Origin of the sequence: Streptomyces thermoalcalitolerans (assembly GCF_039525155.1) — a bacterium.
GTDB lineage: Bacteria > Actinomycetota > Actinomycetes > Streptomycetales > Streptomycetaceae > Streptomyces > Streptomyces thermovulgaris.
This window is the reverse complement of sequence record NZ_BAAAHG010000009.1, coordinates 1-56,221: the sequence shown is the minus strand read 5'-3', so window position 1 is coordinate 56,221 and position 56,221 is coordinate 1. Positions and strand designations below refer to the sequence as shown.

53 protein-coding genes are annotated in these 56,221 nt (G+C 72.6%); 41 read left to right on the top strand and 12 right to left on the bottom strand.

Annotated features, from left to right (window positions below; translation table 11 throughout):
• Window positions 1-146: 146 nt before the first annotated feature.
• The 3 genes from ABD224_RS08080 (at window position 147) to ABD224_RS08070 (ending at window position 3,658) form a co-directional block, all read left to right on the top strand.
• Window positions 147-2,117 carry an LpqB family beta-propeller domain-containing protein gene (locus ABD224_RS08080; RefSeq protein WP_344048421.1) on the top strand — a complete coding sequence of 657 codons (1,971 nt, stop codon included), beginning with the start codon at window positions 147-149 and terminating at the stop codon, window positions 2,115-2,117.
• Between the two features lie 5 nt (window positions 2,118-2,122).
• Entirely contained in the window at window positions 2,123-3,046 is a 924-nt protein-coding gene (locus ABD224_RS08075; protein WP_344048583.1) for a S66 peptidase family protein, read from the top strand.
• Between the two features lie 66 nt (window positions 3,047-3,112).
• The gene (locus tag ABD224_RS08070) at window positions 3,113-3,658 is read left to right on the top strand and encodes a GNAT family N-acetyltransferase (RefSeq protein ID WP_344048419.1); all 546 of its coding nucleotides are present in this window, start codon (window positions 3,113-3,115) and stop codon (window positions 3,656-3,658) included.
• 50 nt (window positions 3,659-3,708) lie between these two features.
• Here the strand turns inward: ABD224_RS08070 and ABD224_RS08065 are convergent, their stop codons facing one another.
• On the bottom strand, window positions 3,709-4,056 hold the full coding sequence (locus ABD224_RS08065; RefSeq protein WP_344048416.1) for a VOC family protein: 348 nt from the start codon (window positions 4,054-4,056) through the stop codon (window positions 3,709-3,711).
• A 512-nt stretch (window positions 4,057-4,568) separates the two neighbouring features.
• Between ABD224_RS08065 and ABD224_RS08055 the strand changes: the two genes are divergently transcribed.
• From ABD224_RS08055 to ABD224_RS07995, 13 genes are all read left to right on the top strand, one after another.
• Window positions 4,569-6,311 carry an NAD(P)/FAD-dependent oxidoreductase gene (locus tag ABD224_RS08055; protein ID WP_425580939.1) on the top strand — a complete coding sequence of 581 codons (1,743 nt, stop codon included), beginning with the start codon at window positions 4,569-4,571 and terminating at the stop codon, window positions 6,309-6,311.
• Window positions 6,308-8,155 carry a transketolase gene (locus ABD224_RS08050; RefSeq protein ID WP_344048412.1) on the top strand — a complete coding sequence of 616 codons (1,848 nt, stop codon included), beginning with the start codon at window positions 6,308-6,310 and terminating at the stop codon, window positions 8,153-8,155. Before ABD224_RS08055 ends, ABD224_RS08050 begins: the two co-directional genes overlap by 4 nt.
• Window positions 8,152-9,108 carry a non-homologous end-joining DNA ligase gene (gene ligD, locus ABD224_RS08045; RefSeq protein WP_344048410.1) on the top strand — a complete coding sequence of 319 codons (957 nt, stop codon included), beginning with the start codon at window positions 8,152-8,154 and terminating at the stop codon, window positions 9,106-9,108. Before ABD224_RS08050 ends, ligD begins: the two co-directional genes overlap by 4 nt.
• Window positions 9,109-9,220: 112 nt before the next feature.
• Window positions 9,221-9,586 (top strand): gas vesicle protein GvpO, encoded by a 366-nt coding sequence (locus ABD224_RS08040; RefSeq protein WP_344048408.1) that lies wholly within the window; start codon window positions 9,221-9,223, stop codon window positions 9,584-9,586.
• 58 nt (window positions 9,587-9,644) lie between these two features.
• Window positions 9,645-10,076 (top strand): gas vesicle structural protein GvpA, encoded by a 432-nt coding sequence (locus ABD224_RS08035; RefSeq protein WP_344048406.1) that lies wholly within the window; start codon window positions 9,645-9,647, stop codon window positions 10,074-10,076.
• Entirely contained in the window at window positions 10,073-10,852 is a 780-nt protein-coding gene (locus ABD224_RS08030; RefSeq protein ID WP_344048404.1) for a GvpL/GvpF family gas vesicle protein, read from the top strand. The genes ABD224_RS08035 and ABD224_RS08030 overlap by 4 nt, the downstream gene beginning before the upstream one ends.
• A gap of 4 nt (window positions 10,853-10,856) precedes the next feature.
• Window positions 10,857-11,120: a gas vesicle protein GvpG gene (locus tag ABD224_RS08025; protein WP_344048402.1), complete on the top strand. Its 264-nt coding sequence runs from the start codon at window positions 10,857-10,859 to the stop codon at window positions 11,118-11,120.
• Window positions 11,117-11,833 carry a DNA primase gene (locus ABD224_RS08020; protein WP_344048400.1) on the top strand — a complete coding sequence of 239 codons (717 nt, stop codon included), beginning with the start codon at window positions 11,117-11,119 and terminating at the stop codon, window positions 11,831-11,833. The genes ABD224_RS08025 and ABD224_RS08020 overlap by 4 nt, the downstream gene beginning before the upstream one ends.
• Window positions 11,830-13,008 carry an SRPBCC family protein gene (locus ABD224_RS08015; protein WP_344048398.1) on the top strand — a complete coding sequence of 393 codons (1,179 nt, stop codon included), beginning with the start codon at window positions 11,830-11,832 and terminating at the stop codon, window positions 13,006-13,008. The genes ABD224_RS08020 and ABD224_RS08015 overlap by 4 nt, the downstream gene beginning before the upstream one ends.
• On the top strand, window positions 13,005-13,376 hold the full coding sequence (locus ABD224_RS08010) for a gas vesicle protein (protein ID WP_344048396.1): 372 nt from the start codon (window positions 13,005-13,007) through the stop codon (window positions 13,374-13,376). Before ABD224_RS08015 ends, ABD224_RS08010 begins: the two co-directional genes overlap by 4 nt.
• The gene (locus ABD224_RS08005) at window positions 13,373-14,245 is read left to right on the top strand and encodes a GvpL/GvpF family gas vesicle protein (RefSeq protein ID WP_344048394.1); all 873 of its coding nucleotides are present in this window, start codon (window positions 13,373-13,375) and stop codon (window positions 14,243-14,245) included. Before ABD224_RS08010 ends, ABD224_RS08005 begins: the two co-directional genes overlap by 4 nt.
• Complete coding sequence (locus ABD224_RS08000; protein WP_344048392.1) at window positions 14,242-14,439, top strand: gas vesicle protein; 198 nt, start codon at window positions 14,242-14,244, stop codon at window positions 14,437-14,439. Before ABD224_RS08005 ends, ABD224_RS08000 begins: the two co-directional genes overlap by 4 nt.
• Window positions 14,436-14,717, top strand: coding sequence for a gas vesicle protein K (locus ABD224_RS07995; RefSeq protein ID WP_344048390.1), 282 nt, complete (start codon window positions 14,436-14,438; stop codon window positions 14,715-14,717). Before ABD224_RS08000 ends, ABD224_RS07995 begins: the two co-directional genes overlap by 4 nt.
• A 130-nt stretch (window positions 14,718-14,847) precedes the next feature.
• On the opposite strand, the gene ABD224_RS07990 is transcribed toward ABD224_RS07995, so the two are convergent.
• Window positions 14,848-15,681 (bottom strand): class I SAM-dependent methyltransferase, encoded by an 834-nt coding sequence (locus tag ABD224_RS07990; RefSeq protein WP_344048388.1) that lies wholly within the window; start codon window positions 15,679-15,681, stop codon window positions 14,848-14,850.
• 165 nt (window positions 15,682-15,846) lie between these two features.
• On the bottom strand, window positions 15,847-17,343 hold the full coding sequence (locus ABD224_RS07985) for a bifunctional phosphatase PAP2/diacylglycerol kinase family protein (RefSeq protein ID WP_344048386.1): 1,497 nt from the start codon (window positions 17,341-17,343) through the stop codon (window positions 15,847-15,849).
• A 50-nt stretch (window positions 17,344-17,393) separates the two neighbouring features.
• Here ABD224_RS07985 and ABD224_RS07980 point away from each other — a divergent pair, with 50 nt between their 5' ends.
• Window positions 17,394-18,053 (top strand): histidine phosphatase family protein, encoded by a 660-nt coding sequence (locus ABD224_RS07980; protein WP_344048384.1) that lies wholly within the window; start codon window positions 17,394-17,396, stop codon window positions 18,051-18,053.
• 64 nt (window positions 18,054-18,117) lie between these two features.
• Here the strand turns inward: ABD224_RS07980 and ABD224_RS07975 are convergent, their stop codons facing one another.
• On the bottom strand, window positions 18,118-19,239 hold the full coding sequence (locus tag ABD224_RS07975) for a baeRF2 domain-containing protein (protein ID WP_344048382.1): 1,122 nt from the start codon (window positions 19,237-19,239) through the stop codon (window positions 18,118-18,120).
• 57 nt (window positions 19,240-19,296) lie between these two features.
• On the opposite strand from ABD224_RS07975, the gene ABD224_RS07970 reads away from it, so the two are divergent.
• A complete protein-coding gene (locus ABD224_RS07970) occupies window positions 19,297-19,575 on the top strand; it encodes a DUF6158 family protein (RefSeq protein WP_344048380.1) in 279 nt (92 codons plus the stop codon).
• Between the two features lie 200 nt (window positions 19,576-19,775).
• On the opposite strand, the gene ABD224_RS07965 is transcribed toward ABD224_RS07970, so the two are convergent.
• From ABD224_RS07965 to ABD224_RS07955, 3 genes are all read right to left on the bottom strand, one after another.
• The gene (locus ABD224_RS07965; RefSeq protein WP_344048378.1) at window positions 19,776-20,327 is read right to left on the bottom strand and encodes a type 1 glutamine amidotransferase domain-containing protein; all 552 of its coding nucleotides are present in this window, start codon (window positions 20,325-20,327) and stop codon (window positions 19,776-19,778) included.
• A gap of 135 nt (window positions 20,328-20,462) precedes the next feature.
• Entirely contained in the window at window positions 20,463-20,927 is a 465-nt protein-coding gene (locus ABD224_RS07960) for a CBS domain-containing protein (RefSeq protein ID WP_344048376.1), read from the bottom strand.
• A gap of 187 nt (window positions 20,928-21,114) precedes the next feature.
• On the bottom strand, window positions 21,115-21,516 hold the full coding sequence (locus ABD224_RS07955) for a DUF2795 domain-containing protein (RefSeq protein WP_344048374.1): 402 nt from the start codon (window positions 21,514-21,516) through the stop codon (window positions 21,115-21,117).
• A 293-nt stretch (window positions 21,517-21,809) separates the two neighbouring features.
• Here ABD224_RS07955 and ABD224_RS07950 point away from each other — a divergent pair, with 293 nt between their 5' ends.
• From ABD224_RS07950 to ABD224_RS07935, 4 genes are all read left to right on the top strand, one after another.
• Window positions 21,810-22,679 carry an RNA polymerase sigma factor SigF gene (locus ABD224_RS07950; RefSeq protein ID WP_344048372.1) on the top strand — a complete coding sequence of 290 codons (870 nt, stop codon included), beginning with the start codon at window positions 21,810-21,812 and terminating at the stop codon, window positions 22,677-22,679.
• A 115-nt stretch (window positions 22,680-22,794) separates the two neighbouring features.
• Entirely contained in the window at window positions 22,795-23,553 is a 759-nt protein-coding gene (locus ABD224_RS07945) for a hypothetical protein (protein ID WP_344048370.1), read from the top strand.
• Window positions 23,554-23,696: 143 nt separating this feature from the next.
• Entirely contained in the window at window positions 23,697-24,947 is a 1,251-nt protein-coding gene (locus ABD224_RS07940) for an aminotransferase class I/II-fold pyridoxal phosphate-dependent enzyme (protein WP_344048367.1), read from the top strand.
• Complete coding sequence (locus ABD224_RS07935) at window positions 24,944-26,014, top strand: MBL fold metallo-hydrolase (protein WP_344048365.1); 1,071 nt, start codon at window positions 24,944-24,946, stop codon at window positions 26,012-26,014. The genes ABD224_RS07940 and ABD224_RS07935 overlap by 4 nt, the downstream gene beginning before the upstream one ends.
• 208 nt (window positions 26,015-26,222) lie before the next feature.
• Here the strand turns inward: ABD224_RS07935 and ABD224_RS07930 are convergent, their stop codons facing one another.
• Window positions 26,223-26,858, bottom strand: a complete 636-nt coding sequence (locus tag ABD224_RS07930; RefSeq protein WP_344048363.1) for a DedA family protein — start codon at window positions 26,856-26,858, stop codon at window positions 26,223-26,225.
• The gene (locus ABD224_RS07925) at window positions 26,858-27,631 is read right to left on the bottom strand and encodes an MBL fold metallo-hydrolase (RefSeq protein WP_344048361.1); all 774 of its coding nucleotides are present in this window, start codon (window positions 27,629-27,631) and stop codon (window positions 26,858-26,860) included. The genes ABD224_RS07930 and ABD224_RS07925 overlap by 1 nt, the downstream gene beginning before the upstream one ends.
• A gap of 94 nt (window positions 27,632-27,725) precedes the next feature.
• On the opposite strand from ABD224_RS07925, the gene ABD224_RS07920 reads away from it, so the two are divergent.
• The 4 genes from ABD224_RS07920 (at window position 27,726) to dnaK (ending at window position 33,213) form a co-directional block, all read left to right on the top strand.
• Window positions 27,726-28,154 carry a hypothetical protein gene (locus ABD224_RS07920; protein WP_425580938.1) on the top strand — a complete coding sequence of 143 codons (429 nt, stop codon included), beginning with the start codon at window positions 27,726-27,728 and terminating at the stop codon, window positions 28,152-28,154.
• 131 nt (window positions 28,155-28,285) lie between these two features.
• Window positions 28,286-30,493 (top strand): phage holin family protein, encoded by a 2,208-nt coding sequence (locus ABD224_RS07915; RefSeq protein WP_344048357.1) that lies wholly within the window; start codon window positions 28,286-28,288, stop codon window positions 30,491-30,493.
• A gap of 186 nt (window positions 30,494-30,679) precedes the next feature.
• Window positions 30,680-31,105: an OsmC family protein gene (locus ABD224_RS07910; protein ID WP_344048355.1), complete on the top strand. Its 426-nt coding sequence runs from the start codon at window positions 30,680-30,682 to the stop codon at window positions 31,103-31,105.
• A 233-nt stretch (window positions 31,106-31,338) separates the two neighbouring features.
• Window positions 31,339-33,213 carry a molecular chaperone DnaK gene (gene dnaK, locus ABD224_RS07905; protein ID WP_344048353.1) on the top strand — a complete coding sequence of 625 codons (1,875 nt, stop codon included), beginning with the start codon at window positions 31,339-31,341 and terminating at the stop codon, window positions 33,211-33,213.
• Between the two features lie 174 nt (window positions 33,214-33,387).
• On the opposite strand, the gene ABD224_RS07900 is transcribed toward dnaK, so the two are convergent.
• Window positions 33,388-34,248 carry a helix-turn-helix domain-containing protein gene (locus ABD224_RS07900; RefSeq protein ID WP_344048351.1) on the bottom strand — a complete coding sequence of 287 codons (861 nt, stop codon included), beginning with the start codon at window positions 34,246-34,248 and terminating at the stop codon, window positions 33,388-33,390.
• Window positions 34,249-34,441: 193 nt separating this feature from the next.
• Here ABD224_RS07900 and ABD224_RS07895 point away from each other — a divergent pair, with 193 nt between their 5' ends.
• The 4 genes from ABD224_RS07895 to ABD224_RS07880 all read left to right on the top strand — a co-directional run bounded on the left by ABD224_RS07895 (window position 34,442) and on the right by ABD224_RS07880 (window position 37,938).
• Window positions 34,442-35,557, top strand: coding sequence for an ADP-ribosylglycohydrolase family protein (locus tag ABD224_RS07895; protein ID WP_344048348.1), 1,116 nt, complete (start codon window positions 34,442-34,444; stop codon window positions 35,555-35,557).
• A gap of 103 nt (window positions 35,558-35,660) precedes the next feature.
• On the top strand, window positions 35,661-35,966 hold the full coding sequence (locus ABD224_RS07890; RefSeq protein WP_344048346.1) for a 4a-hydroxytetrahydrobiopterin dehydratase: 306 nt from the start codon (window positions 35,661-35,663) through the stop codon (window positions 35,964-35,966).
• A gap of 27 nt (window positions 35,967-35,993) precedes the next feature.
• Window positions 35,994-36,767: a class I SAM-dependent methyltransferase gene (locus tag ABD224_RS07885; protein WP_344048344.1), complete on the top strand. Its 774-nt coding sequence runs from the start codon at window positions 35,994-35,996 to the stop codon at window positions 36,765-36,767.
• A 223-nt stretch (window positions 36,768-36,990) separates the two neighbouring features.
• Entirely contained in the window at window positions 36,991-37,938 is a 948-nt protein-coding gene (locus tag ABD224_RS07880; RefSeq protein WP_344048342.1) for a class I SAM-dependent methyltransferase, read from the top strand.
• 81 nt (window positions 37,939-38,019) lie between these two features.
• Here the strand turns inward: ABD224_RS07880 and ABD224_RS07875 are convergent, their stop codons facing one another.
• Window positions 38,020-38,856: an aldo/keto reductase gene (locus ABD224_RS07875; protein ID WP_344048340.1), complete on the bottom strand. Its 837-nt coding sequence runs from the start codon at window positions 38,854-38,856 to the stop codon at window positions 38,020-38,022.
• 314 nt (window positions 38,857-39,170) lie between these two features.
• Here ABD224_RS07875 and ABD224_RS07870 point away from each other — a divergent pair, with 314 nt between their 5' ends.
• Complete coding sequence (locus tag ABD224_RS07870; RefSeq protein ID WP_344048338.1) at window positions 39,171-40,187, top strand: bile acid:sodium symporter family protein; 1,017 nt, start codon at window positions 39,171-39,173, stop codon at window positions 40,185-40,187.
• A 28-nt stretch (window positions 40,188-40,215) separates the two neighbouring features.
• Here ABD224_RS07870 and fdhD read toward each other — a convergent pair whose 3' ends face one another.
• Entirely contained in the window at window positions 40,216-41,067 is an 852-nt protein-coding gene (gene fdhD, locus ABD224_RS07865) for a formate dehydrogenase accessory sulfurtransferase FdhD (RefSeq protein WP_344048336.1), read from the bottom strand.
• A gap of 244 nt (window positions 41,068-41,311) precedes the next feature.
• On the opposite strand from fdhD, the gene ABD224_RS07860 reads away from it, so the two are divergent.
• The 10 genes from ABD224_RS07860 to ABD224_RS07815 all read left to right on the top strand — a co-directional run.
• Window positions 41,312-42,259: a beta-ketoacyl-ACP synthase III gene (locus ABD224_RS07860; RefSeq protein ID WP_344048334.1), complete on the top strand. Its 948-nt coding sequence runs from the start codon at window positions 41,312-41,314 to the stop codon at window positions 42,257-42,259.
• 326 nt (window positions 42,260-42,585) lie between these two features.
• Window positions 42,586-43,767 carry an ROK family transcriptional regulator gene (locus ABD224_RS07855; protein WP_344048332.1) on the top strand — a complete coding sequence of 394 codons (1,182 nt, stop codon included), beginning with the start codon at window positions 42,586-42,588 and terminating at the stop codon, window positions 43,765-43,767.
• A 168-nt stretch (window positions 43,768-43,935) separates the two neighbouring features.
• Window positions 43,936-45,639, top strand: a complete 1,704-nt coding sequence (locus ABD224_RS07850) for a sugar ABC transporter ATP-binding protein (RefSeq protein ID WP_344048330.1) — start codon at window positions 43,936-43,938, stop codon at window positions 45,637-45,639.
• A complete protein-coding gene (locus tag ABD224_RS07845; RefSeq protein ID WP_344048328.1) occupies window positions 45,636-46,658 on the top strand; it encodes an ABC transporter permease in 1,023 nt (340 codons plus the stop codon). The genes ABD224_RS07850 and ABD224_RS07845 overlap by 4 nt, the downstream gene beginning before the upstream one ends.
• A 17-nt stretch (window positions 46,659-46,675) precedes the next feature.
• Window positions 46,676-47,716 (top strand): substrate-binding domain-containing protein, encoded by a 1,041-nt coding sequence (locus ABD224_RS07840; protein WP_344048326.1) that lies wholly within the window; start codon window positions 46,676-46,678, stop codon window positions 47,714-47,716.
• Between the two features lie 128 nt (window positions 47,717-47,844).
• A complete protein-coding gene (locus tag ABD224_RS07835; protein ID WP_344048324.1) occupies window positions 47,845-49,050 on the top strand; it encodes a Gfo/Idh/MocA family protein in 1,206 nt (401 codons plus the stop codon).
• Between the two features lie 13 nt (window positions 49,051-49,063).
• On the top strand, window positions 49,064-50,065 hold the full coding sequence (locus ABD224_RS07830; protein WP_344048322.1) for a sugar phosphate isomerase/epimerase family protein: 1,002 nt from the start codon (window positions 49,064-49,066) through the stop codon (window positions 50,063-50,065).
• Between the two features lie 509 nt (window positions 50,066-50,574).
• Window positions 50,575-54,276: a ThuA domain-containing protein gene (locus tag ABD224_RS07825; protein WP_344048320.1), complete on the top strand. Its 3,702-nt coding sequence runs from the start codon at window positions 50,575-50,577 to the stop codon at window positions 54,274-54,276.
• Window positions 54,277-54,462: 186 nt separating this feature from the next.
• Complete coding sequence (locus ABD224_RS07820) at window positions 54,463-55,611, top strand: inositol-3-phosphate synthase (protein WP_344048318.1); 1,149 nt, start codon at window positions 54,463-54,465, stop codon at window positions 55,609-55,611.
• The coding region (locus tag ABD224_RS07815; RefSeq protein WP_344048315.1) for a UbiA family prenyltransferase at window positions 55,608-56,221 on the top strand (614 nt) is incomplete at its 3' end. The genes ABD224_RS07820 and ABD224_RS07815, both read left to right, overlap by 4 nt.

Sequence of the window (56,221 nt, the reverse complement as noted above, 5' to 3'; positions counted from 1 at the left end):
AAGGACGTCCGGGCCGGCGGTCGCGCATGATCCGGCGGGCGTTCCTCACTGGCGGGCGCTCTTCACTAAGGTCGTGGCGGACACGGGCATCGGGCTCGTTCGTCGGGGCGAAGCCAGGGCGAAGCCAGTGATGAAGGAGGAGGCGCGTGCAGACACTGCCGTACGGATCGTGGCCGTCGCCCGTCGACGCGGCGCTGGTCGCCGCGCACGGCGGCAGACCGGAGTACGTGGGCTTCGTCGGCGACGAGGTGTGGTGGACCGAACCGCGGCCCGAGGAGGGCGGACGGCGGGCGCTGGTGCGGCGCCGCCACGAGGAGTCCTCCCCGGCGGGCTGCGTGGAGGAGACGGTGCTGCCGGCGCCGTGGAACGTGCGCAGCCGCGTCATCGAGTACGGCGGCCGTCCCTGGACCGGGACGGTGTGGGACGGCGCACCGCTGGTGGTGTTCGTGAACTTCGCCGACCAGCGGCTGTACCGGTACGAGCCCGGCGGCGAGCCGCGCCCCCTCACGCCCGTCTCGGCGGTGGGCGGCGGACTGCGCTGGGCGGACCCGCTGCTGCGTCCGGAGCGCGGCGAGGTCTGGTGCGTGCTGGAGGAGTTCACCGGCGACGGACCCACCGACGTACGGCGCCTCCTGGCCGCCGTACCGCTGGACGGCTCGGCGGCCGGAGACCGGGCCGCCGTACGGGAACTCACCGACGACCGGCACCGGTTCGTGACCGGCCCCCGGCTCTCGCCCGACGGACGGCGGGCGGCATGGCTGGCCTGGGACCATCCGCGGATGCCGTGGGACGGCACGGAGCTGAAGGTGGCCGAGGTGGGGGAGGACGGCTCCCTCGGCGCGCCCCGGACGGCGGCGGGCGGGCCCGACGAGTCGATCGTCCAGGCGGACTGGGCCGCCGACGGCTCCCTGCTGTACGTCAGCGACCGCAGCGGCTGGTGGAACCTCTACCGTGACGGCACGCCGCTGTGCCCCCGCGAGGAGGAGTTCGGCGGACCGCTGTGGACGCTGGGCCGGCGCTGGTTCGCTCCCCTGGACAACGGGCTGATCGCGGTCGTGCACGGCCGGGGCACCACCGCCCTCGGCATCCTCGACCCGGAGACCGGCGAGATCGCCGACGCGGCCGGGCCCTGGACCGAGTTCGACGCCACGCTCGCGGCACAGGGCGAGCACGTGGTGACGGTCGCCGCCGGCCCGCGCAGCGCCCACGAGATCGTCGAGCTGGACACCAGGACCGGCCGGACCCGGGTGATCGGCGCCGCCCACGACGACCCGGTGGACCCCGCCTACTACCCCGAGCCGCAGACCCGCACCTTCACGGGACCGGACGGCCGTGAGATCCACGCCCACCTCTACCCGCCGCACCACCCCGAGTGCGCGGCACCCGACGGCGAGCTGCCGCCGTACATCGTGGGGGCGCACGGCGGGCCCACCGGCCGGGCCTCTTCGACGCTCGACCTGGGGATCGCCTACTTCACCTCGCGGGGCATCGGCGTCGTCCAGGTCGACTACGGCGGCTCCACCGGATACGGCCGGGAGTACCGCAACCGGCTGCGCGGGCAGTGGGGCGTGGTCGACGTCGAGGACTGCGCGGCCGTCGCACTCGCCCTCGCCGAGGAGGGCATCGCCGACCGTGCGCGCCTCGCGATCCGGGGCGGCAGCGCGGGCGGCTGGACGGCGGCGGTGTCCCTGACCACGACCGATGTGTACGCCTGCGGCACGATCCTCTACCCGGTCCTGGACCTGACCGGCTGGGGCTCGGGGGAGACCCACGACTTCGAGTCGCGGTACCTGGAGTCCCTGATCGGGCCGCTCGCCGAGGTGCCCGACCGGTACGCCGAACGCTCGCCGGTCGAGCGCGCCGACCGTCTCACGGCGCCGTTCCTGCTGTTGCAGGGGCTGGACGACGTGATCTGCCCGCCCGCGCAGTGCGAGCGGTTCCTGGCCCGGCTTCAGGGCCGGGGCGTGCCGCACGCGTATCTCACCTTCGAGGGCGAGGGGCACGGGTTCCGCCGGGCCGACACCCTGGTGCGGGCGCTCGAGGCGGAGCTGTCGCTGTACGCTCAGGTGTTCGGCCTGGGCCCGGCAGGCGTCCCGACCCTGGAGCTCGGCACGTGACGGACGTGAAGGAACTGCGCCGCCCCGAGCGGCTCGCCCCCGGTGCCCGGGTGGCCGTCGTCGCGCCCAGCGGACCCGTGCCCGAGGAACGGCTGCAGGCCGGACTCGGCCTGCTGCGCGGCTGGGGCCTGGACCCGGTGGTCGCACCGCACGTACTGGACCGGCACGACACGTTCGACTACCTGGCGGGAAAGGACGCCGACCGCGCCGCCGACCTGCAGAACGCCTGGTGCGACCCCTCGGTGGACGCCGTGCTGTGCGCCCGGGGCGGGTACGGCGCGCAGCGCATGGTGGACCTGCTCGACTGGGAGGCCATGCGGGCGGCCGGGCCGAAGGTGTTCGTCGGCTTCAGCGACATCACCGCGCTGCACGAGGCCTTCGCCACCCGCCTGGGCCTGGTCACCCTGCACGGGCCGATGGCCGCCGGTGTCGACTTCGTCAAGAACGCCCGCGCTCAGGACCACCTCAGGGCCACCCTCTTCGCCCCCGAGACGGTCCGCACGATCGTCTCCGGCGGCACGGCCCTGGTCCCCGGACGGGCCCGGGGCGTCACACTCGGCGGCTGTCTGACCCTGCTCGCCGCCGGCCTCGGCACCCCGCACACCCGGCCCGGTGCGGCCGGCGGCCTGCTCTGTCTGGAGGACGTGGGCGAGGAGACGTACCGCCTGGACCGCTGTCTCACCCAGCTTCTGCGCGCCGGCTGGCTCGACGGGGTCCGCGGGCTGCTCCTCGGTTCCTGGGAGAACTGCGACACCCCCGACCGTGTCCGGGCCCTCCTCGCCGACCGGCTCGGCACGCTCGGCGTCCCCGTCGCCGAGGACGTCGGCTTCGGCCACTGCGACGGGGCGCTGACGATCCCCTTCGGCGTCCTGGCCGAACTCGACGCCGACGCGGGCACCTTGACACTCGACGAGCCCGCCCTGCGCTGAGCGGACACGGGAGCGGTGCCGGATGCCCGGCCGGGCGCGGAGCGACGTAGGACGTAGAGTGACGGGGTGCCGCGCACCGCTTCCCGCTACCTCGCCGAAGGACCCCGCGTGGGCATCCGTCCCTTCACCCTTCAGGACGGCGCCGAGTTCACCGCCCGGGTCCGGGAGAGCAAGGATCTGCACCATCCGTGGCTCTTCCCGCCGGACACGGCCGAGGCGTACGCCGCGTACGCGCGGCGGGTGACCGAGGACCCGGCGCGGGCCGGCTTCCTGGTCTGCGAGAAGGACGACGGCTCCCTCGCCGGTTTCATCACGGTCAACAACATCGTGTACGGCGCCTTCCGGTCCGGTGCGCTCGGCTACGGGGCCTTCGCGCACGCCGCCGGGCGCGGCCTGATGCGCGAAGGCCTCGACCTCGTGATCGGGTACGCCTTCGGCCCGATGCGCCTGCACCGGCTGGAGATCAACGTCCAGCCCCGCAACACCGCCTCGATCGCCCTCGCCCGCGCCTGCGGCTTCCGTCTGGAGGGCTTCTCCCCGGACATGCTCTTCGTCGACGGTGCCTGGCGGGACCACGAGCGCTGGGCGCTCACCGCCGAGATGCGCGCCTGACCCCGGCCCTCCTCCGCCCGGCCTGATGTGCGCGTTCCCGTCCGGCCGGCTCAGCCGCGGCGGTCCGCGTACTCGTACACCGTCCCGTCCGGATGCAGGGCGATCAGATTGCGGCCCACCGGGGTGGGGACCGGGCCGGCGAGGATGTGCGCGCCGAGCTCGGTCAGCACTGTGCGGGTCTCGTCGACATCCGTGACGGCGATGGTCGCCGCCACCTTGCGCAGCACCTCCAGCTGGGACTCGGGGCCGCTCATCAGAAGAAAGCAGCCGACCGCCGCCACCTGGACACCATCGCGTTCGAACCGGAGAGCTTTACTGCCCGCGAGACGTTCGTAGAACGGCACCGCCGCGTCCAGATCGTCGACGCAGACACGTAAGCTGGCTCCCAGAATCTCCATGCGTACGAGGGTAGTTGGCCATGCAACGGCGCGTGGCGCGCTGCGCGGGACCGTCCGGTTCCCGGCCGCCCGGGCCCGTGCCGGAGCGCGGTGAGGACACCGCCTCGGACAGCGCGCCGCTCACCGGCCGCACGAGTGGACGCCGGCTCTGCGCCGTGTTCCAGGGGCGGTAGGGGCCGGGATCCACAGCGCTCGGTGGTCCGAGATCCACAGCGTTGAGAAGCCGCCCTGCTGGGCCCTCCTCGCCTGCTCGACGAGGCCGGCGGGGTCGTCCTGCCCGCACGACAGGTGATGCCCGTACACGGGCACGGGCGATGCCTCCGCGGCAGGGGCGGGGGGGGATCCGCCGTGCCGGGGTGTCCGGGCGCCGCGGCGGAAAAGGCGGTGGCCCCCGGCCGCGTCGCCCCGCCCACCGGGAGCGGACGTTTGGGGGCTCGGGCCGGGGGGACGCGGAAAGTCCCTTGTCTGGCCCGCGACAGCGCCGGAGGCGAACCGTGAGTCGACCCCGCATCGTGATCGTCGGTGCCGGCTTCGCCGGCTACCGCGCGGCCCGGACCCTGTCCAGGATGTCCCGGGGCAAGGCCGAGATCACCCTGCTCAACCCGACCGACTACTTCCTGTACCTGCCGCTGCTGCCCCAGGTCGCCGTCGGCGTCCTGGAGCCGCGCCGGGTCGCCGTCTCCCTGTCCGGCACACTGCGCCGCGTCCAGCTGGTCCTCGGCGAGGCCGACGACATCGACATGGACGCCCGTACCGTGCACTACACCGACCCCGAGGGCGTGGAGGGCACGCTGGAGTACGACCGGCTGGTGCTGGCCGTCGGCAGCGTCAACAAGCTGCTGCCGATCCCCGGTGTCGCCGAGCACGCCCATGGCTTCCGGGGCATGCCCGAGGCGCTGTACCTGCGGGACCACGTGGTCCGCCAGATCGAACTCGCCGCGGCCACCGACGATCCCGAGGACTGCGCGGCCCGCTGCACCTTCGTCGTCGTGGGCGCCGGCTACACCGGCACCGAGGTGGCCGCGCACGGTGCGATGTTCACCGACTCGATGGTGCGCAACCACCCGCTGCGGGAGGGGATGCGGCCCCGCTGGATGCTGCTGGACATCGCGCCGCGCGTGCTGCCGGAGCTGGACGAGCGGCTGTCGGCCACCGCCGACCGCGTGCTGCGGCGGCGCGGCGTCGAGGTGCGCATGGGCACCTCCGTGAAGGAGGCCACGCACGACGGGGTGCTGCTGACCGACGGCGAGTTCGTCCGCAGCCGCACGCTGGTGTGGTGCGTGGGCGTACGGCCCGACCCGCTCGTCGAGCGGACCGGGCAGCCGCTGGAGCGCGGACGGCTCGTGGTCGACCCGTTCCTCCAGGTGCCGGGGCGGCCCGAGGTCTTCGCCTGCGGGGACGCGGCCGCCGTGCCCGATCTGAACCGTCCCGGCGCGTTCACGCCGATGACCGCCCAGCACGCCTGGCGGCAGGGCAAGGCGGCGGCCGTCAACGTCGCCGCCTCGTGCGGGGTCGGCGAGCGGCGTCCCTACCGTCACCGCGACCTGGGGTTCGTGGTGGACCTCGGCGGATTGCAGGCCGCCGCCGACCCGTTCGGCGTCCCGCTGTCCGGCCCGCTGGCCGGCGCGGTCACGCACGGTTACCACCTTGCGGCGATGCCGGGCAACCGGGTCCGGGTGGCCGCGGACTGGCTCCTGGAGGCCGTACTGCCCCGCCAGTCCGTCCAGTTGGGGCTCGTGCGGTCCTGGTCGGTGCCGCTGGACACGGCCTCTCCGGAGCTGGCACGCGTGCCGGGCGGGCCGCGGGGCCAGGAGGGAGACAAGACAGGCGAGGCAGGTGAGAAAGGCGCCGCCGGGTCCGGCGAGGCCGACGAGCTCGGCGGCGAGAGGCTCACCGAGATCATCGACAACACCGAGAAGGCGCAGTTGGCGGGCGCGGAGCCCGCACCGCACCGGCCCGCCCCGGAGCCCACGGCGAGCCCGCCCGGCGGTGAACCGCAGAGGAGCCGGCCCGAGCCCGCCGAGAGCCGGCCCGGGCCCGCGGAAAAGTCCGCGGGAAAGTCCGCCGGGAAGCACTCCGGAAAGGCCAGGAAGGCCGGAAAGGGCGGCAAGGCCGGAAGGGCAGGAAAGCCCGGGAAAGCAGGGGAGGCCGGAAAACCCGCGGGGAAGAGGGAGCCGGCCGCCGGGCGCCGCGGTGCCCATCCCGCCCCGGGGCCGGTCAGGCGGGACGACACACCCACGCAAGGAGATTCATGAACACCGACGAACTCGTCGAACTCGGGCAGCAACTGCGTGTCGACAGCGTGCGGGCCGCCGCCGCCGCGGGCTCCGGGCACCCGACGTCCTCCATGTCCGCCGCCGACCTGATGGCCGTCCTGCTGGCGAACCACCTCCACTACGACTTCGAGAACCCCGAGCACCCCGGCAACGACCGTTTCGTCCTGTCCAAGGGGCACGCCTCCCCCCTGCTGTACTCCGCCTACAAGGCGGCCGGCGCCCTCGACGACGAGGAACTGCTCACCTTCCGCAGGCTGGGCAGCCGCCTGGAGGGGCACCCCACGCCCCGGCGGCTGCCATGGGTGGAGACGGCGACCGGCTCCCTCGGACAGGGCCTGCCCATCGGTGTCGGCATCGCGCTGGCCGGCAAGCGCCTGGACCACGCCGACTACCGCGTATGGGTGCTGTGCGGGGACAGCGAGCTGGCCGAGGGCTCGGTCTGGGAGGCCGCCGAGCACGCCGGGTACGAGCACCTGGACAACCTGATCGCGATCCTCGACGTCAACCGGCTCGGCCAGCGCGGCCCCACCCGTCACGGCCACGACCTGGACGCCTACGCCCGCCGCTTCCGTGCCTTCGACTGGCACACCATCGAGATCGACGGCCATGACGTGGACGCCGTCGACCGCGCCTACAGCGAGGCGGTCTCCACGAAGAGGCAACCCACCGCGATCATCGCCCGCACCCTCAAGGGCAAGGGCGTCAGGGCCACCGAGGACCGCGAGGGCCTGCACGGCAAGCCGGTGAAGGACGCCGAGGAGGCGATCGAGGAACTCGGCGGCGTCCGCGACCTCCGCGTCCGGGTGCACATACCGGACTCCGCCCGCTTCCTGCACGCCGTGGGCAACGGCAGCCTCGAGCTGCCCCGCTGGGACAAGGGCGACCAGGTCGCCACCCGCGACGCCTACGGCCGGGCGCTCGCCGCGCTCGGCACCGCACGCGGCGAGGTCGTGGCCCTGGACGGCGAGGTCGGTGACTCCACCCGTGCGGAGTTCTTCGCCAAGAAACACCCCGACCGCTACTTCGAGTGCTACATCGCCGAACAGCAGATGATCGCGGCGGCGGTGGGCATGGCCCGGCGCGGCTGGGTGCCGTACGCCTCCACCTTCGCGGCCTTCCTCACCCGCGCCCACGACTTCATCCGGATGGCCTCCGTCAGCGGCGCCGGCATCAACCTCAACGGCTCCCACGCCGGAGTGGCGATCGGACAGGACGGACCCAGCCAGATGGGGCTGGAGGACCTGGCGATGCTGCGGGCCGTCCACGGATCAACCGTGCTGTACCCGTGCGACGCCAACCAGACTGCCCGGCTCGTCGCGGAGATGGCCGACCTGGACGGCGTCCGCTATCTGCGCACCTCGCGCGGGGAGAGCCGGGTGATCTACGACCCCGAGGAGGACTTCCCCGTCGGCGGCAGCAAGGTGCTGCGCGCCTCCGACCGGGACCGGCTGACGATCGTCGCCGCGGGCGTCACCCTCCACGAGGCGCTCGCCGCCGCCGACGCCCTCGGCCGGGACGGCATCGCGGCCCGGGTGATCGACCTGTACTCGGTCAAGCCGGTCGACCGGGCCACGCTGCGCCGGGCCGCCGAGGAGACCGGCTGTCTGCTCACCGTGGAGGACCACCGCGAGGAGGGCGGCCTCGGCGACGCGGTGCTCGACGCCTTCCTCGACGGACGCCCGGTGCCGCGCCTGGTCCGGCTCGCCGTCCGTACGATGCCGGGCTCGGCCTCGCCCGCCGAGCAGCTGCACGCGGCGGGCATCGACGCGGAGTCGATCGCGGCCTCCGCACGGCTGCTGGCGGAGGCGGCGGTGGTGCCGTGAGCGGCGACGCACGCACGGTACGGGCCGGCCGGCGCACGGTGGAGGTGAGCCGGCCGGACAAGGTCCTGTTCCCGGGCGGCGACGGCGCCGTCAAGGAGTACACCAAGGGCGACCTGGCCGACTACTACCGGTCCGTGGCGCCCTTCATGCTCCCGCACCTGCGGGGCCGCCCGCTGATGCTGGAGCGGCACCCGGACGGCCTGGACGGCCCGTCGTTCATGCAGAAGAACACCCCGGAGCACTACCCGGACTGGATCACCCGGGCCGAGGTCCCCAAGGAGGGCGGCACGGTCACGCACACCGTCTGCGACAGCGCCGCGACGCTCGTGTACCTCGCCGACCAGGCCTGTCTGACCCTGCACCGCTGGCTGTCCCGCACCGGGCACCTGGAGCGGCCGGATCTGCTGGTCTTCGACCTCGACCCTCCCCCGGCGTCCGAGCGGCCCGGGGGAACCTCCGAGGACGCCTTCGCGTTCGTACGGGAGACGGCCCGGCTGCTGAAGGAGCTGCTCGACGAGCTGGGGCTGCCGTCGGCGCCGATGACGACGGGCTCGCGCGGCCTGCACGTGACCGTCCGTCTCGACGGACGCCACGACTTCGACGAGGTGCGCGGCTTCGCCCGGGACGTCGCCGAACTGCTCGCCGCCGGCCACCCCGGCCGGCTCACCACCGCCGCCCGCAAGAAGGACCGCGGCGACCGCCTCTACCTGGACGTCCAGCGCAACGGCTACGCCCAGACCGCGGTCGCCCCCTACACCGTACGGGCCCGGCCCGGCGCGCCCGTCGCCGTCCCGATCTCCTGGGACCAGCTCGACGACCCGGAGCTCTGCTCCCGCCGCTGGACGATCGCCGACGCGGCCGACCAGGCCCGTACCGACCCCTGGGCCGGTGTGCCGCGCCGGGGCCGCGCCCTGGGCCCGGCCCGGCGCCGCCTCGACGCGCTGCGCGGCTGAGGCGCGCCCGCCGCGCGCGGACGGACCATCCCCGCCGGAGGACACGAAGGACACCTCCGCCCGCGAAGGTTTGGCCGGCGGCGCTGAGGCCACCCGGAGGAGAGAGGTGGCCATGGCGAATACAAGAAACCCATCGCAGGACTCACCGGAACCACGGCAAGCGCAGGAGTCACCGAGCGAAGACGACAACCGTACGGCGGCGCACCGGCCCAGGCCGATGGAGGTGCTGCGCGAGGCGCGGGCCCAGTTCGCCGAGCTGACCGGTCTGAGCGCCGAGTCCGTCACCTCCTTCGAGCAGACGGAGGACGGCTGGTCCCTGGAGATCGAGGTCCTCGAGCTCGCCCGAGTGCCCGACACGATGAGCCTGATGGCGAGCTACCTGGTCGAGCTCGACCCCGAGGGACAGCTCACCGGTTACCGACGCCTCCACCGCTACGAACGCGGGCGGGCCGACGCACATCGGTCCGGCGGCCGCTAGGCCGCCCGCCCGCGCCCACCCCAGCAGTTCCGCACACAGACAAGGAGGCGCGGTCGGCATGACCGTTGTCCCGGCACAGACATCCGGCGGCGGGGGCGGCAGCAGCGGCCTCTACGACGTACTGGAACTCGTCCTCGACAGGGGACTGGTGATCGATGCGTTCGTGAGGGTCTCCCTGGTGGGCATCGAGATCCTGAAGATCGATGTGCGTGTGGTCGTCGCCAGCGTGGACACCTATCTGAGGTTCGCCGAGGCGTGCAACCGCCTCGACCTGGAGGCCGGCCCGCGCAAGAGCCCCGGCCTGCCCGAGATCGTCGGCGAGGTCACCGAGTCCGGTGCGCGCGGCAAGTCCAAGGGCGCCCTGTCCGGCGCCGCGCAGACGGTCTCCGAGGCCTTCAGGGAAGCCCGTGAGGAGCACGCGAGCGAGAGCGAGCCCCGGCCGAAGGCACGCAAGGCCGGCTCGGCGCGCAGGAGGGAGGAGCGGGAGTGAGCACCTATGTCTACGGGATCGTCTCCGCCTCGCACCCCGCCCTGCCGGAGGACCTGAGCGGTGTGGGCGACCCGCCGCGCGAGGTCCGTGTGCTCAAGGCGGGCGAGCTGGCGGCGATCGTCAGTGACGCACCCGAGGGCCTGCGCCCCAAACGCAGGGACCTGCTCGCCCATCAGAACGTGCTCGCCGAGGCCGGCGCGGCCGGCTGTGTGCTGCCCATGCGGTTCGGCAACATCGCCCCGGACGACGACACCGTCGTCGCGGTGCTCGACGAGCGCGCCGAACACTACGGGGAGCGTCTGCGGGAGCTGGACGGCAAGGTCGAGTACAACGTCAAGGGCAGCCACATCGAGGAGGCCGTCCTGCACCGCGTGATGGCCGAGAACGCGGAGCTCCGCTCCCTGGCGGAGGCCAACCGGAAGGCCGGCGGCGGCAGTTACGACGACAAGATCAGGCTCGGCGAACTGGTGGCGGCCGCGGTGCAGGCCCGTGAGGCGGAGGACGCCGACGCGGTGGTGCACGCCCTTCAGCCGGCCGCCGCCGCGGTCAGCGAAGGCCCGCAGTCCACCGGCTGGCTGGTCAACGCCTCCTTCCTGGTGGCCCGGGACCGGGCCGAACGGTTCCTGGCCGCCGTCGAACAGGCCCGCAAGGACCTGCCCCATCTCGAACTGCGCGTCAACGGCCCGCTGCCGCCGTACAGCTTCGTCGAGCTCGGCCCCGCCGAGCCGGCGGGCACCGCCATGGGCGCGGACGCGGGAGACGCGGGAGCGGAGTAAGGCCATGGGACTCATCTCCGAGGTGCTGCTGCTGCCGCTCGCTCCGGCACGCGGCAGCGCCTGGGCAATCCGGCAGGTGATCCGCGAAGCGGAGCGGATCTACTACGACCCCGCCACCGTACGGGCCGAACTGGCCCGGCTGGAGCAGCAGTTGGAGGCGGGAGAGATCACCGAGGAGGAGTTCGACCGCCAGGAGGACGAACTCCTCGACCGACTGGAGACCGGCATGCACGGGGGCGCGGGATCAGGTGAGGGGACGGCACGATGAACCGAATGGGACTTGGCCTCGCGATCGGGGCCGGATACGTCCTGGGACGGACGAAGAAGGCCAAACTCGCGCTCGCCGTGGGCAGCATGGTGGCGGGCAAGAAGCTGAAGCTCAGCCCGGGCCGCGTCGCGGAACTGGTCAACCGGCAGCTGCAGGACAACCCCCAGATCAAGGAGATCGGGGACCAGCTGCGCCAGGACCTGCGAGGGGTGGGCAAGGCGGCCTCGGGCGCGATGGTCGAACGGCAGATGACCGCGCTCGCCGACCGGCTGCACGGCCGTACCTCGCAGGTCCGCGACCAGCTCGCCGGCGTCGCACCGGAGACCGGCAAGGCCGGCAAGGCCGCCGGGACCGGTGGGAACGGCGAGGCCGACGAGGCCGACGAGGAGAGGACCGTCGAGGGCGAGGCCGAGTACGAGGACCGGGAGGGCCGTGAGGCCGAGGAACCCGAGTCCGCGGACGAGCTCGAGGAGGAACCCGAGGAGCCCCAGGAGACCGAGGAGGCCGAGGACGAACCGGTCCGGAAGGGGGCGGCGAAGAAGGCCGCGGCGAAGAAGGCCGCGGCGAAGAAACCCCCGGCCAAGAAGACCGCCAAGAAGGCGCCCGCGGGCCCACCGGCCAAGAAGGCCGCGAAGAAGGCCCCCGCCAAGAAGGCGACGAAGAAGCCGGCCGCGGCCGGCTCCCGGCCGTCGAAGGGTGGCGGTGACCGATGACCGAAACCCTCAAAGCCGCGACGTCCGCCGCCGGCAAGGCAGCGGGCAAGGCGACCGAGGACAACCCGCTGACCGACCTCGCCCACAGCGAGGCCGCCGACCGGCTCAAGGCGGAGGTGAAGGACTACCTCGCCGCCCAGGCCGAACGGCTGCTGGCCGGCACCGGCCGCAAGCTCGGCGAGGCCACCGGCAAACTGACCGACATCGCCGAGGGCAAGAGCCCCGGTTTCGGCAAGCTCGCCCTCGACGCCGGCCGCAAGCTGGCCGAGGGCAAGGGACCGCTGCGCACCGCCCTGGAGATGGGCGCCTCCCGCGCCAAGGAAAACGTCATGGGAGCGCTGAACCTCGGCGGCGACAAGAGCAAGCGCAAGAAGCGCGGGGGCAACAAGCCCATCGTCATCATCGAGTCCATCGATGTCGGCGTACCGCTGCGCACCGCCTACGACCAGTGGACCCAGTTCCAGGACTTCAGCACCTTCGCCAAGGGCGTCAAGGCCGTGAGCAAGTCCGACGACACCACCTCCGACTGGCAGCTGAAGGTGTGGTGGTCCAGCCGCAGCTGGAAGGCGCACACCGTCGAGCAGGTGCCCGACTACCGCATCCAGTGGACCTCGGAGGGCGCCAAGGGGACCACCAAGGGGGTCGTCTCCTTCCACCGGCTGGAGGAGAACCTCACCCGGATTCTGCTGGTCATGGAGTACTACCCCAGCGGCTTCTTCGAGAAGACCGGCAACATCTGGCGCGCCCAGGGCCGCCGTGCCCGGCTCGACCTGAAGAACTTCGCCCGCTTCATCACCCTCAAGACAGAGGCCGAGGACGCCTGGCGCGGAGAGATCCGCGAGGGCGAGGTCGTCCGCAGCCACGAGGAGGCGGTCGCTCAGGAGGAGCAGGAGGGCACCAGGGGCGCCGAGGAGGAGCCCGAGGGGGAGGAAGCCGCCTACGAGGAGGAAGAACCCGAAGAGCCCGAGGAGGAAGAGGGCGAGTACGAGGAGGAGGGCGAAGAGGAGCCCGAGGACGCATACGAGGAGGAAGAGGAGCCCGAGGGCGAGTACGAGGAAGAGCCCGAGGCGGAAGAGGAAGAACCCGAGGAAGAAGAGGACGAGTACGAGGAAGAGCCCGAGGAAGAGCCCGAGGAGGAAGAGGACGAGTACGCCGGAAGCAGGAGCCGCCGATGACGACCCCGAGCCGGCTGCCCGACGCGTACGGTCCGAGCAGCGGCGCCAACCTCGCCGACATCCTCGAGCGAGTCCTCGACAAGGGAATCGTCATCGCGGGCGACATCCGTATCAACCTGCTCGACATCGAACTGCTCACCATCAAACTCCGCCTCGTCGTCGCCTCGGTGGACAAGGCCAAGGAGATGGGCATCGACTGGTGGGAGAGCGACCCGGCGCTCTCCTCCCGCGCCCGTCGCGACGAACTCGCCCGGGAGAACGCCGAGCTGCGTGAGCGGCTGGCACGCCTCGAGGAACTGGAGCTGGGGCGGGAGCGCCCGGAGCAGCGCCGGCTGGACCAGGACCGCGCCCGCAAGGAGGCACCATGAGCGGACTCCGGTACGTCTATGCCGTCTGCCACCCCCTCGAGGCGCCCCTGCAGGTGCAGCTGACCGGAGTGGCGGGGGCCCCGGCCAAGCCGCTGCACCACCACGGCCTGGTGGCTGTCGTCAGCGAGGTGCCGGAGCGGGATTTCTCCGAGGAGCCCCTCCGCGCCCACCTGGAGGACCTCGACTGGCTGGCCGCCACCGCCCGTGCCCATCAGGGGGTGGTCGACGCGCTCACCGTCGTCACCACACCGCTGCCGCTCAGGCTCGCCACCGTCTTCCGGGACGACAGCGGCGTACGCTCCATGATCGAGGCCCGTGAGGACCACTTCCGCGCCACCCTGGACCGGTTGGAGGGGCGTGTCGAGTGGGGCGTGAAGGTCTACGTGGAGCCCGAGCAGTCCTTGTCGGCCGCACAGTCGGCCGCACAGCCCGCGCCGAAGGCCGCGTCGGGCCGGGAGTATCTGCGGCAGCGGCGGCAGCAGACGCGGGCGAGCGAGGACATGTGGCGGAAAGCGGAGACGTTCGCGGCCCGGCTGCACGAAGAACTCGCCGCTTTCGCGGAGGACTCCCGGCTGCACGCGCCGCAGAATCCCGCCCTCTCCGGCGTGGAGGGGCGCAATGTGCTCAACGCCTCCTACCTGGTCACGCGCCATGACTCCGAGGAGTTCGTGGAACTCGTGGACCGTGTGAAGGACGACGTCCCGGGGGTGCGCGTGGAACTCACCGGACCCTGGGCGGCGTACTCCTTCACCGGGGAGACGCCGGAAGAGCCCGGAGCACCCGGAGTACCCGGAGAACCGGAAGAACGGGGCGGGCGGGAAGCGCTGAGGGAGCCGGGGAAGCCGGGAGAGCCGGGGGAGAGGGCATGACGGTCGTCGAACGCCGTGAGATCGCCCTGGTCGACCTGCTCGACCGGCTGCTGGCCGGCGGCGTGGTCATCACCGGGGACATCACCCTGCGCATCGCGGACGTGGATCTCGTCCGCATCGACCTGAACGCGCTGATCAGCTCGGTGAACGCACAGGTGCCGTCCCCCTTCGAGGTCCTCGAGGAGCGACCATGAGCGCGCGCAGGCATGTGGAACTGGACCCCGACACGGTGGAGCGCGACCTGGTGAAGCTCGTGCTCACCGTGGTGGAGCTGCTGCGCCAGCTCATGGAGCGGCAGGCGCTGCGCCGTTTCGACGTGGGGGATCTGAGCGAGGAGCAGGAGGAGCGGATCGGGCTCACACTGATGCTCCTGGAGGACCGCATGGCCGAGCTGCGTGACCGCTACGGACTGCGGCCCGAGGACCTGAACCTGGACCTCGGGCCGCTGGGCCCGCTGCTTCCCCGGGAGTGACGTCCGGGGCGTCCCGGGGTCAGGTGTTCCTTCCTGTCAGGCGCCCTTGCCAGGCCTCCTTGCCGGGGCCGGGACAGGCCGGGGCCAGGCCTTCTGCCCGGCTTGTCAGTCCGGTTTGTCAGGTTTCTTGTCAGGCTTCTTCCCGGTCCTCTTTGCGGCACAGGATCTCTCCGTGCAGGACGGCGAACCAGCCGTCGTGCTTCCCGCCCCACTCCCGCCACGCCCGTGCCATGGCGTGCAGCTGCTCCTCGGTCGCGTGGCCGCCCGCGACGGCGAGCTCGGCGTAGGGCGACGCCAGGGTGCGGTCGGCCCACAGCCCGCTCCACCACTCCCGTTCGGCGTCGGTGGCATAGGTCCAGGTGCCGGATGTGGCCGTGATGTCGGTGAAGCCCGCCGCCAGCGCCCAGGACCGCAGCCGGCGGCCCGCGTCCGGCTCCCGGGCGCCGGCGCGGGCCACCCGCCGGTACAGGTCCAGCCAGTCGTCCAGGCCGGGCACCTCGGGGTACCAGGTCATCGCCGTGTAGTCCGCGTCGCGGACGGCGACGTACCCGCCGGGCCTCGTCACCCGGCGCATCTCGCGCAGCGCCTGCACGGGATCGCCCACGTGCTGCAGCACCTGGTGGGCGTGGACGACGCAGAAGGTGTCGTCCGGGTGGTCCAGGGCGTGCACGTCCGCCACCGCGAAGTCGACGTTGGTCAGTCCGCGCTCGGCGGCCGTGGCCCGGGCCTGCTCCAGGATCCCCTCCGCCAGGTCGACGCCGGTGACGTGTCCGTCGGGGACCAGCGCGGCGAGATCGGCGGTGATGGTGCCCGGACCGCAGCCGATGTCGAGGATCTTCATATGGGGCTTGGGCGAGCCGAGCAGATAGGCCGCGGAGTTGGCGGCGGTGCGCCAGGTGTGCGAGCGCAGCACGGACTCGTGGTGTCCATGGGTGTAGACGGCGGTTTCCCGGTGCTTCCGCATGGCTGTGCCCCTTCTTGTCGTCCCCGTCGTCCCCGTCGTCCCTGTCGTCCTCAGGGAGCACCCTCCTTGCCGTCCCACCGGGGCGGTGGGGGACACAGTACGCGCGCATACCGTATGGCGAGATGAGTGTTTCGTCATGCGGACAACGCCCTGCGGGCGGACGGCTCACCGGCCGTCGGACAGCGGCCGGTACACGGTCAGCGCCTCCGGCAGCTTCTCCAGCCGCACCTCGTCCTCCCCCTCCATCACCTCGCCGTCGTAGGCGAGGAGAGTGCCGGGCGAGAGCCCGGTCAGACGGAGACGGTGGACCTGGACCGCGGCATGGGCGGGGGACCGGGTGAGCGGGCCCGCGAGAGCGGCCGACAGCAGGCGCAGGGCCGGCTTGCGGCCCCCGTGCACCACCCGGACGTCGAGGACGCCGTCGGCCAGGTCGAGCCGGCGGCCCGGGGCGAGTCCCATGCGGTGATAGGTGCCGTTGCCGGCGAACAGCAGCCACAGCGGACGGGGCCGGCCCTGGAACTCGGCCTGCAGCGGATGACGGTCCGCGCGCAGCACCTTCAGCGCCGCCACCACCCCGGCCGGCCAGCTGCCGATCCGGCCTTCCCACAGCTCGCGCTCCCGCACCAGCTCCGGGTACACGCCCAGGCTGAACGTGTTGAGGAAGATGCCCTGCTTGCTCCCGGACCGGAAGCGGGCCACGTCCACGCGCACACCGTCCCCGTTCTCCAGGGCCCGGCTCAGGTCCCGTACGTCCTCCACCCCGAGGTCGTGGGCGAAGTGGTTGAGCGTGCCGCCGGGCAGCACCGCGAGCGGCAGCCCGTGGCGCAGGGCCACCTCGGCGGCCGTGTTCACGGTGCCGTCGCCGCCGCACACCCCGAGCACCCGCGCGCGGCCCGCGGCCTTCTCCAGCTCGGCCGGAAGGTCCCCCGGTGCGCACTCGACGACCTCCGCCTCCGGCAGGGCGTTCGCCAGCGTCCGGGCGCGGTCGGCGGTGCGTGCCTCGTTGTTGACGACGAGCACCAGGCCCTTGCCCTCGGGCAGCGCCGGAACCTCGGCGCGGGGGTGGGCCGGCGGGACCAGCTGGGCACGGGTGGGCACGACGCCCCGTACGGCGAACGCGACGCCCGCGCCCAGGGCGGCGCCGGCCAGGACGTCGCTGGGGAAGTGCACACCGGTGTAGACGCGGGAGAGCGCGACCGACGCGGCGACCGGCGCCACCGCCGCACCCCAGGCCCGGGACTCCAGGGCGACGCCGGTGGCGAAGGCGGCGGCGGACGCCGCGTGCCCGGACGGGAAGGAGGTGGTGACCGGCTGCCGCTTGAGCCGGCGCACGTTCGGCACCGTGTCCAGCTCCGGCCGGGAGCGGCGCACCGAACGCTTGCCCAGCGTGTTGATGGTCAGCGAGGCCAGGCTCAGGGAGACGAGGCCGCGGGCCGCGGCGCGGCGGGCCCGCGGGGTGCGGCTCGCCGCGATGGCGGCGGCGGCCGCGCACCACAGGATCCCGTGATTGGCGCTCCGGCTCAGCCGGGGCAGTACGGGCTCGGCACCGGGCCAGGAGCGTTCGGCCACGAACTCGAACAGCCGGCTGTCCAGGTCCAGCAGGCGACGGAGCGCGGTGCGGGCGCCGGAAGCCGGGGCGGTGAGGTCGATGTCCGGGCTCATACAGGGACCGTTACCCTGAAGCAGCCGATTCTTGTCCCGAAGGTCCCCGCATGCGCCTGCTTCTCATCCGTCACGCCCAGACTCCGTCGAATGTGCGCTCCCTGCTGGACACGGGCATTCCGGGGCCGGGCCTGACCGAACTCGGCGAGAGGCAGGCCGCCGCACTGCCGAAGACGCTGGCGGGGGAGGACATCGAAGTCCTCTACGCCTCCACCCTCGTCCGCACCCAGCTCACCGCCGCGCCGCTGGCCGCCGCCCGCGGGCTCGAGGTCCTCGTCCGCGACGGCATCCGCGAGCTGTCCGCCGGCGACCTGGAGATGGAGCCGGGCGACTCCGAGCGCGGACAGGCGTACATGCGTACGGTGCTGGCCTGGGCCGCCGGTGACACGGAGCTGCGCATGCCGGGCGGTGAGACCGGCGCCGAGGCCCTGGCCCGCTACGACGCCGTCGTCGCGGAGGCCGCCGCGAGCGGCGCCGGCACCGTCGCCATGGTCAGCCATGGCGCCGCCATCCGTCTGTGGGCCGCCTGCCGCGCCCACAACCTCGACGCCGCCTTCATCGCCGAGCACCGTCTCGAGAACACCGGCGTGGTGGCCCTGGAGGGTTCGCCCGCCGACGGCTGGGAGGCCCTGACCTGGGCCGGTGCCCTGATCGCCCCCGCGGGCGAGCCCGGCCCCGCGGGCCGCATGGCCGGGCAGGCGCAGGCGTAGCCGCGCGGCCGCGCCCCGGTGGCCGGACCCGGCGCGGGCCGTCGCCCTCGGCGGTCATCGACGGTCATCGGCGCAGGAGCGCGCCCAGGCCGCCCGCCGGCATGCCCTCGCCGTCGGCCGGGGCCACCGGGGCCAGTGACAGGGCCGTGGCATCGCCGGTGACCGCCGAGCGGAGCAGGGCGTCGTCGGCACCGGCCGGCCAGGAGCGCTGCTCGCCGAGGATCTTCAGCTCCGTGCGGTGCACGGCCGTCTGGCCCGGGTCCTCGCCGATCCACACCACACGGTGGTTCTCGGTGCCGTCCGGGTGGATCAGCAGCTGCTCCAGACGCTGCTCGCGGGCCGCCTCGACCAGCGCGGGCACCCCCTCGGCGGCGCCGGAGCGGCCCTCGTCGTCCGGGATCCGGGCCGCCCGGAAGCGGTCCAGCGCGGCCTCGACCCGCCGGCGTACGTGCCCCGCGCGGATCTGCTCCACCTCCTCGTCCAGCAGCCGGCTGCCGGCGCCGTGGGGGGCCTCCTCCACACGGTCGTGCAGCCGCCTGGGCAGCCGGCCGCGCACCGCGCGCCGCTCCGGGTCGTCACCGATCAGGATCAGCAGATCGGCCTGCGCCTCCTCCTGGCAGACGCTGAGCGCGTCGGCGATCTCCGCCGCGCTGTGCTCCAGGACGTTCTCCACTCTCAGCTGGAAGTGCCGCTCCGCCCCGTCCCGGTCGACGCCGTTCGTGCGGTGGATGGGCCACTGCTGCCCCACCATCGCGGCGGCCTTCTGCCGGCCCAGCGCGCTGCGCAGCTCGAAGTCCGCACCCCGGCGGTCGATGTACGCCACGATCGCGACCGGGTCCTCACCCATCAGGTCCAGCAGCGGCCCCACGCGCGGCAGCGACGCCCAGGTGGCCCGGCTGCCGCCCGGCGGGGGATGCGCCAGCAGGGGATCGAGCACGACCTCCCCGGCCCGTGCGAACAGGGCCCGCCCGTGCGGATCGGGGAAGTGGCGCAGGTCCTCGATCGCGGTCTCCACCGCCCGGCAGGTGGCCTCGTCCGCACCCTGCCGAGACAGCTCCTGGACCATCGCCCGGGCCGTCGGACGCGCCTCGTGGGCCGTGCCCTCCGCCCACCGGGAGGTGCCGACGTACACGGAGGCCCAGGGACCCGGGTGCTCGTACAGCGGGTGCAGAAAGGCGAGATCCATGACGCCCTCCCGGAGACCGGTCGGTGGCAGTGCACGCCGGGCGGGTACCCGTACCGCATGAACGAACACGACGAGCAGGACAGGACCATGACCGGAGTCGCTCCGGACCGGCTGGACGACCAGCAGCTCATGAAGGAACTGGAGACGATCCACCGCACACGTCACGACACCCTGCTGTACGGCTCGAACGACGCACTGCGGGCCCACAACGAGCGCATGGCGCAGCTCGAGGGCGAGTACCTGCGCCGCAACCCCCGGCGCACGGTCGCCGCGGGCCGCACCCGCGAAGGAGCCCGGGAACGCGGATGCGGGGAGTCCGCGGCTCCCCGTACCTGAGTGCCTGCCGCCGGGCTTTGGGGCGGCGTTGCGCCGGGACGGCGCTGCGGACGGCCCCCACGGTCGTGTCCGTCGGCGCGCTTCCTGCGGCGCGTCGGCGGGCACCATGCCCGGCGACCGCTTCGGCCCGCGCTCCGCCCGGCCGCTCAGCCGGCCGGCCCTTGTGCGCCCTGCGGCCCCCTGTCCGTCCTGCTCGCGGCTCAGCCGGCCCCTTGTCCTTGTTCGGCGAACACCTCCAGGAACGTCTCGCAGAACGCCTTCAGATCACCCGGCTTGCGGCTGGTGACCAGCTTGTTCGGGCCGTTGTCGCAGACCTTCACCTGCTCGTTGACCCAGGTGCCGCCCGCGTTGCGGATGTCCGTCCGCAGGCTCGGCCACGAGGTCAGCTCCCGGCCCCGTACGACGTCCGCCTCGACCAGCAGCCACGGCGCGTGACAGATCGCGGCCACCGGACGCCCGTTGTCGAAGAAGCCCCGTGCGAAGGCCACGGCCTTCTCGTCCAACCGCAGGAAGTCGGGGTTGGCCACGCCGCCCGGCAGGACGAGCGCGTCGAAGGAGTCCGGGGACGCCTCACGGACGACCGCGTCCACCGGGAACGTGTCCGCCTTGTCCAGGTGGTCGAACGCCTGGATCTCTCCGGGCCGGGTCGACACGAGCACGGGCTCATGACCGGCGTCCTTGACCGCCTGCCACGGTTCGGTCAGCTCGACCTGCTCCACACCCTCGGGAGCGGCCAGAAACGCGATGCGCATGATGTCTCGACGTCCTTTCGTCTCGTCGTTCTGCCGTTGTCCTGCCGTTTTTGTTGTTTTGCCGGTTTGCCGTCCTGCTGTCGTCTTGTCGTCTCATCGCCCGCCGACAGGCCCGGCCGGATCCCGGAGCGCCCTTCATGCCCGGTTGTGTCCGGCTCCGACTCCCGCCCACGCGGTGGTCCCGGAGTCCGCCTCGGCCCGGCTGATGTCGGCGAGCGCGGACCGGGGACTCCGCGCCTCGGCCAGATCGCCCAGGCTGACCACGCCGACGGGCAGGCCCGCCTCGACGACGGGCAGCCGGCGCACCGCGTGCGCGCGCATCAGTGCGACGGCCGTGGAGACCCGGTCGTGCGGGCCGACGACGAACGGGTCGGACGTGCACACGGCACCCGCGCTCGCCGCCTGCGGGTCCAGGCCCTCGGCCACGGCCCGCACCGCGATGTCGCGGTCGGTGAGCACACCGACGACGTCCTGCCCGTCGGCCACCACGACGGCGCCGATCTCGTGGTCCCGCATCAGCTGGGCCGCCTCGACCAGCGAGGCGGCCGGACGGACCGCGACCACGCCCGGCGTCATCACGTCCCTCACGAATTCGGCCATCGCACCGGCCTCTTCCGCCTTTCCGCAGCCCCTGTGCCGGTGAGACCGGTGAGACTGATGGGCCCGGTGAGACCGGTAGGGCCGGTGAGACCGGTGGAGCCAGTGGGTCCGACGGGACCTGTGGGAATGGCGCGGTGCGGGCGTGCGGGAGGACGCACCGACCGCGGCGCTCCTGCCGGCGCGGGCCTCATGCGCGGTTCTCCCGGGCGGACCGCGCGGTGTGCGTCAGCTCCTTCGCCAGCTCCTGCACATTGGCGTAGCGCGCCTTGGGCGGCAGCTCCTCCAGTGCCTCGATCAGCGTGTCCGGCGCGTTCCTGCGGCGCAGGGCGCGGATCAGCTCGCCCGGCCTCGCGGGAAAGGAGCCGCGGCCCAGGAGCCTGGCCAGCTCCAGACGGACGGTCTCCAAGGACGCCCTCGAGCCGCCCGGTGCCACCGGTCCGCCCCAGACCTCCGGGTCGTCCTCGGCGGTCGGCTCCGGGTCGTTCCACTCCTGGCTCCGCGTGGGACGGCCGGACCTGAGCAGACCCTGCAACTCGTGCTTCATCTCGTCGTCACGGTGGACACTCAGCCGGTCACTGCCTCGCTGCATGTCTTTCTCCAGATCCTCGGGGTGGCCCCCGCGTACCCGTGCACAGGGAGCCGACACGGGTTTTCCAGAGCGGGGATGCCGACGGGACGACAGGGGCGTGCCGCCCGCGGATTTCCCGGCGGCCGGGGGTTTGCGGACACAGACCGGGGGCAGGCGTAGTCCCAGTGCTTCGGACCGGAGGCACGTCCGTGGGAGCGGCGCCCCGCGCCGCCGTGTGCACGGCCGGTCCGATCGCGCTCGCGCCCCACGGTGACCGCCCATCCCAGAGCGCTCCGAGGGAGTTGCGAGGCACCATGCGAACGCGAGCGGGCGCCCGGCGCCACCCCCATGACGACGCCCCCGACACCGCCGAGGCCTTCCGCCGGCTTGCCGCGCTTCCGGCCGGGCCGCAGCGCGACGCCCTGCGCGACGCGATCGTCCGGGCCTGGCTGCCCATGGCCGAACGGCTCGCCGGCCGTTTCCGCGGGCGCGGCGAGAGCATCGAGGATCTGCGCCAGATCGCGGCCCTCGGCCTGGTCAAAGCGGTCGACCGCTACGACCCCGAGCGCGGCAGCGCCTTCGAGAGCTACGCCGTCCCCACCATCACCGGCGAGATCAAGCGGCACTTCCGCGACCACATGGGGACGATGCACGTCCCGCGCCGGGTGCAGGAGCTGCGCAACCGCGTCCGGTTCGCCGACCAGGACCTCTCCCGGACCCTCCAGGGCCGCCGCCCCACCGTCGCCGAGATCGCCGAGCACACCCGCCTCAGCGAGGAGGACGTACGGGTCGGCCTCGAGGCGATGGAGAGCTTCACCGCCCTCTCGCTCGACGCGGAGCTGTCCGGCAGCGAGGACGGGCACTCCCTCGGCGACTTCCTGGGCTCGCCCGACCCCGCCCTGGACACCGTGGTGGACCGCGAGGCCGTCACACCGCGGCTGGCGGCGCTGCCCGAACGGGAACGGGCCATCCTGTACATGCGGTTCTTCGGCGACATGACCCAGAGCCGGATCGCCGAGCAGCTGGGCATCTCGCAGATGCATGTCTCCCGGCTGATCAGCCGGTGCTGCGACCGGGTGCGGGACCAGGTGATGCGGGAGGACGACACGGAGGACGGCGCCGGGGTGCCGTCCCCGTCCGGGAGCGGGCCGACGGGCGGGCGACGGGCGTCACCCGACAGGTGATTCGTGTCCCGCGAATGGGGCTCTGCCGCGCGCGGCCCCTGGGGGCGGCGGCTGTGATGGGGCGGGAAGGGCACGCGCCCTGTGCCGTCCGCCGCCGGTCCGAGGAGCTCCGTTCATGCGCCGTACCACCGCACGCGTCCTGCCTGTCGTCGTCCTGACCGGACTCATGGCGGGGGGCGTCGCAGCACCGGCCGCCTTCGCGGACCCGGCCGCCCGGGTCCACTGGCCGCACATCAGCCGGCCCGGCACGGGGGTCCTCCTGCCCGCCGCCGACTGCGGCCCGAACGGCGGCGACGCATGCCCCACGGCAGCCGGCCCGTCCGAGGGTGCCCTCCCCGGCGGAGTGCCCGCGGCACCGGCCCCGGACCTCGCCCTCCCGGGCGCACCGCAGGACTCCGTGCCGCAGAACTCCGTGCCACGGGACGCCCCCACCGACGACCCCTTGCGCGATCCCCTCCAGGACCCGGCCGTGCGCCTCCCGCCGCGCGCCGCTCCTTCCCCCGGCCCCTCCCAGGGCCAGGTCCCGCGCGACCCCTCCGCCTCCCGTGCCCCGTCCGGGACCCAGGACTCCGGCGGTCCGTCCCGTGACAATGGCTCACAGGAACCCTCTCGCGGCCAGGCGTCGCGGGATCCGGGCCACGACACGGCGGCCGGCCGCACCTCCTCTCCCGACGGGGGGCCGCGCGACATCGGCGCGTCCTGTGCGGACCCCTCCGACCGGAGATGCGTGGACCATGCGGTACGGCACGGTGTGCGGGCCGGTGCGGGCGGTGCGTTCACCACCTCCCTGCCCGCCCTGGTCGCCGGTGGCCTGCTGATCGCGGCGGCGTTCGGTGCGGCGGTCCACCGGGTCTGGTGGTGGCGAAGGGCCTGACCGGGTCCCGGGCGCCACGGAGGACCGCGGCCCCGGCGGCCGGCCATGGAGCGGCGCCGCCGGGGTACCCGTAGCCGCGAGGGCACGGCCCGCACGCACCGGCGGCGACACGACACGGCATCAGGGACTGCGTGGAGGTACCCATGCTGCGGACGGACCCCGAAGGACACGGCCCCGTCCGCTACGGGCCGTCGGCCCTCCCCGACGACGGACTGCCCGTGCTGCCCGAGCTGTCCGCCGCGCTCGCCGGAGCCACGGCCCGGAGCAGGGAGAGACCGATCGGCGGCGACACGGCCCTGCTGGACGCGGCCTGCGGCTACTGGCTGCGCCGCGGGCTGCCCACCCGGCCCGGCCAGGTGGCGGCCGCACCCGGCGCCCCCTCCCTGCTGCTCGCGCTCACCGCCGCGCTCGGCGGGGACGTCCTGGTGCCCCGGCCGTGCTCCGCCTGGTGGGCACCGTACGCGCGTCTGCTCGGCAGACCCGTCTACCCCGTGGCGACGCCCTCCGAGTGCGGCGGTGTGCCCGACCCGTACGCCCTGCTGGAGACCGTCCGCCGGGTCCGCGCCGAGGGCGGTGACCCCCGGCTGCTGGTCCTGTCCGTCGCCGACGACCCCACCGCGACCGTCGCACCGCCCGAGGTGATGCACGAGACCGTCGAGGCCGCCGCCGGCGAGGGACTGCACCTGATCAGCGACGAGACCTGGCGCGACACCGTGCACGAGCCGCACGGGACGGTGCTGCTCAGCCCCGCCGAGATGCTGCCCGAACGGGTCACCGTCGTCACCGACCTCGCCGGTGCCTTCCTGCCCGCCGGCTGGCCCGCCGCGATCGTCCGCTTTCCCGCCGGCGCCACCGGCGACGCGCTGCACGCGCGTGTGCTCGACGTGCTCACCGCGCTGGACGCACGCATCGCCGACCCCGTCGCCGCCGCGGCCGCCTACGCCCTCGACGAACCCGACGCCGTCACCGCGCGCCTGGCCGCGTCCATACGCCTGCACGCGCGCGTGGCGCACGCCGTGCACACGACCCTGGCCGCCGCCGGCGTGCTCGTCCGGCCGCCGCAGGCCGGCCGCCACCTGTACGCCGATCTCGGTCCGCTGCGCTCTGGACTCACCGACCGCGGCGTGGGGGACGCACAGGAACTGGAGGACTTCCTCACGGCCCGTCTGGACCAGCCCGCTCCGGGCGGCCACCGCTTCGGCGACGACCTCGGTGCCCTGCGGGTGCGGCTGTCCACCGCGGAGTTCCTCGGCCGTACGGACGAGGAGCGCGAGGAGTGCCTCCTGTCTCCCACACCGCTGGAACTGCCGCACGTACAACGTGCGTTGCTCTCCTTGAAGTCGGTCTTCGACGCTCTCCGCGACGATGCTCAGCGATGGGAGTCTCCTCGATGACGCAGCAGTCCGAGCCGATCACGTCCACGACCACTGCCCAGGAAGCCGACGAACCCGCGCCTTCGACCCTGTCCGCCCCGTCGCCCGCGCCGTACCCGCCGCAGGCCGCACCCCGGCCGCTGGGGGAGCGGCGGGTGTGGCCGCGCACCTTCCACGACCGTCTCACCTCCCCGCTGCCCGGCCTGAGGGCCTTCGCCCGGTTCGCCCGTGAGGGCGCCATACGGCCGGGCAAGGAAGGGCTCGCCGACATCCCGCTGCTGCCGTACGAGCCCGCTCCGGTACCGCGTGTGGACGCCCGTACGGTCGCCGTCAGCTGGGTGGGACACGCCAGCTGGATCGTGCAGATCGGCGGGCTGACCGTGCTGACCGACCCCGTCTGGTCCCGTCGCATCATCGGCACCCCGGCGCGCGTCACGCCGGTCGGCGTGCCCTGGGAGGCGCTGCCGCGCGTCGACGCGGTCGTCATCAGCCACAACCACTACGACCACCTGGACGCGCCCACCCTGCGCCGCCTTCCGCGCACCACCCCCGTGTTCGTGCCGGCCGGGCTCGGACGCTGGTTCCGGCGCCGCCGGTTCACCTGCGTCACCGAGCTGGACTGGTGGGAGGCGGCCGAACTGTCGGGAGTCCGCATCGACTTCGTTCCCGCCCACCACTGGTCCAAGCGGACCCTCACCGACACCTGCCGCAGCCTGTGGGGCGGCTGGGTGCTCACCGCCCCCGACGGACAGCGCGTGTACTTCGCCGGCGACACGGGCTACGGCCACTGGTTCTCCCGGATCGGCCGCCGCTATCCCGGCATCGACCTCGCTCTGCTCCCCATCGGCGCCTACGAGCCCCGCTGGTGGCTCAGTGACGTCCACTGCGACCCGGAGGAGGCGGTCCGGGCCGCCCAGGACCTCGGTGCCCGCCGTATGGCCCCCATGCACTGGGGCACCTTCCTCCTCTCCGCCGAGCCGGTCCTGGAACCCCTCACCCGGGTCCGCGCGGCCTGGCGGAAGGCCGGCCTGCCCCGGGAGCATCTGTGGGACCTGCCGGTGGGCGCGTCCCGGATTCTGGAGCGGTAGTCCCGGATTCCAAAGCGGTGGTTCCGGGTCCTGGAGCAGTGGTCCCGGCGTGCCGGACCGGTGAGCCGGCGGAAGGCGGCCGTCGGAGCCCTGGACGGCCGGGGGAGGCCCCGGACGCGGGCGGCGGCGACCGCCACCGCTGACTGCTGGAGGACGCCGGAGGACGCTGGGGGACACCGGGAGCCGCCGCAGGACGCCGGAGGAACGGTCAGTCCGAACGGTGGGCCGGGAGCAGGTGGCGCAGACGGCGCCAGGCCGTGGGGGCGGCGCTCAGAAGGACGGTGAGGGCGATGGCGGCGAGCAGGCCCGCCCAGGGTTCGCTGAACAGGGAGCCGCCGAGGACGCCGATCAGCTGGTAGGTGACGGCCCAGGCCAGGCACGCCGGGAGGTTGCCGCGGGAGAAGCGGTGCAGGGGCCACCGGGCCAGCAGGCAGGCCAGCATCACCGGTATGCGGCCGGCCGGGACGAGACGGGAGAGGACCAGCACCGCGATCCCGTGCTCGGCGAGCATGTTCTGCGCCTGCCTGAGCCGTTCCTCCGGCGCCCGTGAGCGGATCGTCTCCAGCCAGCGCGAGCCGTTCTTCGACTCGAGCCCGCGCCGCCCCAGGCAGTACAGCGTCGCGTCCCCGAGGAACGCCGCCAGCGACGCCGTCACGAACACCAGCGCCGGCGAGAACGGTGCCGTCTGGTGCAGGGCGACCACCGTCGCCGAACTGACCAGCGCCCCCGTCGGCACCACGGGCACGAGCGCCCCGATCAGCACCAGCAGGAACAGCGAGGGATATCCCACCGCCTGCTGCGTGGCCTCCGCCGGCACCGCCGTCGTCGCGGCGGCGAACCGCATCACCGGGCGACCTCCAGACGCACGCTCTCCCCGTGCCCGAGCCGGTGCACCGTCACGCCGGGCGCACGTTGCGCGGCGAGGCGCACGAATTCATCACCCGGCGCATGAAACTCATAGGGGCGCACGGCATCCATTCCGATCGGCCAGTACGTGCCGTAGTGCACCGGCACCGCACTGCGTGCTTCCAGTTGCGTCAGTGCGTGCGCCGCCTGCCCCGCGTCCAGATGCCCGTCGCCGAGGTAGGGTCCCCAGCCACCCACCGGCAGCAGTGCCGTGTCCACCGGCCCGACCTCCTCGGCCATCGTGTCGAACAGGCCGGTGTCCCCGGCGAAGTACGTCCGGGCCTCGCCCTCGACCACGTATCCGAGGGCGGGGGAGCGGTGCCGTCCGAGCGGCAGCCGCCGGCCGTCGTGGTGCGCGGACACGACCCGTACGACGATGCCGCCGATCTCGACCCGGTCCCCGGGCGCGACCTCGGTGAGCCGCAGGTGGCCGAGCCGGCGCAGTCCCGGTACCGCCCGGGGCGCGCCCCGGGGCACCAGCAGGCGCGTACCCCGCTCCAGCCGGGCCAGCGAGGGAAGGTGCAGATGGTCGGCGTGCAGATGGGAGACCAGCACCACGTCCGCCTGCCAGGCGGCCGGCGGCGGCAGCGCGCCCCGGCGCCGTCGCAGATGCGCGAGCCGCCGTGCGAACAGAGGATCGGTGAGCACACGGACGTTCGAGTCCTCTACCGTGCAGGTGGCGTGACCCCACCAGGTGATCTCCACCGGCACTTGTTTGCCTCCTTTGCGCGACTCCCCTTGAGCCTACGTGCAGGAGTAGGGTCGTCGGCGGAAACCCGGAGGTGAGGGGGACGCCATGGGAGAAATGCGGGACGCCCCTGGTGAGGGCGGTGCCCCAGCCGTTCGCGTCACGGCGATCGCGAGCCTGACGCCCCTGGAGGAGCTGCACGACGACCCCTTCCTGGTGGACTCCCGCAGCCAGCACGCGATGTGCGCCCGCTGGGCGGCCGAGCACGGCTACGTGGTCGCCCGGGAGCTGCTGGTCCGCGGGCTGCGGGCCGACCACCGCGCCCTGTGGGAGGGGGTCCGTCCCGGCATCGACCTCTTCGTCGCCCCCAGCCGCCGTGTGCTGGAACGGGCCCTGTCCTCCGTCGAGGAGTTCACCGCGGAGTGCGCGCGCCGGGGCGTCCGAGTGGAGACGGTCGGCCGGGCCGAGCCGTCCTACGACGACCGGATGAAGGCCCGGGTGCACCGCCGTCTGTCCATGCCGACGGCCGGTTACGACGGCCGGTAGCCCCCGGCCGCGGGGGTCCCTCAGCCGCGGGGCCGGGGCTGTCGTCCGCTGTGTTCCGCTGTGTGACAAGCTGGAACGGGACCCGGGCCAGACCGGACGGGGAGGTCGGACGACACGGGGAGTGTGCCGGCGTGGGCGGTGAGCGGTGGCGGGGGTGCGCCGGCCAGGTGGGGCGGAGCGTTGCCGTGTGGGCCGTCTCCACGGTCACCATGCTGGTGCTCGCCTGGATCCTGCCGGACTTCCAGCTGCGGTCCTCCGACGGGGACAGCGTCACCACCGTCGCCCTGACCGCCGCGCTCGGCGCGGGCGCCTTCGGCGTGCTGTCGGCCGTCGTCTGGCCGCTTCTGGTCCGGCTGCTGCTGCTCGTGCCCGCGCTCGTCCTCGGGCTGCTGGTGTTCTTCCTGAACGGGTCGCTGCTGCTGCTCGCCCTGCGCATCGAGCCCTCCGGCCAGGCCGAGGCGGCCCCCGAGACCGCCGTCATCGTGGCCGCGGTGATGTCCGCCGTCGCCTCCGCCACCGGCGGTGCCCTCGCCGTGCGCGACGACGACGCCTACCGGCGCCGGCTCTACCGGCTCGCCGACCGCCGCCGCAGACGTCCGCCGTCCTGCTCGTCGACCCCCGGCACCGTCGTGATCCAGCTCGACGGTGTCGGTCACGACGTGCTGCGGGACGCGGTGGACCAGGGGCTGATGCCCACCGTCGCCCGGTGGCTCGGCGCCGTCCCGGGACAGCCTCCCACCCACCGGCTCACCCCCTGGCGCACCGACTGGTCCAGCCAGACCGGCGCCAGCCAGCTCGGCATCCTGCACGGCACCAACCACGACGTCCCCGCCTTCCGCTGGTACGAGAAGGACACCGGCGAGGTCATGGTCAGCAACCGCCCGCGCAACGCCCTCGAGCTCCAGCGCCGTGCCGTGGAGCGCACCGGGGACGGCGGGCTGCTCACCGGCGACGGGGCCAGCCGCGGCAACCTGTTCACCGGCGGTGCCCGCGAACTCGCCCTCGTCCTGTCCGTCGCCGTGCGCCGGCGCGGCAACCGCTCCCGCGCCGGTTACTTCGCCTACTTCTCCGATCCCGCCAACGCCGTCCGCACCTTCCTCTCCTTCGTCGCCGAGGCCGCCCGTGAGATCGGCCAGTCCACCCGCGCCCGGCTCCGCAAGGAGCACCCCCGGGTCTCCCGCGGCGGCCTGTACCCGCTGATCCGTGCCTTCGCGACCGTCGTCCAGCGGGACGTCGTCGTGGCCGCCGTCGTGGGCGACCTCCTCGCCGGCCGCACCGTCGTCTACGCCGACCTGGTGGCCTACGACGAGGTCGCCCACCACTCCGGCCCGCACAGCCGGGACGCGGCGAAGGTCCTGCACCGCCTCGACCGCTCCCTCGCCCTGATCGAGAAGGTCGCCGAGCACGCCCCCCGCCCCTACCGGATCGTCGTCCTGTCCGACCACGGCCAGAGCCCCGGCGAGACCTTCCGCTCCCGCTACGGCCTCACCCTCGGCGACCTCGTCCGGGCCGGCTGCGGCCTGCCCGTGCCACGCCGGGCCCGGGACACACTTCCCCGGGCGCTCGGCCTGGCCCGGGCGGAGGAGAGCCAGACCGGCGCCGAGGCACGGGCCGTCGTACGGGCCGCGCTGCACCGCCCGGTCGAGGAGCACGACGAGGAGCGGCGGCCCGCCCGCCGCTCAGAACCCGTCGTCCTCGCCTCCGGCAACCTCGGCCTGGTCTCCTTCCCCGACGTGCCGCACCGCATGAGCCAGGAGGAGATCGACGCCCGCCACCCCGCGCTGCTGCCCACGCTCGCCCATCACCCCGGCATCGGCTTTCTGCTCGTGCGCAGCGAGAAGCACGGCGGCCTCGTCCTGGGCGCCGGCGGTGCGCGCGTACCGCTGGACGAACTCGACACCGACCCCGGTCCGCTCGCCGTCTTCGGCCCCGGCGCCGCCGACGCCGTACGCCGCACCCACTCCTTCCCGCACGCCGCCGACATCATGGTCAACTCCCGCTACGACCCCGACAGCGGCGAGGTCCTCGCCTTCGAGGAGCAGATCGGCTCCCACGGCGGCCTCGGCGGCGCCCAGTCCCGTCCGTTCCTGCTGTCGCCGCTCGCCCTCTCGCCCCCGGTCGAGGACGGCGAGGAACTCGTCGGCGCGGAGCACGTCCACCGCGTTCTGCGCCGCTGGCTGCGCGAGGCCGCCGAGGAAGCCGGGGAAGTCCCGGAGGCCGGGGGAGAGGCGCCGCTCCCGGCGGAGGCCGAGAAGGCCGAGGAGGCCGAGGAGGCCGAGGAGGCCGAGGAGGCCGCGGAGGCCGAGAAAGCCGAGGAGGCCGGGGAACAGGCGGCCTGACGGGAGACGGACAAGAGACCGACAGGAGACCGACGAGAGACGAGTGATTGGTGACGAGAGACGAGTGATTCGCCGGACCGTCCGGCAGGTCGTGGCCCGTTCCCGGGGTCCGCGCGCGGTGGATGTGATCGGATGGCAGGTACGGAACCCGGCAACGGGCCCCTAGGCGAAAGGTAAGGAAGAACCGTGGCAACCACGCGTACTGCTCACACCGTCTGGGAAGGCAACCTGCTCGAGGGCAACGGCGTCGTCACCTTCGACTCCTCCGGCATCGGCCAGCAGCCGGTGTCGTGGCCGTCGCGCGCCGAGCAGGCGAACGGCAAGACCAGCCCCGAGGAGCTGATCGCCGCCGCCCATTCCAGCTGCTTCGCCATGGCGCTGTCGCACGGTCTGGCCGGCGCCGGCACCCCGCCCACCCGGCTCCGGACGAAGGCGGACGTCACCTTCCAGCCGGGCGAGGGCATCACGGGCATCCGTCTCAGCGTCGAGGGCACGGTCCCCGGCATCGACAACGACGCGTTCGTCGCCGCCGCCGAGGAGGCCAAGAAGAACTGCCCCGTCAGCCAGGCCCTGGCCGGGACGACGATCACCCTGGACGCGAAGCTCGTCTGACGAGGCACGAGACACGAGGAACGAGAAACGACGAGAGACGCGGGAACGACGAGAGACGCGCCTCTCGATCCCCGCGCCGGTGCCGCGCCCCGTTCTCCGGGGCGCGGCACCGCGCTGTGATGTGCCGCCGCCCTTCCCGTGTTCGCCCCGGCCGTCACCGGGTACCTGCATTGACAGCAGTGCACTCAAGTTTTGTGCCGGAGAGCAGGAGGCCCTGGCGGAAGGGGACGGAGATGGCACGCGCGGTCGGGATCGATCTGGGGACGACGAACTCGGTGGTGGCCGTCCTGGAGGGCGGTGAGCCCACCGTCGTCGCCAACGCCGAGGGCGCGCGGACCACGCCGTCGGTCGTGGCGTTCGCCAAGAACGGCGAGGTGCTCGTCGGCGAGGTGGCCAAGCGGCAGGCGGTGACGAACGTGGAGCGCACCGCCCGGTCCGTCAAACGCCACATGGGGGACTCGCACTGGCGGTTCCCCGAGAAGGGCTCCATCGACGGCACCCGCTACCGGGCGCAGGAGCTGTCCGCGCGGGTCCTGCAGAAGCTGAAGCGGGACGCGGAGTCCTATCTCGGCGAGGACGTCACGGACGCGGTGATCACCGTGCCGGCGTACTTCGACGACGCCCAGCGGCAGGCGACCAAGGAGGCCGGGGAGATCGCCGGCCTGAAGGTCCTCAGGATCATCAACGAGCCGACGGCCGCCGCGCTCGCCTACGGCCTGGACCGCAACGAGGAGCAGACGGTCCTGGTCTTCGACCTCGGCGGCGGCACCTTCGACGTGTCCCTGCTGGAGATCGGCGACGGCGTCATCGAGGTCAAGGCCACCAACGGCGACACCCAGCTCGGCGGCGACGACTGGGACCAGCGGATCGTCGAGTACCTGGTGAAACGGTTCAAGGGCCAGTACGGGATCGATCTCGGCAACGACAAGATGGCGGTGCAGCGGCTGCGTGAGGCCGCCGAGAAGGCCAAGATCGAGCTGTCGTCGTCCACCGAGACGACCATCAACCTGCCCTACATCACCGCGTCCGCCGAGGGCCCGCTGCACCTGGACGAGAAGCTGACCCGGGCCCAGTTCCAGGAGCTCACCGCCGATCTGCTGGAGCGCTGCCAGAAGCCCTTCCACCAGGCGGTCAAGGACGCGGGCATCCAGCTGTCGGAGATCGACCACGTGATCCTCGTCGGCGGCTCCACCCGGATGCCGGCGGTGACCGACCTGGTGCGGAAGCTCACCGGCAAGGACCCGCACAAGGGAGTCAACCCCGACGAGGTGGTGGCCGTGGGCGCCGCCCTCCAGGCGGGCGTGCTCCGCGGCGACGTCAAGGACGTCCTCCTCCTCGACGTCACCCCGCTGTCCCTGGGCATCGAGACCAAGGGCGGCATCATGACCAAGCTGATCGAGCGCAACACCACGATCCCGACCAAGCGCTCGGAGATCTTCACCACGGCCACCGACAACCAGCCCTCGGTCGGCATCCAGGTCTACCAGGGCGAGCGGGAGATCGCCGCGTACAACAAGAAGCTCGGGGTCTTCGACCTCACCGGACTGCCGCCCGCCCCGCGGGGGGTGCCGCAGATCGAGGTCACCTTCGACATCGACGCCAACGGGATCATGCACGTCTCCGCCAAGGACCTCGCGACCGGGCGCGAGCAGAAGATGACCGTGACCGGCGGCTCGGCGCTGCCCAAGGAGGAGATCGACCGCATGGTGCGGGACGCCGAGCAGTACGCCGAGGAGGACCGCAAACGCCGGGAGGCCGCCGAGGCCCGCAACCAGGCCGAGCAGCTCGTCTACCAGACCGAGAACTTCCTGCGCGACAACGGCGACCGCGTTCCCGCCGACACCAGGTCCGAGGTCGAGGCGGCCGTCGCCGAGGTCAAGACCCTCCTCAAGGACAACGCCGACACCGCCGACCTGCGCACCGCCGGCGAGAAACTGGCCTCCGTCAGCCAGAAGATGGGCCAGGCCATGTACGCCCAGGCCCAGCAGCAGACGGCCCCGGACGGCACCGAGCACCCCACCGCCCCCCAGGACGAGGAGGGCGTGGTGGACGCGGAGATCGTCGACGAGGACCGGGAGGACCGGGACGCCAAGGGCGGAGCCGCCTGACACCACCGAGCACGCCGCCCCGGCCGCCCCCCCCGGCTCGGCCGGTGCGGCGGAGCACGCGAGGGACGACCCTCCGCAGAAGGAGCCGGCAGGAGCCAGCGGGAGAAGCCTGGAGAGGACAGAAAGAGACAGAGGACAGAAAGAGACAGAGGACAGAAAGAGACAGGGAGGGTCTCAGAACCTCTCCCGGCACTCCCACAGCAGCTTCCGGGTGCGCTCGGCCGACGCCGCTCGCGCCGACATGTGGTCCAGGACCTCCAGATGGGAGGAGATCTCCGTGCGCGAGTCCAGGTACAGGGCGCCGCTCAGATACTCCGTGTAGACCAGGTCGGGCAGCTCCGGCTCGGCGAAGCGGAACAGCGAGAACGGCGCGTACGTCCCCGGGTGCGGGCCGTCCGTGAACTCGGCCACCTGCACCGTCACCCGGTCCCGCTCGGAGTACTCCAGCAGCTTGTCCAGCTGCTCGCGCATCACCTCGCCCCCGCCCACCGGCCGCCGTAGCACCGTCTCGTCGATGACCACCCACAGGTGCGGCGGGTCCGGCCGCTCCAGCAGCCGCTGCCGGGCCATGCGCAGCGCCACATGCCGCTCGACCGCCTCCTGCCCCCGCCAGCCGACCGTCCCGGTCTGGAGCACCGCGCGTGCGTAGCGCTCCGTCTGCAGCAGTCCGGGTACGAAGTGCGGCTCGTAGGAGCGGATCAGCTGGGCCGCCTCCTCCAGGCTCACATACAGGCTGAACCACTCCGGCAGCACATCGTGGTACCGCTGCCACCAGCCCGGCCGATTGGCCTCCTCGGCCAGCTTCACGAAGCCGGCCGCCTCCTCGGCGCCCACCCCGTACGCGTTCAGCAGCATCTGTACGTACGGGATCTTCAGGGCGACCTCGGCCATCTCCATCCGCCGTACGGTCGCGGGCGCCACCCGCAGCACCCGCGCGGCCTCCTCACGCCCCAGTCCGGCTGCCTCCCGTAACTCCTGCAGCCGTCTGCCGAGCACCACCTGACCCACGGTGGGTGCGGGCCGCCGCTCACTCACGCCATGCCGCCTTCCCTCAAATCACCACCGGAAGAAGGTACTTCACCATCACCGGGAGCGCGGGCAGAAACGCTTGTTCACCGGCCCCCGCACCCTGGGCCGGTAGCCTCCGGGATGTCCCCGGTTGCGGCCGGGGCGGCGGCGGACGGAACAATGGCCGCACGCACGACCATGATCGAGGAGGGGGCCGGACATGACCGAGCCGTGGAAGCAGTCCTGGGAAGCAGGGGCGGTGTACCGCGCCAGAGTGCGCGGCTGCCTGCTGGGCGGGGCCCTCGGGGACGCCCTCGGTCACCCGGTCGAGTTCAGCTCCCTGGACCAGATCCGCGCCACGCACGGCCCGCGCGGCGTGACCGGCCTGCCGTCCGGTCCGGGAGGCTCGGCGGGCACGGTCGCCCTGATCACCGACGACACCCAGATGACCCTGTTCACCGCGGAGGGACTGCTCCAGGCCCGTGAGCGCGAGCGGACGAAGGGCATCGGCGGCGGCTGGCCCCGCCTGCTGCGCTGGGCCTACGACCGCTGGCTGGAGACCCAGCTCAAGCCGGGCCCGGAGGCGAGCATGATGGCCCAGCCCTCCGGCGGCTCCTACCAGGGCCCCCGCGGCGGCCTGATCACCGAGCGCTGGCTGTACGCCCGCCGCGCCCCCGGAAACGCCTGCCTGTCCGGGCTCACCCACGCCGACTTCGTGCCCGATCCGGCGGCCGAACTCGGCCCGCCCGGCCCCGTCAACTCCAACTCCAAGGGCTGCGGCACCGTGATGCGCTCGGCCCCCTTCGGCCTGACCGGCGTCGACCCCGCCACCGCCTTCGACATGGCTGCCCGCTGCGCCCAGATCACCCACGGCCACCCCACCGGCTACTACGCCGCCGGTGCGTTCGCCGCGATCGTCGCGTACATCCTGGGCGGAGACTCGATCGAGGGCGCGACCCTGCGCACCCTGCGCCTGCTCGCCCGTCACCCCGGACACGAGGAGACCACCACCGCCCTGGAGCAGGCCCTCGACCTGGCCGCCGAGGGCAGCCCGACCCCCGAGAAGCTGGAAAAGCTCGGCGGCGGCTGGATCGCCGAGGAGGCGCTGGCCATCGGCGTCTACAGCGCTCTTGCCGCCCCCCGGGTCGAGGACGCCCTGCTGCTCTCCGTCAACCACTCGGGCGACAGCGACTCCACCGGCTCCATCTGCGGCAACATCCTCGGCGCCCGGTACGGCGACCACGGTCTGCCCCACACCTGGGTGGAGCAGGTCGAGGGGCGTGCCCGGATCGCCGCCCTGGCGGACGACCTCGCCGCCGCGTGCGCGGCCGGCTGACCCGCCTTCCTTCCGGCCTGGGACGTGGCGTCCCTCCTGTGGCAGTCTGAACACGTACGTGTTCTGTCGCCCCGTCAGGCCACGCCCAGGAAGGGGACGAACCATGGCCGTCGAACCGCTGTCGTCCAAGGAGATCGAGGACCGGCTGGCCGAACTGCCCGGCTGGTCCCTCGACGGGGACCGTCTCACCCGCTCCTTCCGGCTCGGCTCGCACTTCGCGGCGACGGCCATGGTCGTGCACATCGCCCAGGTGCAGGAGGAGCTCGACCATCACTCCGACCTCACCCTCGGCTACAACACGGTCTCGCTCAGGGTGAACACCCACAGCGCGGGCGGCGTCATCACCGAGAAGGACTTCGAACTCGCCCGCAGGGTGCAGGACCTCGCACCGGGGCACGGGGCGAGCTGAGCGGTCACCGGGACGGGGGGAGACCGGGTGCTGGACTACGACAAGGAAGCCGAGTGCTACGACGCCCTGCGCGGCGGCGAGCCCAGGGCGGCCGCCGCGGCCCGGGCCGTTCTCGAGTTCATACCGCGCGGGGCACGGGAGGTGCTGGACGTCGGCTGCGGCACCGGCATCGTGACCCGCCGCCTCGCCGCTGCCCGCGCCGGTCTGCGGGTCGTCGGCGTCGACCGGTCGGAGGCGATGGCCCGGCAGGCCGCGGCCCGCCTGCCCGGCGCCGTCGTCCTCGCCGACGGCCGCCGTCTGCCCTTTCCGGACGAGCGGTTCGACGCCGTCACCAGCGTGTGGCTGCTGCATCTCGCACCGAGCGCCGAGGACGCGCGGGCGATCGTCGCCGAGTGCGCCCGGATGCTCCGGCCCGGCGGGGTGTACGTCACCACGGTCGACAAGGCCGCCGCGCACAACGTCGGCAGCGACATCGACGCCGTTCTCGCCTCCCGGCCGCGCAGCCCCGCCCGGGACGCCGAGGACCTGGTCGTCCGGTACGCCGCCGAGCACGGTCTGCTCCCGGTCGGCCGGGGCCGCTTCCAGGGCCTGGGCCAGGGCCGCAGCCCCCGCCGTACCATCGCCGACCTGCGGCGCGGCTGGTTCGTCACGCTGCCGCCCGGCGATCCGCTCAGCGAGGAGTTCGCCGCCCGGCTGGCAGCCCTGCCCGACCAGGACCGCCCCCGCCCGGACCCGGTCTTCACCCTGCGCGCCTTTCTCAAACCGCCCGACGGCCGCGTTCCTCCGTCCCACGAGGCCTGAAGAGCCCGGCCGGGCCGGCCGAGCCGGCCGATCCGGCCGGCCCGGCTCGTCCGACCGCCCGGGGAGCCGAGCCTTGCCGAGGAGCCCGCGGCCACCGCGGGACGTGGGCCCGCGCCTTCGGATTTTTTGCCGTCCCGGCAACAGAAGTGGCCCCTCGGCGGTGCGGCGGCGCAGGCTGAGCGCAGCGCACAGGAGCAGAGCAGGAGCAGGGAGGGCGACCCCCATGGCGCACGAGCGCGGAGAGCGTCGGACCGGAGAGCACCAGGCCGCAGAGCGCGGGCACGGCGAGCACCGGCACGGCGGGCACCACGGGCACCTTCACGGGAGCACCGACATCGACTGGGGTGCGATGGCGCCGCTCCTGGAGTCCCAGGCGGAACTGTTCGCCCCTCTCCACGAGCAGGTCATGGACTGGCTGGCGAAGGGGGTGACCGAGCCGGGGCTGATCGTCGATGCCGGCAGCGGGCCGGGGGTGGTGTCCTGTCTGTTCGCCGAGACCTTCCCGGGCGCCCGGGTGGTCGCGGTGGACGGCTCCGAGCCGCTCCTCGAACGGGCCCGCGCCCGGGCCGCCCGCCTCGGCCTCACCGACCGCTTCGCCACCATCACCGGTGAACTGCCGGACGCACTGGACGAGTTGGACCACCCGGCCGATCTGCTGTGGGCCGCCAACAGCCTGCACCACGTGGGCGACCAGCGGGCCGCCCTCGCCGCGTTCGCCGGGCGGCTGGCGCCCGGCGGCACTCTCGCCCTGCTCGAGGGCGGACTGCCGGCCCGCTTCCTGCCCCGGGACATCGGCATCGGCCGCCCGGGCCTCCAGGCCCGCCTCGACGCGGCGCAGGAGGACTGGTTCACACGTATGCGGGCCGAACTGCCCGGTTCCGCCGCCGAGACCGAGGACTGGCCGGCGCTGCTCGCCGCCGCGGGCCTGAAGCCCACCCGCACCCGCAGTTTCCTGCTGGACCTGCCCGCCCCGGTCTCCGACCGCGCCCGCGCCTACGTCGCCGCCACCCTGGGCCATGCGCGCGAATTCCTCGGGGACGGCATCGACGAGGACGACCGCGCGACCCTCGACCGTCTCCTCGACCCCGAGGACGAGGCGAGCGTGCACCGCCGGAAGGACCTGTTCGTCCTGAAGGCGCACACTGTGTACACGGCCGTCCGGACCTCCTGAGCACACCGGTCCGGACTGCCTGAGCGCACCGGTCCCCGTCTCCGTCACCGGCGCACGGGGCGCCGGTGACGGAGACCGGGGTCATGCCAGGTTGAACGTCGCCGGGTCCGGACCGAGGCGCCGGTCCTCGTTCAGCGCGCTGATCGCCGCGAGGTCCTCGTCGTCCAGGCGGAAGTCGAAGACCTCGATGTTCTCCCGGATCCGGGACGGGGTCACCGACTTCGGGATCACGATGTTGCCCTGCTGGAGGTGCCAGCGCAGCACGATCTGGGCCGGGGTGCGGTTGTGCTTCTGCGCGATCGCGACGATCGCCGGAACCTTCAGCAGGCCCTTGCCCTGGCCGAGCGGCGACCAGGCCTCGGTGGCGATGCCCCGCTTCGCGTGGTACTCACGGGCGGCGTGCTGCTGGAGGTGCGGGTGCAGCTCGATCTGGTTGACCGCCGGAACCACCGAGGTCTCGGCGGCCAGACGGTCCAGGTGCTCGGGAAGGAAGTTGGAGACGCCGATCGCCCGGGCGCGCCCCTCGGAGTACAGCTTCTCGAACGCCTTGTAGGTGTCGACGTACTTCTCCCTGGCCGGCGTCGGCCAGTGGATCAGGTACAGATCCACGTACTCCAGGCCGAGCCGGTCCAGCGATGCGTCTAAAGCGCGCAGCGCGGAGTCGTACCCCTGGTCGCTGTTCCAGAGCTTGGTGGTGACGAAGATGTCCTCGCGGGGGATCCCGGAGGCGGCGATGGCCCTGCCGGTGCCCTCCTCGTTCTCGTAGATCGCCGCTGTGTCGATGCTGCGGTACCCGGCCTCCAGCGCGGTGGCGACGGCCCGCTCCGCCTCGTCGTTCGGCACCTGCCAGACACCGAAGCCCAGCTGGGGCATCCTGATGCCGTTGTTGAGGGTGATCGAGGGGACCTTGCTGCTCACAAACTCCTGACCCTTCGGTTGGCGTCACGTCGTCAGGTGATACTCCCATCGTCGACGATCACGGCTCGCGCCGCACCCCTGTTGTGTGCGTGGGGGACGGTGCGACAGGGCACTCCGATGCCGTGATCGCGCGGTCTCCCGTCCGGCTCGCGGGATCATGTGCGCGGCCCGGAGGAACCGGGCCATTCCGGCGGGGGGGGGGGGACGATGGAGAGGGGCCGCCCGCCGGTCGGTCCCGTACCGTCGACGGACATGAGCGAGCCGACGGACATGAGCGAGCCGACGGACATGAGCGAGTGGAGCACTGGAGTACCGTGAAACGCCTGCACTGGCCGAGCCGGCTGCCGATCGACCCGTACATAGTGCTGCTGATCGGCGTGGTGGGCCTCGCCGCGCTCCTGCCGGCCCGCGGCACGGCCGCCCAGGTGGTCTCGGGCGCCTCCACCGCCGCGATCGCCTTCCTGTTCTTTCTCTACGGCGTCCGCCTGTCCACCCGTGAGGCGCTGGACGGCCTGAGGCACTGGCGCCTGCATGTCACGGTCCTGGCCTGCACTTTTCTTGTCTTCCCCCTGCTGGGCCTGGCCGCCCGCGGTCTGGTGCCCACCGTCCTGACCCAGCCGCTCTACCAGGGCCTGCTCTTTCTCACCCTCGTCCCGTCGACCATCCAGTCGTCGATCGCCTTCACCTCCATCGCCCGCGGCAATGTGCCCGCCGCGATCTGCGCGGGTTCCTTCTCCTCCCTGGTCGGCATCGTCCTCACCCCGCTGCTCGCGGCCGTCCTCCTCGGCGGCGACGGCGGCGGCTTCTCCGCGCGCTCACTGGTCACGATCGTGCTGCAGCTGCTGGTGCCGTTCGTCGCCGGACAGGTGCTGCGCCCGTGGATCGGCGGTTTCGTCGCCCGGCACCGCAAGGTCCTCGGACTCGTCGACCGCGGTGCGATCCTGCTCGTCGTCTACGCCGCGTTCAGCGAGGGCATGGTCCGCGGCATCTGGCACCGGGTGAGCCCGGCCCGGCTGGGCGCCCTGCTCGGGGTGGAGGCCGTACTGCTCGCCGTGATGCTCGCCCTGACCTGGTACGGCGCCCGGGCACTGCGCTTCGGCCGGGCCGACCGTATCGCCATCCAGTTCGCCGGCTCGAAGAAGTCCCTGGCCGCCGGCCTGCCCATGGCGGGCGTCCTGTTCGGCGCCCACGCCTCCCTCGCCGTGCTGCCGTTGATGCTCTTCCACCAGATGCAGCTCATGGTCTGCGCGGTGATCGCCAAGCGCCGTTCCCGCGATCCCGAGGCCCGGCAGGAGACCCCGCCGGTCGGGGCGGGCCTCTCCTCCGGCTGAGGCCCGCGCGAGGCCCCGCGGGCCCGTCTCACCCCACTTCTTCCCGTTCTTCCCGCAGGGCGATCCGCTCCTTCCCCGCGTAGACGTTCATGGAGTTCCCCCGCAGGAACCCCACCAGCGTCAACCCCGTCTCCGTCGCCAGGTCCACCGCCAGCGACGACGGCGCCGAGACCGCGGCCAGCACCGGAATCCCCGCCATGACGGCCTTCTGCGCCAGCTCGAAGGAGGCCCGTCCGGACACCAGCAGGACCGCCCGGGACAGCGGCAGCCGCCCGCTTTGCAGCGCCAGCCCGACCAGTTTGTCGACGGCGTTGTGACGGCCCACGTCCTCCCGTACGTCCAGCAGGTCGCCGTGCTCGTCGAACAGGGCCGCCGCGTGCAGCCCCCCGGTGCGGTCGAAGACGCGCTGGGCGGCGCGCAGCCGGTCCGGGAGACTCGCGAGGAGTCCGGGCTCGAGACGGACCGGAGGGGTGTCCGAGATCGGCCAGCGGGCGGTCGTACGGACCGCGTCCAGGCTCGCCTTGCCGCACAGACCGCAGGAGGACGTGGTGTACACATGGCGCTCCAGGGTGATGTCGGGCACCACGACCCCTGCCGCCGTCCTCACATCCACCACGTTGTACGTGTTGGTGCCGTCCGCGGTCGTCCCCGCGCAGTACACGATGCTGCGCACCTCGGACGGCGACCCCAGAACGCCCTCGCTCACCAGGAACCCGGCCGCCAGCGCGAAGTCGTCGCCCGGAGTGCGCATGGTGATCGCGAGAGGCTTGCCGTTCAGCCGGATCTCCAGCGGTTCCTCGGCCACCAGCGTGTCCGGGCGGGACGAGACGGTCCCGTCGCGGACACGGATCACCTTGCGTCGTTCCGTGACTCGTCCCATCGCTTCTCCCCGGCGGCCGTACGCGTACCCCGATTCCCGACTCCCCGATTATCGAGGCAACGCACGGCTGGGGCCGACCGTCGGGAACGTCCGGCTTTCTGCTGGAGGACGTCCGGCTTTCTGAGGGAAGCCGACAAGCCGGGTGCTCGATTCCTGTGCCTTCACCTGCGGGGTTACCCATGGGTCACTGATCAGACTGGTGATTCCCGCCAACCACGGCAAGCAAGCAACAAGGGGGATCGCCATGAGCGGCTCACGCATCGTCGCCGTCGGTCACTACCAGCCCGCCAAGGTGCTCACCAACGAGGACCTGGCCGGTCTGGTGGACACCAGCGACGAGTGGATCAGGAGCCGGGTGGGCATCCGGACCCGGCACATCGCCGGTCCCGACGAACCGGTGGACGAGCTCGCCGCGCACGCCGCCGCCAAGGCGCTCGCGTCGGCGGGGCTCACGCCCGCCGACATCGATCTGGTCCTGGTCGCCACCTCCACGGCCATCGACCGCTCCCCGAACACCGCTGCCCGTGTGGCGGCCCGGCTCGGTGTGCCGCGGCCCGCCGCCATGGACATCAACGTCGTCTGCGCCGGGTTCACCCACGCCCTGGCCACCGCCGACCACACCGTGCGCGCCGGTGCCGCCACCCGTGCCCTGGTCATCGGCGCCGACAAGATGTCCGACGTGACCGACTGGAGCGACCGGACGACCTGTGTGCTCGTCGGCGACGGGGCCGGTGCCGCCGTGATCGAGGCCTGCCCGCCGGGGGCGGAACCCGGGATCGGGCCGGTGCTGTGGGGCTCGGTGCCGGAGATGGGGCGCGCGGTACGGATCGAGGGAACGCCCCCGCGGTTCGCCCAGGAGGGGCAGAGCGTCTACCGGTGGGCCACCACGCAGCTGCCGCCGCTGGCCCGGCGGGTCTGCGAGCGGGCCGGTCTGGCGCCCGAGGAGCTTGCCGCGGTCGTGCTGCACCAGGCCAATCTGCGCATCATCGAGCCGCTCGCCGAGAGGCTGGGGGCCGTCAACGCCGTGGTCGCCCGGGACGTGAGCGAATCCGGCAACACCTCGGCCGCGAGCATCCCGCTGGCCCTGTCCAAGCTGATCGAACGGGGGGCCGTCACCACCGGCGACCCCGTCCTTCTCTTCGGGTTCGGCGGCAACCTCTCCTACGCCGGACAGGTCGTCCGCTGCCCCTGACGCAGCCCCTGACGGTGCTCTTGACGGTGCTCTTGACGCGCCGGAGAGGGCGGCTGTGACCGGCACGGCCGGCACACCGATCCCGGCACCTTCCGGCACCAGGGCACCGCCTTGTCCCCACCCCGCCCCCCTTCTGCTCCCCCTCCTCTCACCCCTCTTCCCGCCTCACTTTGTCCTCTCCCTGGAAAAAGTCGGCACGAATCCGTGCTCAACTTCTTCCCACTCCCGGCAGTCGCTGCTACGGTCCAGTTCGGACCGAGTCGGCCAGATGGCCGAAAAGCCGTGCGGACAGGCCGAATTGAGGCGGGGAGGGGTTCGTGAGACGTATGACGGCGCGACCCGCCAACGCACACCAGGCCCGGCTGCTGAAGCTGCTGCGCGACGGGGGCCCCAGCTCCCGGGCACAGCTCGGCGACCAGGTCGAGCTGTCCCGCTCGAAGCTGGCCGTGGAGGTGGACCGGCTCCTGGAGACGGGACTGGTCGTCGCCGACGGACTCGCCGCCTCCCGCGGCGGCCGGCGCTCCCACAATGTGCGCCTCGCGCCCAGCCTGCGCTTTCTGGGCGTGGACATCGGCGCGACCTCGGTCGACGTCGCCGTCACCAACGCCGAACTGGAGGTGCTGGGGCACCTCGCCCAGCCGATGGACGTGCGCGAGGGCCCCGTGGCGGTCTTCGAGCGGGTCCTCGCCATGGCCGGGAAGCTGCGGGCCTCGGGGCTCGCGGAGGGGTTCGACGGCGCCGGCATCGGCGTCCCCGGCCCCGTCCGCTTCCCCGAGGGCGTCCCCGTGGCACCCCCGATCATGCCGGGCTGGGACGGCTTCCCCGTACGGGAGGCGCTCAGCCAGGAACTCGGCTGCCCGGTCATGGTCGACAACGACGTGAACCTCATGGCGATGGGGGAGCAGCACGCGGGCGTCGCCCGCTCCGTGGGCGACTTCCTCTGCATCAAGATCGGCACCGGTATCGGCTGCGGCATCGTCGTCGGCGGCGAGGTCCACCGCGGTACGACGGGCAGCGCGGGCGACATCGGGCACATCCAGGCCGTGCCCGACGGACGCCCGTGCGCCTGCGGCAACCGGGGCTGCCTGGAGGCGCACTTCAGCGGCGCCGCCCTGGCACGCGACGCGCTGGAGGCCGCCCAGCAGGGCCGTTCCCCCGAACTCGCGGCCCGGCTGGAGGCGAACGGCCGGCTCACCGCCGCGGACGTCGCCGCCGCTGCCGCCGCGGGCGACCCCGCCTCGCTCGAACTGATCCGGCAGGGCGGTGCCCGCACCGGTCAGGTCATCGCCGGACTCGTCTCCTTCTTCAACCCCGGCCTGGTGGTGATCGGCGGCGGGGTCACCGGCCTCGGCCACACCCTGCTCGCCGCCATCCGCACCCAGGTGTACCGCCAGTCGCTCCCGCTGGCGACCGGCAACCTCCCCATCGTTCTGGGTGAGCTGGGGCCGAAAGCCGGAGTGATCGGCGCGGCCCGGCTCATCAGCGACCATCTGTTCTCACCCGCGTAACCCACACCCGCATCACGCGCACCACCCGCACCACTTGCACCACGCGCACCACCTGTCCCCCGGACCGGTGGTACCGGTCACCGGATCACCAGCACGGCCCCTGCTCTGCCCCGTTCTCACCCTGACACCGGCCCGCGCACACGGGCCCGCCCGCCGAGGTGAACCCACATGGCACCAGAACCACCGCTGCTCAGCATGTCCGGCATCACCAAGACGTTCCCCGGGGTCCGGGCCCTGGACGGGGTGGACCTCGAGGTCCAGGCCGGTGAGGTGCACTGTCTGCTCGGCCAGAACGGGGCGGGCAAGTCCACCCTCATCAAGGTCCTCGCCGGCGCCCACCAGCCCGACAGCGGCACCATCCGCTGGCGCGGTGAACCGGTCACCCTCCGCTCGCCGATCGCCGCGATGCGGCTGGGCATCGCCACCATCTACCAGGAACTCGACCTGGTGGAGCACATGTCGGTGGCCGAGAACGTCCACCTGGGCCATGAACCCACGGCCGCCGGCTTCGTCGTACGACGCCGCTCCGCACACGCCTCGACGGCCCGGCTGCTCCGTCGTCTGGGCCACCCGGAGATCGAACCCGGCCAGTTGGTGGGGGAGTTGTCGGCGGCTCAGCAGCAGATCGTGTCCATGGCGCGGGCGTTGTCCCACGACGTACGGCTCATCGTCATGGACGAGCCGTCGGCCGCCCTCGACCCGGAGGAGGTCGACAACCTCTTCCGCATCGTCACCGCCCTCACCGCCGACGGTGTGGCCGTCGTCTACATCTCCCACCGTCTGGAGGAGATCCGCCGCATCGGCGACCGGGTCACCGTCCTCAAGGACGGCCGGGCGGTCGCGGGCGGGCTGCCGGCCAAGACCACGCCGACCAGCGAAGTGGTCTCGATGATGACGGGCCGCAACGTCGAGTACGTCTTCCCCGAACGGCCCGACCGCACCTACGACTTAGACCCGGCCTCAGGCCCCGCCCCCGGCACCGGTTCCGCCCCCGCCCCCGGCACCGGCCCCGCCTCTGCTTCCCCCGCTCCCTCCGCTTCCCCCTCTTCTTCGCCCCCTTCTTCGCTCTCTTCCTCCTCTTCCCTCTCTGCTTCCGTTCCCGCCCCCGTCCTGGAGGTGCGCGGACTGGCCCGCGCCGGCGAGTTCGAGCCCCTGGACCTCACGGTCCGCCCCGGAGAGATCGTCGGTCTCGCGGGACTGGTCGGCTCCGGCCGCTCCGAAATCCTGGAGACGATCTACGGCGCCCGCCGGCCGACCTCCGGCCGAATCCTTGTCGACGGCCGGCCGATACGCCCCGGCAGCGTCCGCGCCGCCGTCCGCGCCGGAGTGGGACTCGCCCCCGAGGAACGCAAGGCACAGGCCCTGCTCATGCTGGAGTCCGTCACCCGCAATGTGACGATCTCCTCCCTGTCCCGCTTCTCACGCGGAGGCTGGATCGACCGCCGCGCCGAACAGGGGGCGGCGCGGGCGGCCACCCGCGAACTGTCGCTGCGGCCCGACAACCCGGCCGTGCCCGTGCGCACCCTGTCCGGCGGCAACCAGCAAAAAGCCGTCCTGGCCCGCTGGCTGCTGCGCGGCTGCCGGGTGCTGCTGCTCGACGAACCGACGCGCGGGGTGGACGTGGGCGCGCGCGCCGAACTGTACGCGGTCGTCCGCCGACTGGCCGACGAGGGCCTCGCGGTGCTCCTGGTCTCCAGCGAGATCCCCGAAGTCCTCGGCCTGGCCGACCGTGTCCTGGTGCTGCGCGAGGGGCGCGTCGTCCACACCGCGCCCGCCCGTGAGCTCGACGAACACCGTGTACTCGACCTCGTCATGGATGCACACCCCATGGATGCACTCTCCGTGGCCGGCGAAGGGAGCCAGGCGTCATGACACAGCATGTGTCCCCGCCCCGGGACGGCACCGACACGACCGCACCCGTGGCCCGGCGGCCGTCCGCCTGGCACGGTCTGACCGCCCGCGTCGACGTCCGCACCCTCTCCCTGCTCGGGGTGCTCGCCGCACTGATCCTCATCGGCGGCATCACCAAGCCGGACGAGTTCCTGGACAGCCGCAACCTCCAGCTCGTCCTCACCCAGGCCTCCGTGATCGGTGTCGTCACCGTCGGCATGACCTTCGTGATCACCTCCGGTGGGATCGACCTGTCCGTCGGTGCGATCGTCGCGCTGGCCTCGGTGTGGGCGACCACGGTCGCCACACAGGAGTACGGCTTCGGCGGCATCCTGTTCACCGCGGTGGCGGTGGGACTCGGCTGCGGCCTGGTCAACGGACTGCTCATCGCCTACGGCGGCATGGTCCCGTTCATCGCCACCCTCGCCATGCTGGCCTCGGCGCGGGGCCTGGCCCTGCAGATCACCGAGGGCCGGACGCAGATCGTCACCGTCGACAGCGTGCTCAGCCTCGGTGAGCGCGACTCCTATGTGCTGGGCATCCCGCCGCTGGTGCTGGTGTTCGCGGTGGTGACGATCGTCGGCTGGCTCGTGCTCAACCGCACCACCTTCGGCCGCCGCACGGTCGCCGTCGGCGGCAACGCGGAGGCGGCCCGCCTCGCCGGCATCGACGTACGCCGCCAGCGCCTCTACCTGTATCTGCTGTCCGGGCTGTGCTGCGGTATCGCCGCCTTCCTGCTGATCGTCCTGTCCGGCTCGGGCCAGAACACCAACGGCAACCTCTACGAGCTCGACGCCATCGCGGCCGCGATCATCGGCGGCACGCTGCTCAGCGGGGGACGCGGCACCATCACCGGCTCGGTGCTCGGCGTCCTCGTCTTCACCACGATCACCAACATCTTCGCCCTGAACAACCTGCAGAGCGACGTCCAGCAGATCGCCAAGGGCGCGATCATCGTCGCCGCCGTGCTGGTCCAGCGCCGTACCGCGAGCACGACCTGAGGAAAGGGTTCACCGCCATGTCAGCACTCACCAGTCGCAGAGGACTGCTCTTCGGGACCGCCGCCGTCTCGGCCGGTGCCCTCCTCGCCGGCTGCACCAGCAACGAGCCGAAGTCCGGCAAGCCGGCCACGAGCGACCAGCCGGCCACCGACGACAAGCCCGGCAAGCCGGTCACCATCGGCTTCGCCGGACCGCAGGCCGACCACGGCTGGCTCAACGCCATCAACGAGAACGCCAAGAACCGCGCCAAGCAGTACTCCGACGTCACCCTGGAGATCACCGAGGGCTCCAACGACACCGCCACGCAGATCGGCCAGATCGAGACCCTCATCAACAAGAAGGTCGACGTGCTGGTGATCCTGCCCGCCGACGGCAAGGCGCTCACCCAGGTCGGGCTGAAGGCCATGCGGGCCGGCATCCCGGTGGTCAACCTCGACCGGATCTTCAACACCCCGCAGGCGTACCGCTGCTGGATCGGCGGCGACAACTACGGCATGGGCCTCAACGCCGGCCATTACATCGGCCAGAAGCTCAAGGACAAGCCGGAGGCCCGGGTCGTCGAACTCGCCGGCCTGGACAACCTGGAGCTGACAAGGCAGCGCACCCAGGGCTTCGACGACGCCCTGAAGAACTATCCGAACATCAAGAAGGTGGCCCGTCAGGCGGCCGAGTTCACCGTGGAGTCGGGACAGGCCAAGATGGCCCAGCTGCTCCAGGCCCAGAAGAAGTTCGACGCGGTGTGGAACCACGACGACGACCAGGGCGTGGGCGCGCTGCGCGCCATCGAGCAGGCCGGCCGCGACGACTTCCTGATGGTCGGCGGCGCGGGCGCGCTGTCCGCCTTCCAGGCCATCAAACAGGACAACAGCGTGCTGAAGGCGACCGTTCTGTACCCGCCGACCATGGCCGCCTCCGCGATCGACCTGGCCCGCGCCCTCGGCCAGGGCAAGGGCGTCGGCGGGCTCGCCGAGTACGAGATCCCGGCCTCGATCACGCTGTACTCGGCCGTCGTCGACAAGAACAACGTCGACCAGTACATGTCCACCGGTTTCCGCTGATCGTTCCATCCCGCACCCCCGAGGCCATCGCCCCGAGGCCCGTCGCCCCGAGGCCCGTCGCCCCGAGGCCCATCGCCTTGAGGCCCTCACCACGAGGCCATCACCACGAGGACGAGGAGGACATCCGTATGGGACAGCCGCAGCAGCCGGATGGAGCAGCAGGGGACAAGCCGCCGCTCCGCATCGGCATGGTCGGGTACGCCTTCATGGGCGCCGCCCACTCCCAGGGCTGGCGCACCGTGGGCCGCGTCTTCGACCTGCCGCTGCGGCCGGTCCTGGCCGCGATCTGCGGCCGTGACGGGGCAGCCGTCCGAGCGGCGGCCGACCGGCACGGCTGGGCCGCCGCCGAGACCGACTGGCGGGCACTGGTAGCCCGGGACGACGTCGACCTCGTCGACATCTGCACCCCCGGCGACAGCCACGCCGAGATCGCGCTGGCCGCACTCGCCGCGGGCAAGCACGTGCTGTGCGAGAAGCCGCTCGCCAACTCCGTCGCCGAGGCGGAGGAGATGACACGGGCCGCCGAAGAAGCCCAGAAACGGGGCCAGTTGGCGATGGTCGGCTTCAACTACCGCCGGGTGCCGGCCACCGCGCTGGCCCGGCGGATGATCGCCGAGGGCCGGCTCGGCACCCTGCGGCACGTGCGGGTGGCGTACCTCCAGGACTGGCTGGTGGACCCCCAGTTCCCGCTGACCTGGCGGCTGCGCAAGGAGGCCGCCGGCTCGGGCTCCCTGGGCGACCTCGGCGCGCACATCATCGACCTCGCGCAGTACCTGGCGGGGGAGCCGCTGGCCGGGGTGTCCGCGCTCACCGAGACCTTCGTACGGGAGCGTCCCCTGCCCGCGGGAGCCACCAGCGGCCTGTCCGGCGCCTCGACGGCCGGCACCGGGCGGGTCACCGTCGACGACGCCGCCCTGTTCACCGGCCGCTTCGTCTCCGGTGCCCTCGCCTCCTTCGAGGCCACCCGCTACGCCACCGGCCGCAAGAACTCCCTGCGCATCGAACTCAACGGAGAGCGCGGCTCGCTGGCCTTCGACCTGGAGCGCCTGAACGAGCTGCACTACCACGACGGCACCGAACCCGGAGCCCACGCGGGCTTCCGCCGCATCCTGGTCACCGAACCCGACCACCCCTACCTGGACGCCTGGTGGCCGCCGGGCCACGGCCTCGGCTACGAGCACACCTTCGTCCACCAGGCCCGCGACCTGGTCCACGCGGTCGCCGAGGGCACCAGGCCCGAACCCTCCTTCGCCGACGGGCTGCAGGTCCAGCGCGTGCTCGCGGCGGTGGAGGAGAGCGCCGAGAAGAACTCCGTCTACACCCCCGTCGCCTGAGGAGGCTGTCGTCATGCCGCGCGGATTCACCCTGTTCACCGGCCAGTGGGCCGATCTGCCGCTGGAGGAGGTCTGCCGCCTGGCCCGTGACTTCGGTTACGACGGACTCGAACTCGCCTGCTGGGGCGACCACTTCGAGGTCGACAAGGCACTCGCCGACCCGTCGTACCTCGCCTCCCGGCACCAGCTGCTGGACAAGTACGGCCTGAAGTGCTGGGCGATCTCCAACCATCTGGTCGGGCAGGCGGTGTGCGACGCCATCATCGACGAACGCCACCGGGCGATCCTGCCCGCCCGGATCTGGGGCGACGGCGAGCCCGAGGGCGTACGGCAGCGCGCCGCCGCCGAGATGGCCGACACCGCGCGCGCCGCGGCGGCCTTCGGCGTCGACACCGTCATCGGTTTCACCGGCTCCTCCATCTGGCACCTGGTCGCCATGTTCCCGCCCGCGCCCGAGTCGATGATCGAGCGCGGCTACGAGGACTTCGCGACCCGCTGGAACCCGATCCTGGACGTCTTCGACGCCGAGGGCGTGCGGTTCGCGCACGAGGTCCACCCCAGCGAGATCGCCTACGACTACTGGACGACCCAGCGCGCCCTCGAGGCCGTGGACCGCCGGCCGGCCTTCGGCCTCAACTTCGACCCCTCGCACTTCGTCTGGCAGGACATCGATCCGGTCGGCTTCCTGTGGGACTTCCGCGACCGGATCTACCACGTCGACTGCAAGGAGGCCCGCAAGCGGCTCGACGGCCGCAACGGCCGGCTCGGCTCCCATCTGCCCTGGGGCGACCCGCGGCGCGGCTGGGACTTCGTCTCCGCCGGGCACGGCGAGGTCCCCTGGGAGGACGTCTTCCGGATGCTGCGCTCCATCGGCTACGAGGGCCCGATCTCCGTGGAGTGGGAGGACGCCGGGATGGACCGGCTGCAAGGGGCCCCGGAGGCGCTGCGGAAGCTCAAGGAGTTCGACTTCGACCCGCCGAGCGCGTCGTTCGACGCGGCCTTCGGCGGCGAGTAGGGGGCCGCGGAGGAGCTTCGTCCGGCACGCCGTCCGAGGGGCGCGGACCGGGCCGTGACCGGCCGCGCGGTGTGCCGCGCCCTTAGGGGGTGTCGTTTGGATCATGCCGCAGGTCGCGGGGTTCGGCACGCCCATCTGCGGCGTTGTCGTCACTCGCCGACGCTCCGCGTCGGCTCCCTCCTCCGCCTTGCATCTGCACGCACCGAACCCCGCTCACCCCGGACATCAGGCACCGCTCACCGGAGCCGGCCTGATCCAAACGACACCCCCTAGGACGGCGAGCGGGGCAGGCCGGTGGCGCGGGTGCCACCGGCCGGTCCGGCATGCCCGGAAGCCGCTTTGTCCTCGGGCCGGAAAAAGTTCAACTTCCTTGCTGCGCAAGGGCTATCCGATGTCGACAAAGCGAGCTACGGTCCCGGAGTTGTACTGGTCACGACAACTCCGGGGTGACGGCGCACCCCGACGCATGGCATCCGTCCCGTACGCTCCACCCTCCCGGAGGGAACTTCGTGCACAGGAAACGTCGCAGATTCCGCAAGGCACTCGCACTCCTCACCGGCTCCTTACTCGCAGGGACCTCGCTCGCGCTGACCGCGCCGCCGGCGAGCGCCGCCGACCCCGGGGCCACCCGGCCGCCCGCGGCGGCCGCCGAGGACTTCCAGCAGGTCACCCTGGCCAAGGGCGCCGCCGAGGTCGGCGAACCGATGTCGCTGGCCGTCCTGCCGGACCGCAGCGTCCTGCACACCTCACGCGACGGCACCCTGCGTCTGACCGACGCACAGGGCAACACGTCCGTCGCGGGCAAGCTGAACGTCTACAGCCACGACGAGGAGGGACTCCAGGGCGTCGGCGTCGACCCCGACTTCGAGAAGAACCGGTTCATCTACCTCTACTACGCGCCGCCGCTGAACACCCCGGCCGGCGACGCCCCCGAGAACGGCACCGCCGCCGACTTCGCCCCCTTCGAGGGCGTCAACCGGCTCTCCCGCTTCGTCCTGAAGCAGGACGGCACCCTCGACCTGTCCAGCGAGAAGAGCATCCTCGAGGTCCCCGCCACCCGCGGCATCTGCTGCCATGTCGGCGGTGACATCGACTTCGACAAGGACGGCAACCTCTACCTGTCGACCGGCGACGACTCCAACCCCTTCGCCTCCGACGGCTACACCCCCATCGACGAGCGGCCGGACCGCAACCCGGCGTTCGACGCCCAGCGCACCTCGGGCAACACCAACGACCTGCGGGGCAAGATCCTGCGGATCAAGGTCAACCCCGACGGCTCCTACGACATCCCCGAGGGCAACCTCTTCCCCCCGGGCACCCCGAAGACCCGCCCCGAGATCTACGCGATGGGCTTCCGCAACCCGTTCCGGTTCAGCGTCGACAAGCCCACCGGCCACCTCTACATCGGCGAGTACGGCCCGGACGCCGGCACCGCCAGCCCCACCCGCGGCCCCTCCGGCATGGTCGAGTTCAACCGTGTGACCAAGCCCGGCAACTACGGCTGGCCCTACTGCGTCGGCAAGAACCAGCCGTACGTCGACTACGACTTCGCCACCAAGCAGTCCGGTGAGCCCTTCGACTGCTCGGCGCCGAAGAACACCTCGCCGCACAACACCGGACTCGTCGACCTCCCGCCGGCCGAGCCGGCCTGGATCGACTACGACGGCGGTTCGGTGCCCGAGTTCGGCACCGGCTCCGAGTCCCCGATGGGCGGCCCGGTCTACCGCTACGACCCCGGCCTGAACTCCGCCGTGAAGTTCCCCGAGTCCTACGACGGGAACTTCTTCGCCGGCGAGTTCGGCCGCCGCTGGATCAAGCGGATCGTCCACGACGACGGCACCATCCGGTCCATCAACCCCTTCCCCTGGTCCGGGACCCAGGTGATGGACATGGCCTTCGGCCCGGACGGCGCCCTCTACGTCCTGGACTACGGCCTGTCCTGGTTCGGCGGCGACGAGAACTCCGCGCTCTACCGCATCGAGAACGTGACAGGCGGCCACGCCCCGACCGTGACGGCCACCGCGGACAGGACCTCCGGCAAGGCGCCGCTGAAGGTGTCCTTCTCCGCGACCGGCAGCGACGCCGACGGCGACGCCCTCACCTACCGCTGGGACTTCGGTGACGGCACCACCGGCACCGGCCAGTCGCCCCGGCACACCTACCGCACCAACGGCACCTACACCGCCACCGTCACCGTGACGGACACGACCGGCTACACCGCCACCGCCAACGTCCACGTGGTCGTCGGCAACACCGCGCCCACCGTCACCTTCCAGACCCCGGCGGACGGCGCCCTGTTCGAGTTCGGCGACACCGTGTCGTTCACGGTGAAGGTCACCGACCCCGAGGACAGGAGGATCGACTGCTCCAAGGTCACCGTCCGCTACATCCTCGGCCATGACAGCCACGGTCACCCGATCACCTCGACCAACGGCTGCAAGGGCACCATCACCGCGCCGGCCGACTCCGACCACGACCCCAACGCCAACATCTTCGGCGTCCTCGACGCCGAGTACACCGACAACGGCGGAGGCGGCCAGGCCCCGCTGACCACCCACGCCCGGATCGTGCTCCAGCCCCGCCAGCGGCAGGCCGAGCACTTCAGCGGCTTCAGCGGCATCCGCACCTACGACAAGACCCAGGCCCACGGCGGCAAGACCGTCGGTGACATCCACGACGGCGACTGGATCTCCTTCACGCCCTACCACCTCGACGGCGCCCGGACGCTCACCGCACGGATCTCCTCCGGAGGCGCCGGCGGCTACCTGGAGGTCCGCACCGGAGGACCGAACGGCACCCTGCACGGCTCCGGCGTCGTCCCCGTGACCGGCAGCTGGGAGACCTTCCAGGACATCGACATCCCGCTCAGCAGGCTCCCGAAGAAGACCACCGAGCTGTACCTGGTCTTCAGGGGCGGCAGCGGAGCACTCTTCGACGTCGACGACTTCACGATCTCCGACAAGAAGCCCGTGAAGAACGCCAAGCGCGTCCTCGTCTTCACCAAGACGGCCGGCTACCGGCACGACTCCATCGGCACCGGCATCCAGACCCTGAAGGAGCTCGGCGCGCAGCACGGCATCACCGTCGACGCCACCGAGGAGGCCAGGCAGTTCACCACCGCCAACCTCGCCCGCTACGACGCCGTCGTCTTCCTCTCCACCACCGGCACCGTCCTGAACGCCGAGCAGAAGCAGGCGTTCGAGAAGTACATCGCCGACGGCGGCGGCTACATGGGCGTCCACGCCGCCGCCGACACCGAGTACGACTGGCCGTTCTACGGCGGCCTGGTCGGCGCCTACTTCGAGTCGCACCCGCACATCCAGAAGGCCACCGTCCGGGTCCCCGAGCACGACCACCCGGCCGCCAGGGACCTCCCCGACGCGTGGGAGCACACCGACGAGTGGTACAACTACCGCACCAACCCGCGTGACCACGTCCGCGTCCTGGCCACCCTGGACGAGACCACCTACCAGGGCGGCACCATGAAGGGCGACCACCCGATCGCCTGGTGCCACTCCTACCGGGGCGGACGCTCCTTCTACACCGGCCTCGGCCACACCAAGGAGGCCTACGCCGAGGACGCCTTCCGCAGCCATCTGCTCGGTGGACTGAAGTACGCCACCGGCCAGGAGAAGGCCGACTGCAAGCCGCGCACCGGCTACCGGGACCTCTTCAACGGCCACACCCTCGACGGCTGGAAGCAGGCCGGACCGGGCGGCTTCACCGTCGAGGACGGCGCACTGCACTCCTACGACGGCATGGGCCTGCTCTGGTACCAGGCCAAGGAGTTCAAGGCCTACTCCCTGAAGCTGGACTGGAGGATGCGGGGTGACGACAACTCCGGCGTCTTCGTGGGATTCCCCGCCTCCGACGACCCCTGGTCGGCGGTGGACAAGGGATACGAGATCCAGATCGACGCGACCGACGCGCCGGACCGGACCACCGGAGCCATCTACTCCTTCCAGTCGGCGGACATCAAGGCGCGTGACGCCGCACTGCGCCCGCCGGGGGAGTGGAACAGCTACGAGATCCGCGTCGAGGGCGAACGCATCCGGGTGTACCTCAACGGAGTCAAGATCAACGACTTCACCAACAAGGACCCCGAGCGGAGCCTGAAGAGCGGTCACATCGGACTCCAGAACCACGGTCCGTCCGACCACGTGTCGTTCCGCAACATCCGGATCAAGGAGCTGCCCGTGAAGGGCTCCTGACCCCCCCAAGCGGCGGCGGGCGGCAGACGCCGGACTTCCGCCCGCCGCACCCGGCCCGGCCGGGGACCGGGGCGCACGTCCCCGGCCGGGCACGGCACGGGGCCCGGGATCCGCCCGGCCTTTGGGGCCGACCGGCACCGCCCCACCCGTCCGGCTTCGGGTTCGCGTACGACAAGGAGGCTGCCCATGTCCGCCGAACCTTCCCCCTCCTCCTCTTCTTCCTCCCGTTCCTCCTCCCGCACCGGTGTCTGGCTGATCGGCGCGCGAGGCTCCGTCGCCACCACCGCCATCACCGGATGCGCCGCCGTCGCCGCCGGACTGCACCCCACCACCGGCCTCGTCACCGAGACCGAGCCCTTCGCCGCGAGCGGTCTGCCCGCACTGGCGTCCCTCGTCTTCGGCGGGCACGACATCGTGGACTGCCCGCTGCCCAAACGCGCCGAGGCCCTCGCCTCCGCCGGTGTCCTGCCGCACGGTCTGCCCTCCGCCGTCCACGGCGAACTGACCGCCGCCGACGCGGAGATCAGACCCGGCGGACCACTGCCCGGCGACACCCGCGACGAGGACGCCCTCATCGACGCCTTCGCCGGCGACATCCGCGCCTTCACCCGCCGCCACGGCCTCGCCCGCACCGTCGTCGTCAATGTCGCCTCCACCGAACCGGCCCCCGAGGGCACCGCCCTGCCCGCCAGCTCGCTGTACGCGGCAGCCGCCCTGCGCGCGGGCTGCCCCTACGTCAACTTCACCCCGTCGCCCGGGCTGCACCATCCCGCGCTCGCCGCCGAGGCCCGGGCCGCCGCCCTGCCGTACGCGGGCCGGGACGGCAAGACGGGACAGACCCTGCTGCGGTCCGTGCTCGGCCCGATGTTCACGCAGCGGGCGCTGCGGGTGCTGGCCTGGTCCGGCACGAACCTCCTCGGCGGCGGGGACGGCGCCGCCCTCGCCGACCCCGGGGCCGCCGCCGCGAAGAACTCCGGCAAGGAACGGGTCCTCGCGGACACCCTCGGCACGGTCCCCCAGGGCACGGTGCACATCGACGACGTGCCCGCGCTCGGCGACTGGAAGACCGCCTGGGACCACATCGCCTTCGACGGCTTCCTCGGCACCCGGATGACCCTCCAGACCACCTGGCAGGGCTGCGACTCGGCACTTGCCGCGCCCCTGGTCCTCGACCTGGCCCGGCTGCTGGCCCGCGCCCATGAACGCGGACTGACCGGCCCCCGCCCCGAACTCGCCTTCTACTTCAAGGACCCCGACCCGGGCGCCCCCGCCGCGCTGGGGGAGCAGTACGCGGCGCTCCTGGACTTCGGCCGGCAGCTGAGGGACCCGCGATGACCCGCCGCGCCCTGACCGTCCTCGCCCTGACGGCGACCGTCGCCGCCGCCGTCGCGGCCCGCGTGTCCGCGGCCCGCGGCCGGACCCGCCACGGGGAGGACCACGACCACCCGGCACCTCGGACGGAGCACGGGACGAAGCAGAAGCGCAGGACGGAGACCGGCGACCGGCCCGCGGACCCGGCCGCCCCGGCGGGGAGGAACGCCGTGCCCGCGGACCTCACCGGACGGACGGCGGTCCCCGCCGCCCCGGCCGCCTCGCCCGCCGCGGAGCCGTCCCCCGTGCCCGCCCGTCCCGCTCTCCCGTCCCGCCGCCCCGCCCTCGGCACCCCCGCCGACTGGGCCGAACTGCTGCGGCTGCCCGCCCTGTTCACCGTCCCCGGTGACGCCCTCGCCGGGACCGCGGCGGCCGGGCGCACCCCCGGGGCCCGTACCCTCCTCGCCATCGGCTCGTCCCTGTGCCTCTACCAGGCGGGCATGGCGCTCAACGACTGGGCGGACCGCACCGAGGACGCCGCGGAGCGCCCGCACCGGCCGCTGCCGTCCGGACGGATCGCCCCCGGCGCGACGCTCGCCGCCGTCGGCGCGCTCACCTCCCTGGGCCTCGCGCT

Coding starts and splice junctions, on each gene's coding strand:
- ABD224_RS07890 (WP_344048346.1), top strand. CDS start 35,661: ATGGCCGTCGAACCGCTGTCGTCCAAGGAGATCGAGGACCGGCTGGCC.
- ABD224_RS07985 (WP_344048386.1), bottom strand. CDS start 17,343: ATGAGCCCGGACATCGACCTCACCGCCCCGGCTTCCGGCGCCCGCACC.
- ABD224_RS07945 (WP_344048370.1), top strand. CDS start 22,795: ATGCGCCGTACCACCGCACGCGTCCTGCCTGTCGTCGTCCTGACCGGA.
- ABD224_RS07940 (WP_344048367.1), top strand. CDS start 23,697: ATGCTGCGGACGGACCCCGAAGGACACGGCCCCGTCCGCTACGGGCCG.
- ABD224_RS08015 (WP_344048398.1), top strand. CDS start 11,830: ATGACCGAAACCCTCAAAGCCGCGACGTCCGCCGCCGGCAAGGCAGCG.
- ABD224_RS08025 (WP_344048402.1), top strand. CDS start 10,857: ATGGGACTCATCTCCGAGGTGCTGCTGCTGCCGCTCGCTCCGGCACGC.
- ABD224_RS07955 (WP_344048374.1), bottom strand. CDS start 21,516: ATGCAGCGAGGCAGTGACCGGCTGAGTGTCCACCGTGACGACGAGATG.
- dnaK (WP_344048353.1), top strand. CDS start 31,339: ATGGCACGCGCGGTCGGGATCGATCTGGGGACGACGAACTCGGTGGTG.
- ABD224_RS07850 (WP_344048330.1), top strand. CDS start 43,936: ATGGCACCAGAACCACCGCTGCTCAGCATGTCCGGCATCACCAAGACG.
- ABD224_RS08010 (WP_344048396.1), top strand. CDS start 13,005: ATGACGACCCCGAGCCGGCTGCCCGACGCGTACGGTCCGAGCAGCGGC.
- ABD224_RS07845 (WP_344048328.1), top strand. CDS start 45,636: ATGACACAGCATGTGTCCCCGCCCCGGGACGGCACCGACACGACCGCA.
- ABD224_RS07920 (WP_425580938.1), top strand. CDS start 27,726: ATGCGGGACGCCCCTGGTGAGGGCGGTGCCCCAGCCGTTCGCGTCACG.
- fdhD (WP_344048336.1), bottom strand. CDS start 41,067: ATGGGACGAGTCACGGAACGACGCAAGGTGATCCGTGTCCGCGACGGG.
- ABD224_RS08040 (WP_344048408.1), top strand. CDS start 9,221: ATGGCGAATACAAGAAACCCATCGCAGGACTCACCGGAACCACGGCAA.
- ABD224_RS07830 (WP_344048322.1), top strand. CDS start 49,064: ATGCCGCGCGGATTCACCCTGTTCACCGGCCAGTGGGCCGATCTGCCG.
- ABD224_RS07990 (WP_344048388.1), bottom strand. CDS start 15,681: ATGCGGAAGCACCGGGAAACCGCCGTCTACACCCATGGACACCACGAG.
- ABD224_RS07880 (WP_344048342.1), top strand. CDS start 36,991: ATGGCGCACGAGCGCGGAGAGCGTCGGACCGGAGAGCACCAGGCCGCA.
- ABD224_RS08005 (WP_344048394.1), top strand. CDS start 13,373: ATGAGCGGACTCCGGTACGTCTATGCCGTCTGCCACCCCCTCGAGGCG.
- ABD224_RS07895 (WP_344048348.1), top strand. CDS start 34,442: ATGACCGAGCCGTGGAAGCAGTCCTGGGAAGCAGGGGCGGTGTACCGC.
- ABD224_RS08000 (WP_344048392.1), top strand. CDS start 14,242: ATGACGGTCGTCGAACGCCGTGAGATCGCCCTGGTCGACCTGCTCGAC.
- ABD224_RS07860 (WP_344048334.1), top strand. CDS start 41,312: ATGAGCGGCTCACGCATCGTCGCCGTCGGTCACTACCAGCCCGCCAAG.
- ABD224_RS07840 (WP_344048326.1), top strand. CDS start 46,676: ATGTCAGCACTCACCAGTCGCAGAGGACTGCTCTTCGGGACCGCCGCC.
- ABD224_RS07935 (WP_344048365.1), top strand. CDS start 24,944: ATGACGCAGCAGTCCGAGCCGATCACGTCCACGACCACTGCCCAGGAA.
- ABD224_RS07960 (WP_344048376.1), bottom strand. CDS start 20,927: ATGGCCGAATTCGTGAGGGACGTGATGACGCCGGGCGTGGTCGCGGTC.
- ABD224_RS07950 (WP_344048372.1), top strand. CDS start 21,810: ATGCGAACGCGAGCGGGCGCCCGGCGCCACCCCCATGACGACGCCCCC.
- ABD224_RS08050 (WP_344048412.1), top strand. CDS start 6,308: ATGAACACCGACGAACTCGTCGAACTCGGGCAGCAACTGCGTGTCGAC.
- ABD224_RS07975 (WP_344048382.1), bottom strand. CDS start 19,239: ATGGATCTCGCCTTTCTGCACCCGCTGTACGAGCACCCGGGTCCCTGG.
- ABD224_RS07995 (WP_344048390.1), top strand. CDS start 14,436: ATGAGCGCGCGCAGGCATGTGGAACTGGACCCCGACACGGTGGAGCGC.
- ABD224_RS07965 (WP_344048378.1), bottom strand. CDS start 20,327: ATGCGCATCGCGTTTCTGGCCGCTCCCGAGGGTGTGGAGCAGGTCGAG.
- ABD224_RS08065 (WP_344048416.1), bottom strand. CDS start 4,056: ATGGAGATTCTGGGAGCCAGCTTACGTGTCTGCGTCGACGATCTGGAC.
- ABD224_RS07855 (WP_344048332.1), top strand. CDS start 42,586: ATGACGGCGCGACCCGCCAACGCACACCAGGCCCGGCTGCTGAAGCTG.
- ABD224_RS07835 (WP_344048324.1), top strand. CDS start 47,845: ATGGGACAGCCGCAGCAGCCGGATGGAGCAGCAGGGGACAAGCCGCCG.
- ABD224_RS07930 (WP_344048363.1), bottom strand. CDS start 26,858: ATGCGGTTCGCCGCCGCGACGACGGCGGTGCCGGCGGAGGCCACGCAG.
- ABD224_RS07820 (WP_344048318.1), top strand. CDS start 54,463: ATGTCCGCCGAACCTTCCCCCTCCTCCTCTTCTTCCTCCCGTTCCTCC.
- ABD224_RS08020 (WP_344048400.1), top strand. CDS start 11,117: ATGAACCGAATGGGACTTGGCCTCGCGATCGGGGCCGGATACGTCCTG.
- ABD224_RS07980 (WP_344048384.1), top strand. CDS start 17,394: ATGCGCCTGCTTCTCATCCGTCACGCCCAGACTCCGTCGAATGTGCGC.
- ABD224_RS07970 (WP_344048380.1), top strand. CDS start 19,297: ATGAACGAACACGACGAGCAGGACAGGACCATGACCGGAGTCGCTCCG.
- ABD224_RS08035 (WP_344048406.1), top strand. CDS start 9,645: ATGACCGTTGTCCCGGCACAGACATCCGGCGGCGGGGGCGGCAGCAGC.